This window comes from Thalassobacillus cyri (assembly GCF_900107755.1).
GTDB lineage: Bacteria > Bacillota > Bacilli > Bacillales > Halobacillaceae > Thalassobacillus > Thalassobacillus cyri.
Genome location: NZ_FNQR01000005.1, coordinates 173,015 through 227,774, shown reverse-complemented (window position 1 = coordinate 227,774; position 54,760 = coordinate 173,015). Strand labels below are relative to the sequence as shown.

Here is a 54,760-nt window from a genome sequence, read left to right as displayed (position 1 = left end):
CAAGGAGGTCCGGGAAATTGCGAGACTCCTATGGGATTAAAGTACATGGTGAGATCCCGCAGGGCTTCAGCCCGAGGAAGCTCACCGTACTCCCATGGAAAGCGAGTGATTTCCCGGACCTCCAACCGCTCACCACCGTAACGGAAACAGTTTATCTCGAAACTGAGTCTTCAGCAAAAGGGAGCCTTACTGTAAAATCAACGCGGGTAAACAAAAAAAGACTGCCTCTACAGAGACAGTCCAGGGGATCAGCTGCGAATTCCAAAGAATTTTTTAACTTTAGTAAAAAAGCCTTTTTCCTCATCAAAAGATAGCAATGGAACCGATTCACCTAATATCCGACGAGCGATATTCCGATAGGCCAGCGAAGACTTTGTATTCGGGTGCAATGCCACAGGTTCACCGCTATTTGAAGCCTTGATCACTTCATCATCATCCGCTACCACACCTAATAAATCGATAGATAATACGGATACTATTTCGTCCACATCCAGCATATCTCCATTTTGGACCATATGGTGACGGATACGGTTGACGATCAATTTAGGTGGTTCGATATCTTCTTGTTCCAATAAACCGATGATCCGATCGGCATCCCGAACACTCGATTTCTCCGGGTTGGTTACCACAACTGCCTTATCCGCACCTGCTACGGCATTTTTAAACCCTTGTTCGATTCCTGCCGGACAGTCGATGATTATGTAGTCAAACTCCTGCTTCAACTCGTCTACTATTTTTTTCATGGCTTCAGGTGTAACTTCAGACTTGTCACTTGTTTGAGCTGCCGGAAGCAATTGCAGACAATCGAAACGTTTATCAGGAACTAGAGCCTGCTTGGTTTTCACCCGCTCTTGCACCACATCCACAAGATCGAAAATAATACGGTTTTCAAGCCCCATTACTACATCAAGGTTACGTAACCCGATATCCGTATCAATCAGGCAAACCTTTTTGCCAAGTAATGCAAGTGCTGTACCGATATTGGCGGTAGTTGTCGTTTTACCGACTCCACCTTTACCAGAAGTTACAACAATAGCCTCACCCATTAAGCATTCTCCTTTCAAAACTGCTGATGTCCGGCCTTTTTTTAATGATATCCTGAAGACGGTCAATCAAGATTTTGTCTGCTTCTTCATCTAAAAAGCCGCACTCCATATAGACACCCTCTGTTTCATGATCAGGGGCCCTGCTGATTGCATCGGCGATTCTTAACTGGCTCGGCTGCATATAAGATGCGGCAATGACAGCACGGAAGTCCCCGTCAACGCCAGCATGTGCAATCCCTCGAAGGCTTCCCATTACAAATATATTCCCTGTAGCCATAACCTTACCACCAGGATTGACATCTCCGATCAATAATAGATCTCCTTCTACATTGATTACTTGCCCTGACCTTACCACCCTGACTAAAGGTTTTACCTCTGCATGCTTTTTCCATTCTGAAGCTTCCTCTTTTGTAAGTACATTTGATTCTATCTTTCCGACGACTAGGTTTTGGTTGTCCCTGACTACTTCTTTCAACTTTTCTTTTTGTTCCTTGGTAACATACCGGTTTCCAAGTTGAATCTTCACCGATATCAGCCGGTCCTCTTCCAACAAAGCATTCAAAGAAAGTTTTTCTTTTAATTCTCCTAATACATCTTCATACGCACATTGATCGTCTATTTTTAAAATAAGTCCGTCTCTCGTGCCTTTAATTGTTATTAGTTGTTGATTTGCTATCACCTTAGTTCCCCCCAACCTGCAAGGATCTGCTTCCCAATGCAAAAGAGAAGATCAGTTGCTCAGTAAATTTGCCGCCCACTTTTCCAGTTTTCCTTTTATTATAGGATAGGCAAGTAAAAAGAAGAGAAGATTCGCTATCCCTGTCGGCAGCATTCTTTTTGTCAAAAATACTTCCCACGTCATTTGGGTCACTTGGACAAAGGAATAGATCGTATATAAAAGTAATTCTGTCAAAACCAGACCAAGTACTGCTAGTAGAACCGCTACAATAAAGTTTCCGTGAAGCATTTTTTTAAAACCATGAAGTAAATAGATGACGATTCCATACGTGAACATATAGACCCCTAAAATACTTGTATAAACCATATCAATCAATAGACCGAAAAGGATAGCATATAACAAGGAGTAATAGGTATCATCATTATCAAAAAAAACAGTGATAAGGATAAGGATGACAAGGACCCAATGAGGTGTAATCAATAAATCCGAATATGCTAAATTTGCTGGCAGCAGGCTCATTGCCAGACCTTGGAATACAAGGAGAAAAATTAAAATCAAAGGAAGATAGAATCGTTGTATCATTCCTCTTCCTCCTCATCTTGTTGCTCGATATCATAGGTAGGCATGCTCCTGTCTACAATCATTACCTGATTGATATCATATAGATCAGCAGCAGGCTCTACGTAGGCCGTTTGTGTCAAACCATACTGATCCATTTCAACCTTAGTAACCTCTCCAATCAGTAACCCTGCAGGAAAGACTCCGCCTTTACCAGAAGAAACAACCTTTTCTCCTTCCTTAATCTCTGCGTCATAGTCAATTTCTTTTAATAATAATGACTCGGTTTCTTCATCGTATCCCTGAATCAGGCCATGAATCGGCTGATCTTCCTGCCAGATCCAGGCAGAAATCCGGTTGGATAAACCGAAACCGCTGAGTAAACGGACAGTAGAATGGAATTTGTCGGTCGACTGAATTTTCCCTATCATTCCTTCGCCTGTGATGACTGCCATATTTCTCTTGACCCCATGGGCTTCTCCACGGTTCACAATCATCTGGCTAAACCATCTCTCAGAACTCCTTGCTATGACTGATGCATCAATAGGATCGTAATCTGTCAGGCTATCCTGGTAATCGAGGCTTGAACGAAGTTCTTCATTTTCTTTTTTCAACATCTGATTTTCTTGCATGATACTTTTATATTGGGAAAGACGTGATTTCAATATTTCGTTCTGCTCATATGTTTTACTGATATCTTGTATATTTTCGTATGTGCCTTGGATGAATTGTACGGGTTGGTTAAATATAGTTTGTATCCACCCGACCGAATCATGGACAAATTTCTCCGGCCAGGTTAGTTCACTCCGCTCTCTTAGCGAAAAACCAATCAATGCTACGAGCAAAATGAAACTGACGAGTACAAGTATAAGTCGTTTTTTTTTGAAAAATGAAGGCATAGAAGCTTCAGTTACTCCATTCTGGCTCTTGAAGCCACGTTAGGCTGTGCCTTGAAGTGATGGATGTATTCCAAGGATTTCCCCGTACCGATCGCTACGCAATCAAGCGGATCATCAGCTACAAAAACAGGCATTTTTGTTTCATCGCTGATAACTTGATCCATATTCTTCAGCAAAGCACCCCCACCAGTCAATACAATTCCTCTGTCCATGATATCAGCTGCCAGCTCAGGAGGTGTTTTTTCCAGTGTGTTTTTCACAGCATCGATAATAGCATCTACTGTATCTTTTAATGCTCCAGAAATTTCAGCAGCGTTGATAGATATTGTTTTTGGCAGTCCTGTCAATAAATCTCTTCCACGGATATCCATTTCTTTTTCTTCTTCCGGACTGCCGGCTGCACCTATTTCCATTTTGATATTTTCTGCGGTACGCTCTCCAATCATCAAGTTGTATTGTTTCCGGATATATTGAATGATCGCATCGTCCATTTCATCACCGGCTAACCTGATAGATTGAGAGGTCACAATTCCGCCTAAGGAAATAATCGCTACTTCGGTAGTACCTCCACCGATATCCACAACCATGCTTCCAGTCGGTTCCCATACAGGAAGTCCTGCTCCGATAGCAGCGGCAAAAGGTTCAGCAATCGGATATGCTTCTTTCGCTCCAGCTTGTTTAGTTGCATCAATGACTGCACGTTCCTCAACCATCGTAATGCCTGAAGGCACACAGATCATAACATTCGGCTTTCTCGCAAAACTCGATCTATTTTTCATCGCTTTGTTGATATAATACTTCATCATTTCAGCGGTAGTATCATAATCAGCGATGACACCGTCTTTCATAGGTCGTACCACAGAAATATTGCTAGGCGTACGTCCAATCATATTTCTGGCAGGATTCCCGACCGCTTCAATGTTGCCTGTCGTAATGTCACGAGCTACTACGGAGGGCTCACGGACTACGACTCCCTTGTTTTTTATAAAAACCAACGTATTCGCTGTGCCTAAATCAATTCCTAAATCTTGTGAAAACCCAAATAAACCCAATACCGATCTCCCTTTCTACTCTATCTCGAGGGTATTCTAGTTCGTTAGTGATTATCTAATAATGCTTGCCGTTAATAAAATTCAGTATGCAAGAGAAAGAAGCGCCCATTATAAGATCCAGCTTATAAAAAGGCGCTAATTTTCACTATCTATTCAATTATACGAAAAAAATGAAGAAATGGATAGTCTTACAAGTATCATATTTTCGGCTTTTTATGGATTCGGGCCATTTCTTTTGTATGATATACGAAAGAAAAATTCAGTTATACAGGAACATGCTTTCGTGTCGTTTCGTCTACTTATTATTATTCTGTGATATTTCTGTGAGGTTAGAAAGGCAACCTGGCAAATTAAATGTTCCTTTCATTTGGACTTGATCGAGAACTACAAGCTTCCTTTAGTAAACCAAAATTTCCTTCTATAGAGTTAAAATTCTAGGGAGGGAATTTTTTTGTTGAGGTTTTAGGAACTAACCGATGGACGAAGGTAGTACTTTTAGATGGATAAAGTGAACCTTTAGACTTGTTTTATTAAATCTGAGTTTGTCGATACAAATAGATGGATAATAGAAGAAATGAAGGAGGGGAATCGTTATGGAACTGGAAAAGTATCGCTCTAGGCAATTGCCTAAACACCCTGTCATTTATATGCCTGTCAAGTGGTGCAGAGTGTTCGGAATTAATATCGGAGAGGAAGTGGATATTACATGTGATAAACGGAACATTTTTATTGAAAGAGCGAACCCAGACAGCATCTATAACAAAAGGTATGTCACAGAAAAAAATGCAATCAACATCCCCAAAGAGATAAAAGAGGAGTTGGGAATTGAACCTTATCAACTGTATAGCCTATATATTGATAAGAAAAATGAACGTTTCATTATATCCTTAGGTCATTTGGAAGAGCCTGTGTTCAATTAACCTACCATGAAATGGCACACTCTCCAATAGGCGTTCCCATCAATCAGATAAAATCAGCATAAAAAGGAGGTGCTGGCCATGAATGATAAAGAGCTAGAGGACAAAGTCGAGCAATTAAGAAACAAAATGTACACTTTATATTTAGATGACCCTCTGAATCCCCAAGTAGTAGAAGTTTCACAATCCTTGGACAGCCTGTTGAATGAGCTAGATTTTCGAAAAAATAAAAGCAAGCCAAAGCAGCAAATTGTTCCGAAAGTTAATAGCCTACGTTAAATTGAGGAAATTAGGAAGCTTCTTGGAGGATAAAAGTTATTATGTCTTTTATTACTTCAAACCTGAGTGCCATGTCCGATGATAAAGATGTGGTAATTGATACCTCTTCTTGCACGTTAGGGGTTAGATTTGAAGGAGGATTAACTAACTGATGGAAATAATAGACGGTAGTTTCAAGCCTTTACATAAAAGTTGTCAAAGAAGGATAGGATTATGATCAGCAAAAAGGGAGTTGAACTATAGTGATTGAGTTACAATTGAACGTGTTTGATGGTGGCAGTACAAAGAAGTATCTATATTTAAGGAAGATGGATAAAGTTAATGCCATCGAAATCAACAGGAAAATACGGGAACAATTTTATTCTTTCTTCATACCTGCAGAGCAAGAGATCCTTCCCATTATTCAGGTGCAGTTATGGAAAATCGAAGGAAATAGGAATCAGTATCGATCGTTTTTAGAAGAATCTTATCTTGGATTTAGTGTGAAAGAAAAATTGGTATCATTTATTGAACAAGAATTAGGGGATTTCAATGGAAAGAGGTCTTGAAAGGGAGATTTATTTTGAACACCTCTCCCCATTATCCCTCTTCATATCACATATTTTTATTCTTTTCATAGCAAACATGATTTTTATGTATACTATTTCTCTACATACTCAACTCCCAGAATAGAAGGTATGGCAGTAATCAAACAATAAAAAACTGTAAATAAGGTATTAAATTCCGACAAAGATACTTTCTCAATACTATTGTTTATACTAAATGCATAATGAATTAGAAATGAAATGATTGTTAATATAGGAATAAGGAACAACAATAAATTTCCAGTATACTTCTGCAAAAAATGGCTAATAATTCGGGTGATAGGGTTAGCTACTAGCAAGTAAATAGGGAAAGCAAATAAAAATATAAAAGGCAAAGAAATTAAATCAAAACTTCCATCCTGAATCATTCCATACATAAAAATAAAAGAAAGATAAATTGCTGTACTAATTAATGCGCCGATTAAGTGGTTGTAGATATATTTCATAAATACCCCTTTCTTTGCTGATCCATTTTATCACCCTTGAACATTATATAACCGAATGACCCCGGAGTTTAAGGATAAACTATTCTTTTACATAAACTTAACGATTATTTTCACATGAATAGATTTCTTCAGAACAGTAATAGATTGTATTAAAAAAGCCCTCCAACTTTATGCTGGAGGGCAATTATGTCCAAACTATATTCACTTCCATAATATTCTTCAAATTAATGGTTAGCTCACTTCCCGAATCATCTGTTGCTATAAGTTTTCCTTCAAGTTGATTGATAGTAAGTATTTTGCATCTAGCGTAGTTGAAGTTGAAACCATTATGATATTTCACTTCAATAGTTAAGTCGTCGGCTAGTGATCTACGGAGCGTATAACCTATTTCCATAGCTTGCTGTTCATCTAAAATAGGTTTTTCTATGCGTTCGTCTTCTTTCCAAACCTCTTTTACCATTTTCACATGTTCCGGCAGCATGAGTGAAGTCCATTTGATTGTTCCCCGATCACGGAGCCGATCATCCATAATCAAGCACCCACCTTTCCTCTCAATGGACCTGCGGAAAGAATGTTCTCTTGTTTGAATGACCTTACTTCCTTTCTTTCATAGCAGTAGGCCAAAATGCTTTCTTTACTCACTCTCAATACACGAATAGTTCTTTGGGTCAGGCTTCCTTCATCATCCATATAAAACATTTCCAGCTTCATTTTGTTTTCTTGGGCTCTCAGAAATAATCCTTTCATAATTATCCCCCTCCATGAACACGAACGCACGTTCCTATTATACCCAAGAAAGCAGAGAATGTGAACTGGAAATAAACGTAAAAATCCCCCCTACTTATAAAAGTAAGGGGGTAAGGTTTATTTCTTAGATTCTTTTGATTTTTTAATTGCTTCTTTCACTTTAATCTTCACAGCATTAGGTGATTTATTTACTAATTCATCATGAAAAGATGGGATATCAGTAAATTGCGGTTTACCCGGGTACTCTACTTTATTATCTCTATTTATTTTCAGCTTACCCTGGTAGCCACCTATTGTGACATAAGTGTCTTTATCATTAGTTACTGGGCCTTCATACCTCTCCATAAATAATAAATATTTTTCATTTCTTTCAACCACATCAGGAACTACTCCTAATACTTTTATTTCTTTATTATCAATATCCTCTTCATTTAAAATAAATTCTTTTATGTTCAAGGTGGAAATTGCGAATTCCGCCCCTTCGTAGCTAATCCATTCTACTTGATCCGTAGCCTTTACTTCAACAACTAATGTTGACTCGCCTACCATTTTTTCTAAAGATTCAATTTCTCTAGCTTTAAACGAAGTAGAAACTACTTGAGGTTTACCATCTATCCCTTTTTCCTGATCACTAATCGGATTTTCACTATTTATCTTTACATCTTTTTGGGTTTCAACAACTTGAGATTGTACTCCGCAGGCAGCAAGTACACTTATTATGGCTATTAAAACAAATAATATTTTTTTCATCTTTTTCCCTCCAGTAATTACTAGTAAAGGTTATTTACACCATTAACATCATCTTTTTGAATTGACCAATCCCAACTATGTTGATTCATTACTGCTGGTACATCATTCTCATGAGCTAGCCCCAACATATGTCCTATTTCATGTTCTGCTACATTTATTAAGTAACCATAGGATGTATATCCATCTTCATCAAATTCATAAGCATTCAAAGCTGAATTAGCGTAGTCCCAGTCTGTCTTAGGACCACAGGCTAGACAGGTAGAACCTGCTCTAGATCCGTCCCAGTTATAATGATGCACCCAACCATAATAACCATTATTTCCGTAGTTTGAGGCATAAAAGTTGAGTTTCCCAGTCTTAGAGTTATCTTTAGTAGAAATGTTTGAATTTGATTTATAGTTCCACTTCCAAAGAGCGTCATTATATACCTGATAAAAATCATAAGTATGGCCATTGTAATTATAAGCTTTAGGAGCGTGGGAAATATTATATGTACCTGAAGAAATCCCGCTTCTAAATTCGTAATTGTTACCGTACCAGCTAGTAAAGTACTCGTAAGCATAAGTGGAACCCGGAAATGAAAATACAGTCATCAATACAAGCAATAAAGCTAATTTTCTGCGAAGTAAATTGGAGAGATTCATTTTTACCATCCTTTCAAGTTTTGTAACCAAAAAATAACACATAAATGAATATAAATAATCATAAAACCCACTTTTTAGATAAATACACCTATAACTTTTAATTAATTTGAACTATATCCACCAATAAAAAAGCCCCACCTGAATTCGGCGGGGCTTTTACTCGGTATTGAGAATGGGGGGGCATCCGAAAATGTTATTTTAACACTTGTAACAACTTCTTTCGAGTATTTGGTCCGTATATTCCATCTTCCTTCAAATTGAAGTAAGACTGGAACCGTTCAACAGCATCTGCTGTCTTGGGGCCATAATAACCATCAATACCATTATTCCTGGCACCCTTTTCCGGATAAAATGGCGGGTTGTTGGCAGCTAATGCTCCTTGGACTGCACGCACCCCATTACCGCAAAACAGAGGAGTTTTCACCCAGTAGGTTTCATCAGGAAGAACCGGCTTGGCTGCTTCTTTTAATTCCTGTCTTGTTACTGGACCGACAATGCCATCAACTTTGATGCCTCGATCTTTCTGGAATGCTTTCACCACTGTTTCAGTTTCAGCTCCAAAATCTCCATTCGCCCCATATTTCGGAAGTCTGTAACCCATATCGAGCAGTTGCTCTTGGAGTCGCTTGATAGCTGTACCGTTTTCCCCTTTCTCCAGCAAGCCATCATCCTCCGGTGGACTATAGCTTGTCTGTACAGCGAATATAGGTTTCTTCCCGGCTCTCAGATCACTAAGGGATAATCCGCCTGTCAGCTGCAGGTGAGGGAAATCTTTGAAAGGTGACCAATCCCCTCCCCACTCAAAACCTATTTCCTTCCCTATGGCGGCCACTTGCTTCCAGTCTTTATTGACTGTCCAAAGTGCACGCTTTCCATCATCAGAAACCAGGAAGAAATCCACAGCTAGTCCAAAGTTATGATAAGAATAACCTGGTTGTGCATAAGTGACAATGTTCCCTGGTGCAGTTCTCCCTTTGTCATAAAGAGCCTGCTGTTCTGCATAGGTACGCAGTCCATCAGAGATTTGAGCTAATATACCTTTTTTATAAGCTCGTTCGATCATTGTCACAGCTCGGTCTTTTACGACTGGATGTACTTCACCCATGTTCCTAATAGAACGATTAACCAATGTTTTTAAAGATACAGTCATATTAATTTAGTCCTTTCTTTTCTAATTCTAATTTTTGAGCGTGTCCCTTTTTGAACAAGTAGTTATTCTTATAAGCAGCCCATAGCACAAGGACACCGAATACGATTCCTGTAGCAGCCTCCACAACATCTTCTGGCACGTTAATGCCAAAGTACGTCAATAATGAAACAATCAAACTGATGATTCGCGCAATACTTGCTTTATCCATGTAATCTCCTCCTTATTTTGAAATAAAAAAGACCAATTACCTTGGCGGTAATCGATCTTTGATATCCTTGAGCTCATCAATAACATCATCATACTTTTCGCTGAACTTCTCCAATAGGTTTTGCAACCGCATTTCTCTCTCTTGGTTTGCCTTCATCACATATATGAGCAGCCAAACAAAAAGAGCCGCAAAGGGCCCCTGTGTTAAAAAATATTGTAATACCGTCTCAATCGTGATCTCCTCCAATCTATCCCCCCTAAAACTATTGCCGTGAATCGTATAATATAAAATGCCGCCCTTCTCCCCTCGGGTGGCAGGGTGCTACGGCACCCTTTTCTTATCTAACATTAGCCCAAAACAAGGAAGACAATCTTCCATAGGCTTTCCTCCCGAATAGTGTATAAAGATTAATTCGGGAGGGATTCTAATGTACCAGCATTATGCATCACAGGCGCCACAGCATCTAGCTTGGCATGAAACCTTAGATCTCCATGAGCTAGTTGCTTTTCAGTCTATTGGCCTTATGAAGTTAAAAAAAGCGTATCCTAAAGTTACCGATCCAACTCTTAAGAAGTTATACCAACAAGCAATCAACAGTTTAAGTAAAAACCTTCAGGAGCTTCTCGCCTTCTATCCTCTGGCTCCACATCCAGAACATGGTAGTGATTACCGTGATGATGAGTTACCATTTTATGCAGGTGATTTATTAGCACTTTTTAAAACGGGTGTCAGAAATTACGCTATAGCAATTACGGAAACCGCAACCCCTGCTTTAAGAAAGGTTTTAAAGCAACAAATAAATAACACAATAGATATGCATGCTGCAGTCTATTCCTACATGTATCAGAACGGTTATTACCCTTCATACAACTTAACCCAGTTGTTGAGCAATGACATCAATTTAGCTAAGAAAGCTCTTTCCAAAGGGATTTAAATTAAATTTTTAATGCATAATCACTCCTTATCAATGCATGCTAATCATGATGTCAAATATAAGGAGGAATTTTATATGCTTAAAAAAGTTGCTTATCTACTTTGCACTCTATCCCTTACAGCTACGGTTTTTACCAGTCCAGTGTTTGCCGAACAAACTAACAACAACAATGACAATGGGGTCGCTACTGACATGAATAATAATTTCAACGACACCCAGAACATGGCACAAACAGCAGATGACAACGATACAAACTGGAGTTGGATAGGTTTACTTGGTTTAGCAGGGCTCTTAGGCCTACGAAGAAGAGAAACAAACCAAAGTTAAATAACTAATAAAAGAGGACCCTAAGAGTCCTCTTTTCCTTTTACTTACTTTTACTTACTTTTTTTCCTAATAGTATCTTAATATTCCCCTTCATATCAATTCCCATATGCAAAGCTTGCATCTTAACATTAAATTGAAAATCAGTTTCCCTATTTTCACTCTCGAATGAAATATAATTAACGTTTCTTCCTTCTTCTATTATTTCTTTAAAATACTTCCTTAAGGCATAGTCTTTCGTTTTTATGACAATTGTCTTGTGATTCCCCTCAAACTGACCTTTAGTGCTAAGCCTTTTATTATTATTTATTTGAATAATATCAAAATTAAGCATTTCATCCCTCCTCCTAAACATTTCGACATAGGCTAGAAGGACTCCTTCATTATATAAAGACTAATCAGGTGCTTCCCAATCGTTCCGTAACTTTGGTTTTTACCAATACGCTCAACCCTTCCACACTAGCATCTGTTTCATATTCCTCTACGGTGGCTGGCACATAACCATTCAAATTGATTTGGTTTTCGGCATCATTGCCCCTGAAATGAATATGCACTTTTTTCTCATTATCCACTGTGACAAACTGTACATTATTTACTGTAATGCTCATTTCCTCGATCATGATAGATCAGCCTCCTCGAATTGTTCACACAAATAATCGTATGTCAGTGCCTTTTTACCGGAATAAGATTCATCACTGTTCAGGAGTACTTCTTTTACTGTCGTTAACATTCTTTGATTATCACCACCTTCAAGGACCAGTTCTTCCTCATAGAGCTCCTGAACGTCTTTCTGAAAAGCTTCCATATCCTTGATGTCGTATCTCTTCCCATTGTCTAGCATTTTAGGGTTGCCTTCCTCATCCAGGAATGAATGTTCCTTTGCCAGGTCATTCCGCTGACCTTCTACCTCATGCAGCCGTTCAGTCAACTTTTTGATGAATGTCGTCCGGTGCCTGGATTGCTTCCCTTTTAAAGACAAATGAAAAAGCAGGTCGATTGCCTGCCCGATTTGTTCATGTTTGATTTTTACCTGCATTAGGACGCCTCCTCCAATTGTTTGATACGTGCTTTTAATGTTTCATTTTCCATTTCCAAATAGTTGATACGCTCATCATGATCATAATAAATGCCAGCTAACTGCTGGATTGCTTTTGTATTCAAACTCCGATGGGAATAAGAAGAGATGGCTGCTCCATCATCGGATAAGATCTCACTAGGTGTTTTATAGCCTTGCCCAATTACGAAACCATATTTGGCTGCATTTATACCATTATTCCAATCGGATACCAGGTTATATTTCATGATTTGTGCATGATTCATGAGAATATCCAAGGCATCTCCTTCCCATGGCTGTATGTTGGTTTTAGCGTCTTCGATGGAAGAAACAATGAAGTCTGAAGCCCGAATCGGCTTATATGTTCCGTACGTCTGATCCGGCGCCAACACACGTACCTCGTTAGGAGTGTTAAGGTAGAAGTTACCGCCAGTCGCTTGGATGGCAACTGCGTTAGACGCTTCAATGTTTACGTTACCATCAGTAGCTTCTAACCGAGCAGTACTCCCGTAAACCTCTGTTGACCCCGCGGCGGAAATCGTAACAAAGTCTTGTGCTGTAAAAATACCCCCGAAATTACTGTTTATCCTGAAATCCTGATTAACATCCAAACCTACGGTAGTACGTAGGGTCGCCCATTGGTTTAAGAAAGCAATACTTGATGGGTCCGGCGGGCCCCACGTCTGCCCCGTTGTGGTGATTCCGATGCGTACATAGCCGTTTGCGTCTCGAACGAACCAGCCATCGTCGGAGATAACAACACGCCCGTCGGTTCCTGTCGCGGTGAACGTCGAACCGGAAATATCAACCCCGGATATATTACCTGCTGTAATGTTTCCCAATTCACCCGTTATGTCACTAAGAACAGTGACAGCTCCCTGGAACTCGATATTCGCTGCTTGGATTTTAATGGTTTCTGCCGACTGGTTGATGGCAGAAATGACCCCGTTTTCTTCCACTTTGGTGCTTATCTCATTGCTATGTTGAGTGATAGTACTTTCCGCTGAATCCACTCGTCCTTCTAGAGTATTAAACGTAGAAGTTTCCACCTTGCTAGTGATTGCATTGGCATTCTGGGTTATATTTGATTCGGCTGTATCCATACGTCCCTCGAGGGTATTGAAAGTTGTCGTTTCCACTTTCGATTCGATTGCGTTGGCATTTTGGGTAATTTCAGATTCAGCTGTCGTAAGTCTGCAGTCAATCGGCGATACCGCGCTATCCGTGTAATCCTGCGCCAGTTTTCGATCCACCGTTTCAATTAAAACACTGTCGATTAACACCCCTAGACCGGATCCGGAGGTATCTCCCCATATCCCGAGAAAATGATCGTTTGAATTTCCATTGTTCTGCGGCACATCATAATAGAAAGTGTAAGTTGTCCATGATGTTGTAGGAGTGAAGTAGTTCCATCCACTATTTCCTACACTGTTTGTCGAATAAGCCGCTGCAAATTCAGCCGTTGGATTGGATGCTGGTTGTTTGGCTATAATGGATACTTTTATCGTTTTTCCACTTAATAACAACGCCTTTGCTGAATCAATGAGTAAGGCAGTTTCACCAGTAGTTCCACTAGGTGGCGGCCCTGTATTAGTTGATTGGAATAGCCCTGTTTCCGGTGTAGTAATGCCACCTGTCCCGAAGGTAACGCCACTCTGCCATTTATCTTGAATAGCAGCTTCAAATCCATTTCTTACAATCTGATCTAAGGATTTCACATCCGCATAAACTTTTGCATCTGCTATCCCCTGTTCGTATGTGATCTGTTCCACTTTGCTGCTTATTGCTGTGGCATTTTGGCTTATAGAGGTCTCATTTGATTCAAATCGGTTAATAATTCCCTGCTGATCAGTTGAATATGTGGTAGAGTCAACCTTTGCACTAAGGGCATTGTCTACTTCGGTAAAAGTATAGGTGCCAATCTCACCTGCAACCGTAGGGCTCGATTTTTGCCAAGCAGTACCATCCCATCTTTTTAACACGTTCGGGTTTTGCGATGTATCCCACCAAAGCATACCAGTAGTGGGGGCTGTAGGTGCTGTGGTCTGTTGCGGTATTTCCTCCTGCTTCATCGCCAATTGGCCATCAACATAAGTAAGATTCGCTTTATCAGCCAGGTCATTACCGATTTCCTGCATCTTGTTGTCATAGGCTGTCTGAGCAACCGCGTAATCTGCAGTATATTGTTCGGCTGCAGATTGGGCTTGGTTTGCCACAGTATCCGCATGTCTCTCCGCAGCTGTTTGAGCAGCATTGGCTTTTGATTGCGCTCCCGTGATGGACTCAATTGTATCAGTACCAACATCAGTGTCCAACTTGGTCTTGGCTTCATTACCGGGAGCGTCTTTGGAATCGATGGTTTGTTTATCGTAGGTGACTTCCCTTACCTCAGTCATGGACACTTTCTTGGTTATTTCGGCTTGCAGGGACTTCCAAACGGCATCCACTTGTTCCTGAGTATATTCAATGTAATCTCCAAGCTCTATTTTCTTTTTTGATTCGTTCACAATGTCTCTTTCCTGAGTGTGGATACGCGCTTCCAGGTAAAGAGGAGGCTCAAAACTTGTATCTTTAATACCGATGGTGTCTCCAAAGCGAATCTTTTTATTTTCCATGCCCTGAATACGCTCTAAATCAGCAATACCGCCTTTGTATCCAACAGCGGCATTAATCCGTTTTTCCAGCTCATTCTCCGTTAACGTACGTAACCGAGCTTCCGTCATGTTTGGATCCGTACTTGTAGGTTCATATATTTCTATAAGGTGCTGGAGAGTGCCACCTTTGTTTTGTGTTCCCCAACGCTTCAGGGCCGCCTTATTCTCTACAATCACTTCCAGCCGAGTACCATCTTCCTTTTCAGGACCGATTCCCTTCAAGGCTGTAACAATGGCATCTGTTTTTTCCGTTCGGCGTAATTCTAATAAATCTCTACCAAGTTCCGCCGTTCTACCTCTCTGCCTTCCAATACGTTCCACCATATCAACATACCTTCGGGTTATAAATCCCCCTTGATGTTCGATGCGAAAATCCAGTTCTAAATCAAATTCACTCGCAACCCGTTTTAAAAAAGCAAAAGGATTGGTATGTTGCTCAATAGTGAGTGTGCGAATCCCTTTAAAAGCAATATTACCTGCTTCCCACTCTGTACCTGATAAGGCGTAGTTTGCATGCCCCTCTGCACTTAGTGCATCCGTCGTATGCGGATCGATCACTTTAGCTTTTTTTAGTGACAGATAACTGGCAGTAGTATAGATATCCACTTCTCGGCTGATGCGGTCGACGCCGGCCTCGATGATTATAAATTCCCTTGGTTCCCCGTACTCTCCAGGAATAATGATTCGATTGCGCTTGATTAGATGTTCAGAAAAAGACTGATCAGCCATGGTACGGAAGTCGAAGGTTTCCAAATGATTTTTTAATGACTGACGATGGTTATTGGAAAGAATACGGTGATATCGGATGTGCCCCAACATACGGTTGGTTTGTCCATCTGCAATATGGATTTTAGTCAAAACAGTCTCACCTCCTACTTAAAACGCTGACGATAACGGGCGATGGTGTTAAAGGTATCAAATGGGAAGACAGTCAGCCGATTTTCACCAGGTACTAAGGGGAAAAAATCGGCCCCTAACGGGATTGCTTCATAAGGCTCGCCATTAATTAAAACCTCACCATTTTTGGTATGATCGAAAGTTATAATATCGCCCGTACCGGCAATATAAGGTATTTGAGCAGAGGTCAATAGATTGATTTTATCAACCTTTATGTTATTAACCTTCATGGTTGGCGCGTTATGGGACCATCTTCTGCCGAAATGAATTTGCACTTGGGCCACATTACGAGTGAACTGCTGCTCTTCATCAAAGTAAAATTCTCTAGAACGTGTATGATGACGGCCACTCTCTTTGACAATTTCCGTAATGTAACCTCCCCAACGCTTCCCTCGACGAGTAATTCGTAACAACCCTTTTATAATATTTCCACGATACCAACTCGGTTCTTCCTCAATGAAGTGGTACCCTACAGTGTTGTCCCCAGCCCGTACTACCCCTTTTCCGTAGGACCTACCAGTATAAGTGTCTTGAATCGATGCCTTCCCGACTATTTCATCGACTTCATCCAACAGATGAATTTCAAGCCTACCAATCAAGCCAGGGGCATCCATGGAGTTGAATTCAACCTCTGCTTCCACCCGGAAGTCCGTTAATACTTCCGATAGACTTGTCTTTAAAGCAGGGCCATGCCACCCTTCGGCGTACCCCCAAGTTTCTGGCACAAATCCATTTCCATCGCTGACAATAGTACCCTCGATTGTTCCGCCGTCAATATTATTCCCGTCAGTCCAGCCGACAGTGCTAGTAAGTGCATTATTTAAGAGAGTAGTATATTCTTCTACTGCAGAAAAATCCTCAATGTCTACCGGCTGGCCAATCATCATGTACTCATTGGATTGATTTTGCACCAGTGCGAAAGTGGTAGGTTTCAATACCTCCAACTCAAAAGTCGGTTCTGCCTCAGCTGTCCCTTCATTTGTAATAGAAACCACATCACTTCCCTGAAAATCAATGGGTAATTCAGGTCCGTATTTATAGGGATCCGGACAAATAAAGGTAATTATTCCTTTTCCTCTTTTTACGAGTTTATCTAAATCTAGTGTCCCATCAACGACTGCAAAATACGTTCTATCAGGCTCATCACTAAAAACTAGAGCCTCCTCTTTTTCAGTGACTAGCCAAGAAGCTAAATCTTCCTTTAAAACTTCTAAATCAGTAAAATCATCTGCTTTTACTAAAACTGGTATTGTAATTTTCCTTATCATTATATTGGTTTCTGACAAATATCCACCAGGCAGATCTGAAATAGTTACTATATCCCTTTCTATAGGTGCCCAAGCCGGCCTGGAACTCCCTCGTAATACGGTTAAATAGTTTTTGGTTACACCATTGAAAGACAATGCAGGCATTCAATCACCCCTCAAATTCTCCCTTTCTTTTCTTATCTCTCTCAATCATTTCTTGTATATCTTCATAAGTTTCCGATGCTAAAACTCTACTATTTAATGGCACCTGTAATACAATTGGTCCAATACTACGAAGAATATCCAGAACCTCTAAGTTATTATTGGTGGGCATTAACCCTGCAATTTTCGCCCCTATTGTTCCTAACACAGACTTGGTTAGTGGAAGTGCGGCCTCTGGTCCTGCTTCTCCAAAACCTTTCATTCCAAATGGCGTGTTAAATAATGTGGGCTTAGTAAAGATAGCTCCCTTGGCATACCAGTCTACGCTCAGTTTAGGCAGATCACCTTTAAACCAGTTCTTTGGATTCAAGCTTCCTGAAACGTTGAAATGAGGCATAGGAATGTTTGTTGTAAGGTTTCCAAAGAAGCCCTTAATCTGGTCAACCCATCCTTTAATTTTGTTTTTAGCTTTCCGAATAGGATTCATAATCGCATTCTTAATAGAGATGAACTTACTTTTCACGTTGGAATATAGCCCTTGGACGCGGTGTTTAAAGCCCGTAACCATACTAGAGATTCTAGTCTTCACACCGTTCACCATACTACTTACGGTCGAACGAATCGCTTGCCATAGGGAACTGAATATCCTACCTCCAAATGCTCTCATCGTATTAAAACGAGAGATCACATTGCTTACGAAGGACGAAATGGCATTGACTATGTTGGAGACAAATCGTTTTACAATTACCCACACATGCTTGTCCAGGTTTTTGAAGATATTCACGGCTTGCTGCCATAAGTTCCTAAACCAACCAATAGACTTGGTGGCAAATGCTTTAATTCCACTGATGATACGCCCGAACATAAGAAGATTGATCAGGTTCCAAATAAATTGAATGGCTCCAGAAAAGAGCTGTTTTACCCCTTCCCACATCATCGAAAAGTCTCCAGTAAAAACTCCGGAAAATATTTTAATTAGCCCCATAATCATACTGAGGGCACCTTGGATAACACCTTTGATATTGGTCCATACCATTTGAATTATAAACAGCACCGCTGGCATTATTGCTTGTATGATAGTAAGAATGAAAGTAAATGCATTCCGTACAGCTGTCATGATTTGAGCACCGTTTTCCTGCCAAAAAGAAGTTATCTGAGAAACAATGCTGCCAATGAATGCAACAATGTCATTCAGTAATGGCTGTAAAAATGGCCAGATGATTGCCCAAGCTTGCATAATGAATTGAGACATCATTTGGAATCTAGTAATTGTACCCTGTATAAACCCATTGATTATTTGCTTGATAAGATTTATGGCTGCTATGATTTGCTGTACCATAGCAGGAGATAAACCAAGCTTAATCAGTAAGCTTGCTCCCTCTTCTTGATTTCCAGCAAATATGGCGAATAGTGCCTTAAATGCATCCTTTGCCATGTCCGTATAAGTTTTCAGCGTATTCAGACCGTCTCTGACACCATTAAAGAAACCCATAATACGATTAGCCTTATCTTCACCAAAAGCTTCAACTAATGTATCCCCAGCTCCTTTCACATCTCCTTTAACCAGGGAAGCTAGAGAGCCCAGCAAAGGTACAACACCCTTTAAGCCATTCTTCAAGTTATCAAATAAAGGCCTGGAGAGTTCCCGAGCAATGGTCCCCATGGAGTCCTTAACGTTCGAGATCATACCGTTGAATGTTTTAGACTGGACTTCCATACCACCCTGATATCGCTCTTCCATCAAGGCAAAGAGGGCCTCGTTAAAGCCTTCCATATCCGTTATTTGCCCTTTGGCATTAACGACTTCTTTCTTACCCATCTCGGCTGACTTTTCTATGAGCATGTCTTTGGTGATACCGAACTCTTTTAGACGCTCCAGTTCGCCCGTTTGCGCATCTGCTACTGCCTCAACTGCTTGCATCAAAGGCTTACCCATGACTGCAGCCATATCACCAACAGTTCCTAAAGTATCTTTAGCAGATATGCCATAGGTTTCTAGCCTGGTGGTCGCTTCTACAATACCTGGAATCTCAAAGGGAGTCTTAGCCGCGAATTTCTCTGCCCAGGCTAAGGTATCAGCTGCCTTTTTGCTATCTTTCAACACAATGGATAAAGTATTTTGATATTGCTCCATCGAAGCATTAGCACCAATAGTAGCACCACTAGCCCTCTTTATTCCTTCACTTATACCTCGGAAGACAGCAATTCCACCAGCTACTCCTGCAGCTATTTTTCCGGTACTTTTCAAGAAACCAAAAAAACCTTTGACTTCCTTTCTTGCCTGCCGATCGTCAGCGGTGATCTTCACATTAGCTGAGCCAACATTATTCGCCATTACCTAACCTCCCTTCTATTCGAAATAAAAGCCCGAGCATTATCGCCCAGGCTTCCACCAAACGTCAGTAACATATTCAGATTTGTGTTCTTCGCCCAATTGAGGATTGAGTCTTTCGAGAGCTTCCTCGTATGGCAATAATAAATTTTCAGCCTCTTTCCCGTTATTGAAAATCACATCAAGGACCACCGTTATTCCTCGATGGATGCTCTCTGCCTGTGCCTGTTGCTGTTCGTACTTCTCCCGATCCACTTGCTTATATTTCCGATGTAGCCAGTGGGGAGTTTTATTCATTACATATTCCTCCGTGTAACGAAAGTGAGAAGATACTACCTCTATCATCCCTACTAACTCATCAATTAAGCTCAACCAGTCATTTTTAACCTCTTCTATTCGCTTGCGTCCGGAGACTGGGCTGCTCCTAGTGCTAGGGCCTTCGTATTGAACTTGGTCATCAGCTTCCGGACGTTCGTAAAAGCCTTCTCAATGTCTGTTTGCTCAACATAGGTAGTAATAATCTCTAAAGTATCAAAAGGATCCATTTCCAATGCCTCTTGATCAGAGATACCTAGTAGAATGGATAACAAATGAACGATCTGTTCATCTTTAAGATTAGAAACTACCACCGCCACCTTTTCAGCATCAGTAAGGTCAGGGTTCTCAATCGTTTCCTGATAGGTTTCGTATATCTTAATACCGTCAATGGCTGCGAACTTCGCAATTTGTATTATTTTTAGAGTAGATAATCTTGGTATATCTAGCTTTTCTCCAGACGAAAGAGTGATGGTTGCTAATGGCTCAATATCCAGTGAACGTATATCAGTCAATTCTTATTCCTCCTAACGTACTTGCTCGATTTCATAATAAACATTTTCATCTGTCGCAGTACCATCTTCCGGAAAAGCTTGCATACCTAATGGCAGGTATCGAGTACCTTTTTGAAAGTTCTGCTCCTTATCGTCTCCTGCCACCTTACACTTCCGGAAGACAGCCATATACATGGTTCCGTCCTTCTTCTGGTTAAGCAGAGCCAACATGATTGTTGGACGGTCTTCCACTGCACCGTAACCAATTTTCTTATAACCTAGTTCAGTAATAGGGGTAACCTCATCGGTAGTAGTGTAAGGCTGACCTACCGGCTCAACCAGGTAGATAGTGTCGCTCGCAATCTTGCTGACCTTCTTAATTTCTTCTCCAATTTGCAACCAGCCACCCTCTGTGAATTCAGCAGCGCTTGTAACACTCAATGTAGTTGCTCCTGCAGCGATATCATTCGTTAAGGTAGTGGCGGTTCCTGTAGTCGGCGGAGTCTCCACAATAGGACTACCAATTAAAGAAAGCTGGCGATTTTCAACTGTATTCTGAGCCAGCTGCGTAGATATAGAATGCGTCCACCCGTTAATATAATCATCGATTGGTGCAATGGACTGGTCGACAGGGATATCTTCTGTCTCGAAGCCCCTACTAATAGCAATACCTTCGTTTGTAGCACCAAGATCCTTCCAAGGTCCCTTTAAATCATAGGGGGAAGACAGGTCCATTACATCACTGATTTTCTCTGGAGCATCCGTACCATGGGGCGCCCATACCAATCGCCCAGGACCCCCTACTACTTCACTAGAATTAATTTTATGAATATCATTCATCAGGTTTCACCTCTTCAAAATCCCATGTAGGGTTATTTAATAACTTACTAGCTTCCCCAGCCTCGATTTCTTTACCAACCTCTAATTTTTGTCCAGGATAGATATCCAATCGAGGTTTCCGTCTGTCTTCTCTTTCAAACCGTAAAAAAAGAGCCCCATTACGCGAATGCTTGGGCCCCTTGCATATAATTGTCTTCTTCTCTTTTTTCGCCAAGTTAATCACCTCACGCTTCTAAATGATTCAACCGCATATAACACCAAAATTCAGGCTTTCCGGTATCTTCATCGATTGTAGGAATAGGGTTGGACTCCCTTATACATGACTCCACTCTAATGGGATCCAACTGATATGCATAACGTTCTAGCATGTTAATCGCTTTTACTATATTAAGTTCAGCAGTGATGTCATCGCCCGCACGGCTCAGGATTTGAAGACGACTGTAATCAGTTCCTCCAGCTGCTCGGATCAGTAGAGCAGGATAAATCTGGCCAGCAGGGAATCTGTTACCGATCACCGGCGCTTCCATCCGCCTTTCTAGTAATTGAACAGCTGCCGGAATTGGACTGACGTATTCAATCATGAAAATAACGTCCTTTTCGCTTGTGTCTCAGCAGCTTTTCCCATTCTTGATTCAGCAGAGTCTAGAGCGCGCCCCATGATGTTGTAACGTTTCTCCAAAGCTGAAGCGTAAGCCACACCAGAGCCTATATCAAGTGAAGTTTTATTTCTGCTTTCCGATAGCTGATGGAGAACGTCTGCTTCGCTGGCAGGAGATCCAGTATTATAGCCGATGGAATTAACATACAATCCCGTGACAATATGGTTATCGTTCCTTGTGATCATTTTTGCTTCATCGGCCCACACCTTACCAGCAGCCTCTACCATGTTCTTACGAGCTTCTTGTAACTTTTCGGGAAACTCTCTCTGGAAAAAATCATGGGCACGTTTATCAATTTTCATATCAAACGAAATATCCCCCATCCAATCACTCCTTCTTCAAAGCGACTTCAAAATGATGAAGTATCACTCTTTTATAAACTGGTTGAACATCCTCAATGAGATACGTATCCGCTGACACAATGTTAGAATGCTTGTCCCGTATATCACTTACCTTCATGCCAACTTTGACAGGTGACTCTGGAGGTAAAAATAAAATTGTTTCAGTAATAATATCTTCTCCATATTCATCACTGGAGGTTCGACGTTTCAATTTATCAAGTCGGCATAAAGCTCGCTCAGGCAAGGGTACATACTCGAAGACTGGCCGATTATAAGCGTCCTTTCCGGTCTCCTTCTCCTCCAACATTTCACAGATCATATTCAGTAACGATTTAAATCGCATATTATCACCTCGATGGCCCGGAAACTTGAAAGAAATTCACACCATAACTATGGGGAGTAAGGCTGTCCAAAATATTATCCAATTCAGAAATTCCTGTGTTCCCTCCTGGGCTTGCTTCCTTCATCAAATTGTAAGAGTAAGATCCGATTTTCTCGCTTTGGACCTGAGAAAAAGCTTGCTCTTTTGTTTCCTCCAGATTCTGATACCAAAGTAATTCCACCAAATGAATAGAAGCTACTTTCAAGTCTTCCAAGGTGCGGGTGTTTTCTTCATAGGAATAATCTCTACCTGTTGCCCTGAAAATCCACCTTTCAGCTCGAAGTAAATAATTTTCGATTTCTGTATCAGATAAAGAGGACACCTCATCAAAGGATGTCCTCTCTTTTACCTCTGCAGCAGTTGCAAACATATCATTTCACCTCAACGATGAAACCTGCTTCAATTCGGTCAATCAGTTCGGTTGAAGGGTTTGATGGCAGCTCTTTCTCCTGCTTTCCAGCCAAAGTAAAACCCTTCTCCGCATATTGAGTAGAAGGGTCTTTAAGCTTAACTATTTTATTTTCTTTTTTATTACCAGCATTTTCAGATGCAGATGAATTGCTTTCAACTTCCTGTTGTTTTTCTTCTCCGAGAGTTTCCTGAAGCTCCTCAAGCTGAGGTACAGTATAGTCTTCATCCAATCCTTCAGCAGTAAACTCTTTTTCCGGGAACTCTTCAATGATTTTCTTGATTAAATCAGGCTTTGCCATTTCCTATCCCTCCTTACCTTGCTTGATCAAGCGTTAGAATCATCCGTGCATTCTTCGCGAATGGTACATAGTCCGTAGACTTGGAAGCATAAGAGCCTTCCACTTGTGTTTTTACGTTTCGATCGTTTTCTACAGAAAGACCTTTATACTCATATTCAGCAAGTGCAAAATCTGTATCAACTAGCATAATTCGGTCATCAGGCATACGATCAGATACAAATGGCTTGGAATTTACCAGGTCAGGAATCTGCCCATTTTTCAATTCATTCAAGAAGATAAGGTTTCCATTACCTTCTTTCTGTTCAGCCCAACGTTCAGCAGTAGCAAGGTTCATAATAGCAAGCTTAGGAGTAAAACCGTAGGTGTCTTGCATGTACTGACCGGCATACCACATATCTGTGAGTTTAAAGTCATTCGCTGTCTTAACACCCAAGGTAGGAGCAGCATCTGTTCCATCTTTGTAATAACCATTCAGCAAACGTTCAATAGCCAGGTATTCGTCTGTACGTCCCATACGCTGACCACGGAGTGTCAGATGAAGGGATAGCATATCAATGTTCATGGATTTCGCTTCATCAGTGATTTCCACCCCTGCACCACGTTTATAAACACGAATGGTATGCTTATCATCGAGCTTGATGACAGCTACAGGAATAGGCGCTGCCTGTCCTACCAGTTTGAAGTCCAGCTCCTCTTTGTCTGGATCCTCCATGGTGTAATAGCCATAAGTCATTTGATCAATCGGAATCGTTTTGGCAACCAATTGATCAGCACGGCCGGTCTTGGTAAAACCCATACGAATGCCATCTTCAATAATGGTGTTGAACAGTGGCTTTGTGTTGTCATTCTCATAAAGGCTGCGAACAGACTCCAGGCCGATATCTTTAACACCCAAAGCTCGAATTGCATCCTTCAAAGTGACACCTTCAGCATCTAAATAAGAGCGAAACAAAAGGGAACTATCTTCTTTTACAAGAGAATCCCCCATAACAGCTAAGCGCTTATCTTCTTTTGCAATTTCTTTCATACGTGTTTTCAGAGCGCTACCGGTTTTAAGTTCCACCGTTTCGCCGCGCTTGTTTTTAATCTTTTTAAACATTCTCCAATTCCTCCCTTATGGTAATATAACTTCGACTTTTGAATTAGCAGCATCAACAAGTACAACTTTGGTGCCGTTATCTACTGCAGCACCACCCCCGTCAACTGCTTTCTTAACTCCACCATTAGCATCAGCAACTACAGAATCACCTACAGCAATTTCGCCGCTATAAGTGAATTCATTGGTCCTTGAAAATCCATAGGCATAGACGCCAAGTGGTTGGTCTTTGCTTTGGACCGCATGCTTGGCCAACAATTGAATTTCATCTCCATCAGCGCATTTCACAGCATGATAATCACCACTATTAGCAAGCTTTAAAGGAGTGCCAGCTTTGACAGGGGCTTCCTCCGTAGCTTCCTGAGCATAAACGGTGAGTGAAAGGCCGTAATCGTCCGGTAAAACTCCGCCACGTTTAAACATTATTTATCCTCTCCTTTAAAAGTTTCTGAAACAACCACGTCATCTGCTTCCTCATGACGTCCCGGATCATCCCGCTCGGTTTGACGGCCAGGTGTTAAAGAATCCTTAGCCAGCCTGTTGTAGGTCTCGATTTCCTCTTTGATATAATTCAGATCAGCAGAACAAGTGAGCATTTGACGATAATTATCCTCGTTGAAAGCATCTCCATGAGCACGTACCCGCGCTTTTACAGCTTCATCCACGGTATCAACAAAATATTGTCGACCTTGTTCAGCCTCACGCTTCAATTGCTTAATACCTTCAACTGTTGCAGCGTCGCCTAGTTCATTACGCAGCTGGACGTCCTCTGGTTGGCGAAAAACTTCACCCTCCCCGGACAACACCTCATATACAGCTCGTTTTTCCAACTCTCCCTTACTAAGTGCTTGCCTGATTTGTTCCAATAAGTTCATTGTCTGATTTTCCTCCCTTTTCGGCATAAAAATAGTAGTGTCTCCTCTCTCGAAACGAGTTTGGAAACGCTGCTCTAATTTGACGATTTTATCTTCAGGTAATTCTTTTTGATCTACGTACTGTCGGGCCTTATCGATATAAGCTCCAGGAGTAGAACCTTTATAAACTGTTGAGACTTCCCTTAGCCTCGCATCGGCCACCCACGCGAAGGATATTCTTCCTTCTTCATCTTCCAATCCAGGGATATGAGGACACTCCCAATCAAAGAGATCCTTTCCACAGGATCCACACTGGTACCACATCTTCTGGCCACCGAACCCTACAGACATATCACGAATAACGCCGCCTTTAATAGCTCGGATAGTATCGTTCGTTTGATTTCCATTCAGCGTAATATCACGTATGATGTACCAGCTTCCTCTGACTGAATTAAAATCATCCCCATTATCTGTGGCGGGTACTAATACCCCATCATAAGAACGTCCATATGGGTTAGTAAAAATATTATGACCTTCCTGCAATGAAACACCGTTCTTCAGATCCTCTGCATAATTTCGGAGAGTAGTAACAGGATCCATCCTGGTAAAATATGAATCCAATCGATCGTTAGAGCAATTACCTGAAAATGCAAAGATATCCTCTTCTTTTAATGGCTCCAGTGCCAACCTATTAATCTTCTCCATGTTTACTTCTGGACTATCATCAGTAGTTAATCTTACTGGCAAATGTAATACATTCGCTTCTTCACCCAAAATATCACCTCCCTTCACGGTAGTTGAATCATCTTCTTCACTCTTTGCTGAAGACCCTCATTAAAATCACTTAGTTCCTCAGCATTGAAATCAAAGTCTTCTGCAAGTGTCTGAATAGCTGAAGTAACCAGGACAGCAGCCATGTTCTCCTGGTGTTGCTGAGCAAACCTCGGTAAATCTTCAAAATTACTGAATGGCTTCTTCTTTTGTTCACGCTCTTGCCTTCGTCTTTCTGCTCTATTCACTTAACATCTCCTCCAGTTCGTCTTCTTCCTCTTCTAGAATCCGGGTATAGAAGCACCGACACTGTATGGTATTATCTGCAGAAGCTCCATGGGAAGTATCACCAGGAAACATTAATTCTTCCCCATCAACAATAAATGTTTCTTCAAACCTGACCGTCTGGCCATCAGCTGCTGCGTGTGCATCTCTAGTATTCGGCTGATGAGCACTGTGCCATGTTTTTCCGATAACCATGCCTGATTGATAGTCACCCTGAAATTGACCTGCTCTTGCTGCAGAGATGATTTCTGTTCTGGCAATCGTTTCGGAACGCGATTCACCAAAAGCATATTCTTCTTCAAGCGCTTCAATTGCTTTATCAATGGAATACTTACCATCAGCTACAACATCCCAGAGAGTCATAATCACGTACCGGTCTGTGGTTCCTTGAATTAGTTCTGCATCTCTTCTAGACCTATCACTTAACCACTCCAGCAGCTGTTCATCTGTGCGATCAAATTCCTTGCCCGGATCTATTTCAGCAAGAGAGGCTTCTCCTGCTAATATTGCAGCTTGTTCGAGCCAATCTCTTCCTTTATCGTCCCAAAGCTCCATTTGTTCCTCTGAATCTCTCAGAATGTTTACTTTCACCCAATCTTCAAAATCAGTGGTAGGTTCATCAGCACGGTCGGTGTTCATCCGTGTACTAGCACTTAAGAGAACTCTCGTTGGTGGTGTTTCAGCCTCTTTAATTCTTTCTTGATAGATTTCTTTCTGCTGTTGTAAGAGGCTTTGAAAATCATTTTTTGCTTGGGTAGTGATTCTAGCAATATCATCCGCCCATTCCGTCTCTAGTTCTTTCACAAACTCATCTTCCTCATCCGAATCAGCACGTGAGGCTTTCGTTTTAATACTCCTCGCCTGTTTTTGAACGCGAGTATTACGATTACCTCTAAATGGAATAGTAGGCGTCTGAGGCTCTCCTTTTGCTTCATGGCCAACAGCTGATATTGCAGCTTCGTCATTATCAATCCAGCCCTGCTGAACTTGTTTAATGAGCATATTCGTTTCCGTTAGTGCAGCAGTAGCTTCCTTTTGCCTGTCGGTGGTTCGTAACTTATTGAATGTTAAACGCGACCTGGCATTGACTCCATTCACTCGCAAAGAAAGGTTATACGCTTTCTCCATTACACGTTTGGTTGCTCGCTGTACACTTTCAATGCCAGCGACATATATCTGCCACTGAACGGTGCCATGAGTTTCTGTGGACCCTTCATTTCTTCCCAATAAAATAGGCAACTGCTTCAATGCAGTTACCACTTGTTGATTGATGACATCGATTATACGAGTAACATCCATGGACTTCTCTTGCGTACCGCCTTTGACATCAACGGTGACAGAATCCTGGTGAAAGAAGTTGTCATCAGGCTTTAAGTTCTTAAAACCTTCCTCTATTTTGCCAATGTAATCAAAAACGAATTTTTTCACAGCCTCCGGCCCTTGAGAAGTAACTTCCTGTGGAATGTTCTTCATGATAGCTTCCTCAGATACAGAAATATCGAACCTGGCATGGCCTTGGTGATGAGCGACAGCTTTTAAGTCACGTAAAACCTCCACCTGGAAGAAGATAATCTGCAATACTGGTAGAATCGGGCTCCTGCCATGCGGATCACCAATATCCGGATCAATCGGATAATAAAATACCTGCTCTCGATTCAAGACTTTATACGTGCCATCCGATTGTTTCTGAACCAGATCTAGTTCTCCAGACTCTTTGTTTCTTCTGAAGTCCAAAGTGGAAGGATCCACCGCATGAAAGTCTACTACTTCATTGAGCCCTTCATTCAATTCTACTTCCAGTGCAATAGCCCCTTGCGTGTAGCCGGTTAGGTTTAAAACATTAATCAGTTGGTCAGCACCTCCACCATATAAATGACCTACTCGCTTGGCCAGGTCATCTAAGATACCTTGACCTTGCTTATAAGGACTTCCTGAAGGTTTCAAGCATTCTAGTTCGTGTCCCTGGTTAGCTAACCTCAAAAAGTTCCAGATTGCCATAGAAGCATCTGGATTAATATCACGAATTAATTTTAGGGATTCCATTACGTCTCTACTCTTGAGATGATCCCTTTGTATTATCCCGTCATACCAGGCAAATTGCCTTTCCCATTTCTCATGGGTTTGCTTTCCGCTTTCTAACCGAGTGGCGATAGACTCCCTTAATCCAGTTATATACTTTCTATCCTGGCGTTTGCTTTGCCAGGATCGATACCTATCTAATAAATCCATTGATTCACCACCTTTCACATTACCAGCCTCCTATCCTTGGAGCTGTAGCATAAGTAAGTGCCGGCATATACTTTCTTAGCTGGATAGCAATAGCCAGTGCCATTACCAAGTCATCATGACAGCCGGATTGTGCTTCTTCTTTCCCCTGGTCATTCACGATGAATGTGAATAGCTCATTTAAAAGAGTCGCACTATTAACCTTCATTGATTGCTCCCTCATGACAGTACGTAGATCTGACATCATAATTGGCCTTGTTTTTGGATCAGTAGGCCAGCCAGGTACTTTTCTCTCTTCACCATTAGCAGAGTCATAGTCAACATGGTGATAGAGATTTTCATAACCTACTTGATTGATAAGGGTGTTAAGAACAGAATGACCATGATTATTTCTTTCTACTCCGATAAGCGCTGTATTGTAATACCACCCCACTACAGCCAACTTCTTCCCGAAAATATCAGGGTCCCAGTGGCCATGCACCTCTGCAACTTGTTCATTAGTCTCCCAATCAACAACATGGGCGGCAGAATAGTCACCATTTGCCTTCCCTTCTGCTACGTCACTGGCAAGCACATATCTATGGCCCATTTCTGGTTGTTTAAATATCTTAAGTTCTGGGCTGGCTGAAGTGGTCTCATAAACGTTCTTGGTCTCATAGTCAATCTCATAGACTCCATAAGGGTTGTTCTGAACCTTTTCCAGTAGCACCTTCAGCTTAGTCATATCAAAAACAGGACGGCCAGAGCTTAAGAAACAACTGGTATCGTCCTCGGGGTACTCTTGAAGGAAACGCTCTTCTTTAGAGAGCCCGTCCTTCTCTGGCATTTCGGATATCTTCCATCGGCGCCATTTAAGTTGCTCCGGAGTAAGATTGTATTGATCAACGGTTAGCTGCTCCTCTTTTGTTGGAGATAGCTTCTCCCCCTTATCAAGCGGCAACTGATAATCGGGGTGATCAAACCACCGATAAAAGTGCGGTTCCCATTGTACTTCGCCCGCCTTCGCTTCCTGGTAGGTTCGATAGAAATAATTCCCGACACCGTTTGCTGTTGTCTCCAGGACAACTCGACCGTCTCTCGGTACTGCCTGCAGTAAACCGGTCATTAATGTTTCTGGATCCGGCCAAAAAGCTACCTCCGAACAATGGAGGTTATTGATGGTGGACCCACGCCCGAAATCTGTGCTTCCTGCAGTACCTACATATATTCGGCTATTTATAGACTCGAAGTAGTATTCCTTTCGGTTTCCATATTTCGGCTTGCTTCTCCCATCGTTAAGATCTTTTTTCTTTTGTTCTGGAAGGTTATTATACATAAATTGAACAGCATCAAATAACTTTCTTGTACTGTCAGCATCATGAGCGATAATAACCGTCGTGGTATTTGGGTTATTGATGGTATCATCAAAAAACTCCGCTAAAATAAGTGTAGAAAAGCCTAACTGCCTGGGCTTAAGGATGATATCACGCTGCGTTTTATCCTCCCAATAGACTGCCTGAATCGGGTTAAATTTCAGGTTTGTGACCTCTTTTGTTTTGGTTCGGATAAACAGATGTCTGTTGATTCGTTGCTTTGGCGTTAATACTTCCTTTTCTTCCGTGTGTTTTGCTGTCTCTTTTATTTGATTATGAATATTCGCTAACACATCAGCTTTCACCCCTTATATGCATCTGCTGATCGACAAGCTTTTGCATACGAGGGTTGGCTGCAACCTTTTGAATTGCAACCTGGTAAGCTTCCTCGTCTGCATCTTTAAATAAATCCATAAAAAGAGAAAGGTACTCTTGAACTAAACTAAATTCAAAAGCCCTTTCCCTCAAATCCGCTAAGAACTTACTGTTTTCTCGGAGTTCCCGATTTAAAGAAGTAATCTCTATTACTTTGCGATTTAATTCTCTTGTCATAGCTGCTTGAAACTTTTCCAGTTGAGAGGTAATCTTTTCACCCGCCATGAGTTTTTCTACTACCTGATTCACTAGTTCATCTAACCGGTCTTCCACAAACTCTGGCAAGTCGTCCAATAGTTCAAAACGCTCCAAAAGCTTCTCTGTTGTCTTATACTGCAATTGTATAATGTCCAACTCTTGGTTCACCGTTTTTAGTACGCGCCGGCGGTCTTGTTGGATTACCTCTTTCCTTTGTTGCTGCTCTTTGTTTTTTAAAGTTTCTACATATCTGGCAACTGCAGTATGAGAGATTTTCTCTCCTGCCCATTCTGAGCATTCCTCTGCAATGGCCCTTACCGATTTCCCTTCTTTTAAACCAGCAGCAACAATTTCTTGGCACCCGTGTTTTTCTATTTTATTTTGTCTAGGCATGTTTCGATACACCCCACTTTGTAACGATACATTTTAACGTTACAGACCAAACAATGAAAACGACATTAGATGTAGTTATTATTTTCCACCCTGTTATCATTGTTTCGTTTGTAACGTTACACACATAAAAAGCATCCCGGCTAGAGATGCTTTAATTTAATGAATCGTTTGTTATTTGTTTTAGATTGCTCTCCAACTCATTAGTTAATTTTATTATGTTGTTTGCAGAACGTTTAACGTCCATTCTTGCGTATTCTTTGTTAAGTTTATCTTCCGAGTCAATGAATTCCACTGAGTTACTTATACTATAATATTCATCAGCGATTTGTTTTGTATCATTATAAAACTTTCCATTAACTTTTGTAGCATAATCTAGAATTTCATCTGATTGTTTTTCCAACTCAGAAAAAATTGATTGAATAATTTCTGTTGGGGCAGAAAAGTCACCTCGAAGCTTACTTGTTATACTATTAGTATTAGTTTTACCTTCATTAGCCCACTTCAACACTTTATCTGCATACCTTTTTTTAATAGGATAAGAGTCGCGGAGTCTGTTTTTTTTCTCGTTTGTAATCGTTAAATAAACACCGCCAAGTGTTATCATTCCACCCAAAACAGCCCCCAAAAAACTTAAAACACCTGCTATCATTGAAGTTTCCCATTTAAGTAACCGACTTAATAGCCAAAAATAAATAAAAAAGTCTGCAATCACTATAGATATTAGGACTGCGTAAAGAATAACTTTCTGATTTTTATCACTCATATTTTATCATCTCCTCACTCCTTTATTATTCTTCAAAAAAGAGAAAACGTAAATAAAATTACAATATATTGAAAAAGACACCTGCAAGGGTGCCTGATGTTTCGATTTTATTCAGTTATCGGCCAAGCTAACTATGCCTGTCCGTCCTGCCATCCATTTTACATGTAGCATTTTTCTTTTGTCATTTCTTGAGAAAAGTGTGTAAAGAGTGAATTCTGTGTATCTTGTGAAATCTTTTCCACAATTGACTCCTTTATAGTATAAATATGACGTCTGGATAGCCCCATATGATGACCAATAGCACTCATACTCATACCATCCAGCAAACATTCCAGAACAGCTTTTTCACGCTCACTATCAATAGCTTCCATACGCTCCTGAATAAATAACACCTTTCTTTCTAGCTTCGTGATCCAGGTGTGTTTCTTATCCCTTCTTACCACCTCACGCGCAACCGGATCCCCAGGCTCACCTTTTGCTTTTGGCATAGCGGATTCAATCCCTGACTGGGCGACAAGATTGGTCCCAGCATCTTCTAAGAATTTTCGTTGCCGTTTTATTTCATTAATCATCCAACAATAATCCCGTAAAGCTTGCTCAATCTGCTTTTTGTTCATGATCCCACCCCGCCTCATCAAATAGCTTTTTCATGTAAACACTGCGCTGAACTGGTGATATGACACCGGCACGCTTATCCCTTCTATGTTCACTGATTTTCCATTGAATCTTATATATATGCTTTCTCATTGATTCCCTCCTTGCCAATAAAAAGAGGACACCAACTAAGCAGCTGCATGCGCAACTTACTTAATCAGTGTCCTCCAGTAGGCTGGTAGAACATATTATACTTATTAGAAATTAAAGTAGATTCTTCAATCGTTTTTGATATTTTTTCGTAAATGTTGGCAAGTTTTTATAATTTCATAGTCTCTTTTAATCGCTTCAGTTTGATGTGCTAACTGGTTTCTAAGGTTTAATAGATTTAGGTTAACCCTATTTGTGAAATTGTCATTAGAGAAATCTTTATATTTTAGTTCTCCACTTATATTTTTATAGTAAGAGTCAAATTTTTTGTTCCCATATACTATATAAGGAAATGCCACACTTCCTTTTGCCTGAATAACACAGTTTTCTAAATTTTCTTTTAATGTTCCACCTGAAATAATATCTAATTCGTCATTTAATAAAACTTCTCTTACAATTGCTCCATTGTTACCTGCATTATAAATTTCTAATTGCAGCATTCCATACCTTTCTTCGTTCGTCCTAAGAATTAAATAAGGTCTATCTTTGTCATGTTGTTTCTTAGTATTAAAAGCACTAGCATACATTCCAACAAATGAACCAATTAAACTTAACCCAGATATACTTAATGCAGTACTACTACTATAGATCCCAAAGATTATAACGATTAGCCCTGCAACCAATACTAAATAGCTAATAATAAACAAAATAACATATGATTTAATTTTCAAAAACTCTCCCCCCCTCGTCACCCTTTTCATGTTTCCAAGTGAGTTTATAAGTTGTCCTCTTTAGACTGGAAGAACAAGTATTAATATATTAATTAAATTTTATAAATTTATAATCAACTGCCGAAATTCTTTCAACAGACATGCCTAAATCTTTTCTCATTTCAAGAATAATCTTCACATGAAGATCTTTAAGAGTCGAATCTGTTTTTCCATCTAAACTAGCCTGCAAAAATTCACCTAATGTTTTTATTAATTCATCATTACCCCAAATCCATACCTGATCATAAGCATCATAGAAATCATTTTGAAGCGCTTTTTTTTGATCAACTGAATATCTTGCTTCCATAAATCCATTTAAACTACTTGCCAATTTTGAATATAACTCTCTTTTTTTATTTTCATGCTCTTTTTCTTGTTCACTTTTCCTTTTTATTCTCTCTAACTTAAACTCACTTACTTTGTTTATTATTGCTATTGCCAACAGAACTACGGCATTAATTATCGCGCCAATAATAACAGTTTTCAAAAATCTTCCCCCTCATCAAACTTCACCCTCTTCACCTTTCCTTGATGAGTAATTACTTTTGTTTCACCATGTTCAGGTAAAAAGGTAATTTTTGCCTTACCTTCACAATATACGACACAAAACGGGGAATTTCCTTCTGGAAGATCCATTTCAATGTTCAGTTTTCCGTTTTCTATATTTGCTGGTACTTGGTTCAAGCGCACAAAGCAGACCCCCATATGTTATAATGTATTTACCAGATACAAAGTCGAGGGCCTAGCTCTTGGCTTTTTTTGTATATTTAGCTATATACTGTAAATACTTTTTGTAGAGGCTGCTTCACCCCAATACTTACGGTAAGAATTCTCAGCAGTAGGAGCAGTCCTCCTCCAACCTTCACCCGGGGCTATGGCTCCGGGTTCTTTAAATGCAAAGTGCATAAACTTTCCATGAATGAGAATAATACCCTTAACTTGGTAAAAGGAGTAGATATATCATGGGAGTATTATCAGGAAATCCTAAAAATGAGCCATTGCACTATGGTGAAGTATTTAGCCTCTGGAGTTATTTAACTGTGGCTAAGGGTAATCACGCCAGCTACCAAACCCTCATTAACCATGCGGGCGATAAAGGTTTAAAAAAACTGCTGGAGGAATCAATTCAGGGTATTGAACAGGAATCCAAGGAAATAGAAGAGATTCTTAAACTCTCGGGTGTTTCACTACCTCCCACGCCTCCTGAACGTGCTGTAGCTAATACTGAAGATATTCCAGTTGGGGCGCGTGTCAATGACCCAGAAATCGGTGCAACACTCTCGGTTAACATTGCCCAGGGGCTTGTTGCATGTAGCCAAGCAATGGGTCAAGCAACTCGGGAAGACATTGCATTGCTTTTTGGTCGCTTTCACATGAACAAAGCTCAACTTGGTGCAAGAACCCTGCGTTTGAATAAGGATAAAGGATGGTTAGTAACACCTCCCCTACATCATGAAAACAAAGAATAGACTAATGATAATTTTTCTGCCGTAGCTTTAGCTGCGGCTTTATTATTTATTATGGTCCCTGTTCTCAAAAAATATCTTCCTCGCCTCAAACCAGGAGCAATGATATTTATTCTGGATCATCTTCACATACTCCCCGAACAATCTTTGGTTTGCAACGAATGCCTGTCTGCCAAGCTTCTTATTGCATTCGATAGGTGATAGTACAGCTTTCGGTATCTCGTTTGACTGGTCTTCAAATAGTTCCATTTGTTCCATGGTTAGCGTCCTTCGAAATAAAAGTCGATCTACGCAACAATAAACAACACAAAATCCGCTATTATGGTCGATTTTCCTCTTCCGCATAACTGAGAATGGATACGTTCATACTTAGGGAGAGGCTGTCTGCCCGGGTATTCACTCCACCCTGTACGTTGGCAGCAGTCCTCCTGCTTTAAATAAAATAAAAAGAGGTATAGCATATAATGAATCTAATTATGAATAACATCGCCATTTTTATTTTCTTAATACCTGGAATCCTTTTCTTTCTAGCGAGTTGGATTATTTATAAAGTTTTTTCATTTCCTACTAAAGAAACAAAAAAGAAAAAGAAATAAGTGAGAATATCGTAAAACCGTTATAGCTTGATAATTGTTACTGTTCACTTCCTCTTACTCCGTCTCATGTACATAGCGTAGTCCTTTAATATACACGCTGGTCTGTAAATTGAATAGTCACCTTGCCTCCAGCTCCCTTGCTTTCTGGCACTTCACATTAATGTGGATCTGCTCCAGCTCTGTGAGAGTCATATCTTCCGTTTTCTTGCCTACAGGATCTTCGGTATAATCCTCTTTCCAGAGCTGGTGAATTAAGTATTTCCTTCTTTCCTCTACTCCTACCCGGAGCCTGGTTGGTGCTAGATTCATAAAATCGCCTCCTAAAACCATTTATTGTCCCTCTTATTTACACCGACTTCTAACGCCTTGCCATTGCAAGCTTCCGATTTAATTCCTCGTAACTAAGTCCTTCTGTAGCTGTAAAATCCAATTGGTGTAACTGCTCCATGATAAAGGCCTGTTTGAAATCCAGCTCACTTATTCTCATCAATATCGCCCCTAGTCCACTCGTGGGGCTCTGATTTGCTTCTCCCATACGGTATGTTGATCCGATGAATACCTCGGAAACGACAATTGTACCACCTGTGTAAAGTAATCAAATACTTCAACCTCCTGTACTTATGCAGGCAATCCCTTTCTTTCTCTCAGTACTCGCTTGATGTCTTGGATAGCCTGGTCTGATTTTTTTAATGCCTTCTCTCGGCAGCTGGCATATGGACACGGCATAAAACCTACGCTTGATTGATTAACGAAATATATTTTTCCTTTTCCTTGGCACAATTCACACATGATGATGCTCCCCCTTATTCAAACGATAATCTTCACCTTCAACCTCGTATAAACGCTCCCCACACATCCCCAGGAGACGACTGGATGCGGCGTAGCCAATCTTCTCGCTTAAGGTCGCCTTGTCTTCATTCGAGCTAAACAGAATCGGTCTTTTATGCCTGTACCGTTCATTGATGATTTGATAGTAGAGGCCTTCTTTCGTCTCAGACCACTTCGACTTCCCCAGGTCGTCCCATACCAGCACATCCACAGTAGTCGCACTATGCAGCATGTCTTTCAGCTGCTTGCCTTCGTCATTCATGCGCTTGGCTTGGGAGAGTTCATCCATGAAAGAGGCGTCAGATACGCAAAGCACACTGCAGCCTCTGGTCCGTTCCGGGCGATACTTATCTCCTGGAATGCGGATCCTCGCCTTATTTAAAATCCATTTAGCTGCAGCCATTTGCAAATGTGTTTTACCTAACCCAAAGTTATTATGTTTTCGCTTTGTCTCAGCCCTGGCTGATCCGTCCAAACTTCGTATTCGACTCTCTCCGACAACCGCGATGAAGCCCAGGCTGTTATGTTCTGACCGGTCATGGATGATAGAGTCAAAGGACTGCAAGTATTCTTTAGTCGCTTGAAACAAAGTCTGCTGAACCTCGCTATCCTGTCGGTAAGTAGTTAGCCTGGCTTCTTGAAATTCATCAGGAATCAGAGCATTCTGGAATCGCTTTTTAAGCATGCGCTTTTCCCAGCAGTAGCACTGTTGAGCGATATCTTTATACTTTGGGGATCCATTCGGATGTATCAAAGGTTGACCGTTTTCATTTTTCAAGAAGTGTCGGACAACAATCTTCCCGCTGTCTTTGCAGTCCTGGCACTCATACTGCTCTTCATCCCCAGGCTGACTTTTCTGCTTCGAGTTCTCGCATGACATCTGCATAGCTTTTGCTCGTTCCATGACTTCTGCCATAACGTTTCCCAGGCTGTGAAAATCCTTGGCCATTATTCTCACCTTCTTTTTTCGGGTTGTTTAATATGCGAATGACATAAGGCAAATTACGAGCTCCATACATGACAGCCTCTTGCATAGCTGCAATGACTCGCTCTTCACCAAAGTCATTAATCAGGTCATTTATCTTATCCACGGTGAATCCACTGATCGTGCCGAAACCTTCTTGCTCAAAAAAAGTGAATGGATTCGCGCACGCGTTTTCATCATCTTCTTTGTTTTGTTTAGTTTTGTTTAGTTTAATTAATGCGGAACTATCTCCGGCACTACCTCCGGAACCAACCCCGGAACTACCTCCGGCACTATCCGCGGAATTTATTTCCGTAACGTAGAAAGAAATGATTTCATATATGGGAGAACGCCCACCTTTTCTAGAAGTAAAATCAATTCTTCCCTTTTGCTTCAATTCGTTCCTTACCTTCCGAAGTGTCCGATCAGTCAATCCGGTTTTCACGCATAACACAGATTCGGCTACCGTAAATGTTTCTGCCCATCCAGCCTTATTATTTATGTGCATTAAGGCATACCATAAATTAATTGCTGATGGTGACAGTTCATTTATTTCGAGCCAATCATAGAATGCGTTTAGTTCCTTGATGTAGTTCACTAATCGAACCTCCTCTCGCAAATAGCTTTCATGCCTTCTATCTTTACTAGATACCAGCCAGGGTGCGTATGCTCCACATAGCCAGCAAGGTAGCTTTTGAACATCGCTCCCCGGTTAGGATATCCAGCTGTCATCCACACATAGCAATGTGGGATGGTGACCTTCATACGATCAGTCATCAAGTTCCATAGCTGCCTGTTCTAATTCATTGTTTGCAGCTTTTTCCTTCTCTTGATTGTTATCCTCTTCGGAAGCAGGAACCTGCATATCGATATAGTCTTGATCATGAATCGACTGTGCTTCTTCAGTAACATCTTTTCGTACTGTTTCATCTTGGGAGGCTTGCTGTTGGACTTCAACACTAATAGGAAGATACTTGAACATGCGACGAATGACCGTTTTCTTGGCCATCTCTTCATAATCCGTTTTCCATGGTCCATTAGCTCCGGCTTTGGATCTGGACTTCACTTTCTCCACGTCATTAGCGCTGAACACTTCGAATTGGTAGCCTCCATCTTTAAAATGAGCTACCGCATAAACGAAAGTCATCTCGCCTCTCTCGCCAGTAGCAGGCTTATGGACAAGTTTTGGATGTAGGCCCAGCTCATACTCGAATTCATCATTCTCGTGGACCGTGTGAGCGTAAATGCTCTCTATGTGGCCAGACCTTCTAGCCAGATCGATCATGCCTTTGTATCCAATAATGAATTGGACGTCTGTTTGCTTCATCTTGCCATTCCAGAAAGGAACCAGATAGCAATGACCGATTAATCCTGGTTCCAGCCCTAGTTGTGCTGCCTGCATGACAGCTCCCATAAGGGAAGGAATGGAGCATTCCAGAAGCTTTGGGTTCTGCCGGATGGTCGTCAGGGCAATGCGCCCTAACCGATCGGCATCCATATGTTTAGGAAGTGCCCGTTCAAACTCTGGTCCCATTTTCTTGAGATAAGCTTGGATGGTGTTAACCTGATTATTTCCATTAGCAGGTGTGCTAGCTCCATTTTTGCGGTTAGCCAGCTGATCCTTAGCCGTGTTATTTGTAGCCATTATTTTGCCTCCTTGTATCGTAAAGTGCGGTATGAACTGACTTTTGCATATTCTTCATATAGATCCGGTTTCTCTTTCTTCAACCGTTTCGTATCAATAGACTTTCTTTCCTGATTTTTATAGGTGACGATAAACTGATTGGAAAATCCTTTTTCAAAGGTTCCCAGCTGTTGCTTCAGGCGGTTTTCATATTCGCTTTTGCGTTCTTTTAGTTCTTTCTCTTCTTTCTTCAGTTGCTCAAGCGCTTCAAGCAGCTTATCGGCTTCCCCATCCAGTTCTGTTTCACTTTCAGATTCTGCGTCCGGATACATAGCCTTGAGAAGTTCACTGGAAGCGTTAGACCCATCTATTTCAGGAGGTACTTGCATAAGCACGTGTTCTTCCCAGAACTCTTTTTCGATTTCAATAAGATTGGCAATAAGCTCCTTATCTCTTTCGACCTTTTTATAGACGAACTTATTACCGCCGATTAAAACAGCGATCCACCAGGCATCTGCTCCGGTAACAGCCATATAGTGCTGGCATTGTAACAGGTAAGCCATTGGGATCTCTTCACCATCCCATTCATCTTTCAGGTATTCGCTAGCCGTCTTACATTCGAGCCCTTCATTCTTACCAACAATGAGACGATCCACATTAGCAAGCATCCATTCATGTTCCGGATGCTGAAGCACTGCATTCCTACGTCGTACCTTCAGGCCTGTGCGTCTGCTGAATTCCTTAGCAACCGTCTCCTCCATCACATTGCCCCAGTAGGCTGCTTCTTCATTTGAAGGGGAAGCTTTAGGAACCTCCCCCACTTTCTCCATGTAAACGACTACTGGTGACTTCCACTTATTGAAACCGGCAATGTATGCTGCATCAGATCCACCGATACCTTTATTACGAGTCTCCAACCACTCTTCATGATTCATGTCAGCAGTACTCTTTAACACTTGTGCTTTAATGCCCATATTGGACCTCCTCTATTTTTCTGATATAATGTTGTCAAAGTTCTTTTTCAAGATGCCGCATTGCCGTGCGGCTTTTTTTATGCAGTTTTTTCTTCTGCTCCTAGGACTTCTAGCAGTTCAATCGATTCCTGGAGCAGAGTGTCCTTCAAGAAAAACTCATCATTAAATACGTAAATCGTATCTCCAAGAACTACTTCATTCCCAAGTGCATCTGTTCCATAGATTTCTGGTTCCTGAATATCCAAGGGAAAGCCAGTTCGCTCGATTTGTTCTACTACTGGATGCTTCATCATTTCACCTCGCTTTCTGATGACTTGCGCATCGTCACAGACAGAAGGTAAAAAAGGGGGAGTTGGAAGAGCGTTCAATAACCCTTCTGTCCATGACGACAGGCAAAGCCTGTCCGTATCACCTCCACATGCTTGTCTGACTAACGCACATGTGATAAAGTGAATTTATCCAAATGTTTGTGCTACTTAAGAGTTGAGAGCTCTGAGTAGCTTTTTTTATTGCTGTACATAACTGATCACATCAATAATCTTTTTCTTCATTTCAGATTCATCTGTATTGTTCAGAAGTTTATTAAGTTCTTTTACCATCAGGTGGTTATCTTCTTTGTTGTCAAATGGCTGCAGGATCACTTTCTCATCTTCGATAAACATCTCCATCGGTTGACCTGGTGCCCACCCATTACTTCTTCTAATTTCAGATGGGATAACGATTCTCCCAAGTTCATCTATTTTTCTTACGATTCCAGTCGCTTTCATATAAATGCCTCCTAAGCTATTGTTAATGCAAAATACAAGAATGCTAGACTCAATATAAATAGTGAGATATATGCTTTATCCAGCCGGCTAAACTTTCTCACTGTCGAACCTCCTGACCACCGCACATAGTATTCCTTGTTTTATCAACTCTTTAGATACTTGTTGCAGTTCATCATGACGTTCCTTCCTCTCTCTTAGCTGTTGTAACGCCTGAGCAGTATTGATGATATCGACAGCTGCTTGCTTGCATCCGTCAAAATCTCTTTGGATAAATTTCTCTTCTAATTTGTTAAGCAGGTCATAGTAACAGCGGTGTTCGCGGGCTGCCTGTTCGATATCTTGTTGTAGAAACTGATCTAAATTCATTTCTTAAACCTCCTGGATTTCAACGAAACTAGCCATTCTCTGAATAAAGTCTTCATTGAAAAGTCATATTCCTTACATAACGAAGCTACCAAGTTAACCTGGGATGCAGCAGAATCTAATATCTCTTTAATAACTCGCTTCACATCTTCTCTTTCTTGTTCAGAATTGGATGATATAGGTTTGTACCATTTCACCCGGTCCAAGTTCTCCAGTGCTTCCCTTGTTTCTTGTTCAGCGAAATACCTCATAGAAATAGGTTCATGCCGGATGTATTCTCCGTCTAGATAAGGCATATGAACAAAACCCGTTGCATCCTCCCATGTATGGAAGTAAAACTCCGGATCATCGAGCGATTCAGAAAATGCCCGCCTCATTTCAGGCTGATATTTTCTTGATCCTGTTTCGACCTTTGAGATTTCCGGCCTACAATAATTGGCTTCCAGCGCTAGTTCTAGTTGAGTTGTCCCTTTTCGGTTTCTCGCTTTGACCAATTCCTCCTTTATATCCATTTGCGATTCTCCTTTCCGGCACATATGCCAACTATTAATGTGTTTCTTGTAATTGGTAAGATTTAGTTAGCTTAAATAACAGAAAACTTTGCTTGAGGATTAGCGTGCGCTTTTACCCATTCCGTATTGTCATAAATCCAATCAAGTAATAACTTTGTGGGCACTCTTGGTCTTCCGAACTCTCGGATTACCGGGAAGTCCTCTCGGTTAAATAGTTCAGCACATTTGGTCTCACCGATTTGCATTAAATCCATAAATTCTCTTCGTGTTAACGCTGGTGGTAATTGGTCCTTAAGTGCATGTCGTTCAATCGCTTTATCAACAGCGTCGTTAATCATTTTTTGTAATTGTTGTTCATCGAATTGCATTTGAAGCATTTAGATCACCTCCTTGGATTGGTTATGTTTCGTTTCGTTACATTGTTTTTCAAAAAAAATTGTCCATTCAAAACCTAGAGTGGATGCAATAGATTTCGCTACAAAAACACTAGGGTTTCTATTCCCCTTTTCAATCATAGTGTAGTATGATCTCTCTATTCCTGAAAGCTCTGCTACTTTGCTTTGGGTGAATCCCCGTTGGGTGCGAAACTCTTTAAGCCAATATCTCATCAGATACACCTCCCCAAACAGAATGTTTCGTTTTGTTACATACAATAATAGTATCGTTACGTTACGTTGTCAATAAATATCAATAAAAAAAGTTTCGATTTGTTACATGTTATTCAAAGTAACTAATTGTTACAGTAAAATAAAGGTACAAGGAGGAGGAGCCCATGCTAAAGGATAGATTAGTTAAAATTAGAAAAGAGCATAAAAAAACACAACAAGATATGGCAAAGATTTTAGGGGTAACTCGTCCTGCATATACCGCCTATGAGAGAGGATCTAGAAAACCAGATTACGATACGTTAGAAAAATTAGCAGATCATTTTAATGTAACAACCGACTATCTTCTCGGTCGTTCGGATAATCCAGGTAAAATCGAAAGCGAAGATAATGACTTCGATGCCATGAATGAAATCAATAATCTGCTCGAAAAGTACGGCATTGAGGATTCAGCCTTTTTTGATATAGAAAAGTGGAAGGCCATGGGTCCAGAGGAGATCAAGGAGCTGGAAAGCTATTTTGATTACATAACTTCAAAAGCTAGGAAAAGGAAAGAATGATTACAAAGAAGAAAGTTTCTTTGTTTTATGAATTGACTCTTTTTACACTTGCGTTGATTTCTGTCATTTTTCTTTGGAGTAGAGACCCTATTATTCTACTCCTTGATCAGATAGTATGGGTTATATTTTTTTTAGATGTCCTAATAAGGCTTATATTCACAAAAAAGCGTTGGAAATATATAAAGGAACACCCCTTTGACATCATCGCTGCAATCCCATTAGATAACATTTTTCAAGTTGCCAGGGTAGCTAGACTTTTTAGATTGCTGAGAGCTGTAGCTGTTTCGAAAAAATTCTTCCCTACCTTTTTTAATATATTAAGGACTAATGGGCTCGATAGACTTTTAGGGGCAACCTTAGTTTTACTCTTTATATCAACAATTTTGATTAAACAGTTCGAGCCTAGCATCCATACTTATGCCGACGGACTATGGTGGTCCCTGGTTACTACTACTACAGTTGGGTACGGAGATATTTCACCTGTTTCTCCAGTGGGAAGAATTATCGCTGTAATACTTATGATAATTGGGATAGGATTAATAGTAATGATAACGGGGTCTATTACCACTTTCTTTGTAAAAAATAACAAATTCAAAAATCCTACAGTAGAGTTTATTCAGAATGAATTAGATCGGTATGATGAATTATCTCAAAATGATGTTAAAAGGTTAAACTATCTACTTGAAGAATTGGCTAAAGAAAAAAGTGATACTAAATCAGTCAGCAAGTATTCTACTTCACGTCTTTAAGACGTGTTTTATTTTTAACCTTCATTGTCTAATTATGGATTTATTGCAATTATTATGTAATAAACCACGGATATAGTCGTGGGTTTAAATAGATAAAAAATATATAAAGGGGAGTTTCAATTATGAAAAAAGTCTTGTACAGCCTGCTTTTAACAATTCTCGTTCTAGGATTAGCAGCATGTGGTACCGACAGTGAATCCGCTAGCGGCTCAGAGGATAATTCAGAAGGAACTGAAGAAACTGCAAACCAAGATACTACATCCAAAGAAGATGAGGACAACAAAGAGGACACAACTGGAGAGGAAGAAACAGAGTCCGAGGAAAGTAATGTCGAAGAAATAGACGGCGGTACTCGTACTACCCATTTTAAAGTGGAAGATATTAATGCCATGGCTGAATCTGGTCCAATTAATCTTACTGTTAAAAGTATTGCTGGTGTAACAATAAATATTGAAGATGAAGCTGTAAAAGAGCTTTTCGACGGAGAGGATACTGTAGATTTTATAGTCTTGGATACAGTAGCTGAAAACACAAGTGAAGATGATATTATGATTTATCCAGATCAAGGTACATTAACAACAGATACAGGAGAGCAATCAGAAGCTGATATGTTATTAAGTGATAGTGTTGGCGGAGATTTTTATGGCCAAGTCTCTAAGGATGGGGCGATCGCTTTCCAGGTTAAAGATTCTGAGAGCGTTTCAAAAGCCACTTTTATTGTTGATGGAGCTAGTAATGCGGATTACGAAACAATTGGTGATCAAATTAAGCTAGAAATCCCAATTGAAAAATAATAATATTCATCTGAATAAAAACGAGCGTTCCACAATTGTCTCTTGGAAGTTCTATTGACTTTCATATATTTCTTGCCATTTCCTATTTACTTTCTCTACAATTAGAATAATGCAAATAGGAGGTAAAGTATGGATAAATATAGAGCTATTTCAAAATTATTTACCAGCACTTTTATAAAAGAACTTGCAAATAAGAATCAGTCTAGGACCTTAAAAGAATTACCTACAGGGTGTAAATTTGTAGCGAATGCAATAAAAACAGGGGATTTTAAAAAGTTATTTAATAGAAGCTATACACTTCTAATGAACAACTATAGATGTGAATATATTTATAAATCAGAAGTTTACTCTAAAATAAGGCGAGAAAATAAAAACCTGGACAATTGGGGAGTTTTAAGCGAAGTAAAAGCAGAAAAGTCAATTGCAGATTTGGTTTGGTTAAATGGAGATTCGATTGCATATGAAATAAAAACTGAAATTGATACAAACAAAAGACTGAGTAAACAATTAAATTCGTATTATAAACTTTTTAATAAGACATGTGTAGTTACTTTTGAAGAAAATGTTAACAAGGTTTTTGATGATGTTCCTAAATCCACTGGTATTTTAATTCTAACTAAAGATAGGAAACTTGTGGAATACAGAGCTCCACAATCTTTTATTGACAGTTATGATCATGTTGCGATGTTTAATACACTAAGAAAACCTGAATACAAAGAAGTAATAAAAGAAATTTATGGGTATATACCAGATGTACCTAATACAATGACTTACAAAGTTTGTCTTGACCTTTTTTTAAAAACCGACATTATTGAGGCGCAACATTATATGAAAGAACAACTTAAGAAAAGAGCACGAAAAGTAAATTCAAGTTCTAAACCATTTCCTAAATCCATCAAGCTACTTATTGAAAGTGGAAATTATAAAAAGAATGAACTAAAGAATATTACTGAATTAATCACTTAGGAGGCTAACCTATGTACTTTCCCTACCTTTATGGAAAATCAAATGAGCTTCATGCATTAAATGAATTAGTGCCGTTTTTCTCCGAACATTCAAGTGTAATACCTATAATCGAGCCTTTAAATGATAACAAAACCACTCTAAACAAATTAAATTCATTGAGTGAAGCTGAAATACCTTATATTTTCATTATTAACCCACAAAACGGCGATTTAAAAGAGGAAGCTGAAAAGATTGATGAATTACTATCTGAATTAGTTTTAGCTAACGTTTCCTTAGGATATTGCATAACTACAGAGACAACCCACAACAATTTACAAAAGTTATTCAATGATTACTCCAGCGACAATTTTACTTTTATTCATCAATCTAGTCCTAACACTGATGTTGATGAAATTATAAACACTATGAATGAAAATATGGGTAAAATAGATTACCAAGTTTTTATGGACGAGCAGGTAAGTGAATTATACAAACGCCATTTTTCGAATTACAAAAGGGTTCTAATGAGAGACTCATTCAAAAAAGCAAGTAAGAATGCGGAGTTCCCTAACCAATCCTATTTTACAGATTTACATATTACTTACAGACCTGAATATGATGGTTTTGGTGATTTTCAAATGGTAGGAAAAGAATTAAGTGAAAGTGGAGGTCCAGCACATGCAGTTGCATTACATCTAACCACACAACTCCCAACCAAAGAAATAGTAATCCAACATTTTGTTTCGGATGATACTGAAGGTGCGGAAAATCCTGGTGGCAAATACTTACAAGCAGTAGCCAAATTAGTTAAATTTATGGATACTAATAGCTACTTCAAGGAAACAAAGGGTTCTAAGGACTTTAGAGATACTCATGAAAGAAAACATTATCCAGGACTAGGGATGGCAAAACGTTTTTCTATTAAACATCATATAGAGCTACTTGCTCAAAAACTATAATAAAAAAAGTCCGTTCATAAGGGTGAACGGACTTTTTTTATTTGAAAATAGGAACATTTGTTCGTATAATCTTATTTGAGGATGTGACATACATGAAATTTCCATTATACCCTACAACATACTTAGAAGATTGGGTCTCTGAATGGTACATAAGAAATGGTTGGACTAATCCCAAGGACCTCAAAGCCACTCGCATAGCTAGGAAATATAGAATTCACTTAATACGCAAGGACATGCCTTCCCGTTACGATCGCTTTGGTAATTACCGAGCAATCATTATTGATGGTCGCTGTTCTAAAGAAGAACAGAGAGAACAGTTTTATCATGAGCTGTGTCATGCTATACGCCATACGGGAAGGCAATCTATGATGCCTCAAGCGTTTCGAGAGCTCCAAGAGCGTGACGCACGCCATTTCACCCTCTATGCTGCTCTTCCCCACCACATGATAAAGGAATATGATCTATCTGATAAAGACATCATTTCTCGCTGGGCAAATGATTTCAGAGTAACAGAAAAGCTATGCAATGAACGTTATGAACAAATTTGGCGACGTCTGCACACAACCTTTATCACTGAGAAATATTAATGTGACAATTCCTTTTACGTCCGAAAGGCTTAGGCAGTTTGATAACCATCGCATACACTAACGCTTATGAATAATTGTCACCTTACTTGAAGGTCTTTTAACTTACATTATTATAAAGGAGGTATGTGTCAATGCATTGTGAAAAAATCACCTTAAAATCTGGTCAAGTCCGATGGGAGTGTGTGTCTGATGGACCAAGAGATCCAGTCACAGGCAAACGAAAACAAATCACTCGCCGAGCGATTAAGCAAAAAGATGCTAAGAAAAAAGTACTTCAAGCTATCCATGAATTAGAACGATATGGTCATGATTATCAAAAATCAGGTCAGATGACTTTTGATGAGCTTGCCCATACCTGGTATGAAATGTATAAGGTAACAGGAAAAAAGGACAGCACATTACTTAGATGTCGAAAAGATATAAATATTTTGAATAAGCATATAGCAAAGAAGCCAATTGCTAACATAACTCATTTCTTATATCAGAATGTAATAAATACCATATTTAATGATTACGCCAGGAATACAGTTAAAGGGATACACAGTACCGGAAATCGCATCTTTAAATTTGCCAAAAAGAATAATTGGATTACTGAAAACCCTGCGCTTGATATAGACATACCCAAACGGCAAAAATCCATATTTGAGATTAAGAAAGATGCGGTTGAAGAGAAATATTTGGATCGTGAAGAATTGGAACAGTTTTTAGCAGCTGCAGTTAAATACGGTAAGCTTTATGACAAAGAAAGGTTTTATACATTAGCTTTCTCCGGGATGCGTCCTGGTGAATTATGCGCTTTGAAAAAAGAAGATTTAAACTTTGAAACTAATACTATTGATATAACAAAAACTATTTATAATGAATCGAACAACATGAGGGAGTATGTATTAACACCGCCTAAGACTGAAGGGTCTGTTCGTGAAGTTATCATGGAGAAAAAGGTAATGGACATGCTAAGGAAGGTGGTTAATGATAACGATAAACGTAAGCTTAAGCTCAGAAATACAGAGGTGCCATATTACAATACTATTGTCCCCTATCACGATGAGAATTTTGTTTTTGCTCGACCTAATGGGTTCCCTTTTAACACCATACAATTGAATAAAAGAATGAACCGACTTCTAAAATATACAGATATCCAGAAGAAAGCTACTCCTCATATTTTTAGACACACTCATGTGAGTATGCTTGCTGAAGCAAAAGTGGAATTAGCTACAATCATGAAAAGAGTTGGTCACGATGATGCTGGTACAACTGTCCAAATCTATACACATGTGACTAATAAAATGAAAAAGGAAGCTCCCGTTAAAATATCCGAATTGTACGGGAACCTCCTAGAAAAAATGGTGTTTTAAAAATTTGTGTGAGGTTTTCGTTAGGTTTCCCTTTTAAAATCTGATTGAAAACCTCTACATCCCACCTTTCATAGGGTTTCATTGAAAAAACAGAAAGTATTACAAGTACCCTTTTTCTTTAAGGGATACAAATTTCCGATCACCAATCACTAAATGGTCCAACAATTCGATACCGATCATCTTCCCTGATTCCGCTAATCTTCTCGTTACATTGATGTCTTCTTGCGATGGAGTCGGATCACCAGAGGGGTGGTTATGAATACAAATAAGTGAGGCAGCTGACCGCTTGACCGCTTCTTTATAGACTTCGCGCGGGTGAACGATCGAGGCGTTGAGACTTCCAATGAATATCGTTTGTCGATGCAGAACTTGATTTTTCGTATTCAGAAACAGACATATGAAATGTTCCTGTTTAAGTCCTCGCAGCTCTTCCATTACAAAATCTGCTCCATCCTCCGGGCTGCGAATGATGTAGCGTTCAGGCGGCTTCATTTGATGGATTCTTTTACCTATTTCTAAGGCCGCCTGGATGAGCACAGCTTTTGCTGTACCTACTCCTTTGATCGCTGTCAATTCTTCAATTGTGGCATCCTTCAAAAGATCCAAGCCCTCAAAATGTATCAGCAAACGCTGGGACAAGTTCATCACTGAATCGTTCTTCGATCCACTGCCAAGGAGAATAGCTATCAGTTCCTGGTTCGATAAATGACGGGGACCATGTTCTATCATACGCTCCCTTGGCCTATCAGCTAGAGGCACATCTTTCAACATAACCTGGGCATCTGACAAAATCACTGCACCCTTTCCTGTTTTTCCTCACAAATTATTTTCAAGAGGGAGTGATGTCATATTTTTCAAGCTCTTTTACCAGATAAGCGATAGGAAGCCCGACGACATTATAATAATCTCCACGTATCCCTTTTACCAATAATGCTCCTTTCGTTTGGATTCCATAGCTTCCCGCTTTATCGAAAGGATCTCCTGTATCTACATAACGAATGATATCTGTTTCCGCCAACTCCATAAATTCTACGTCGGTTTTTATGGAAAATATTTTAGATTGATTATACCCCCGGATCATCACACCTGTATGAACGGCATGAGTATTGCCGCTTAATAGCTGAAGTGTTTCGATTGCTTCCATCCGGTTTTCCGGTTTTCCCAACACGTTTCCAGCAAAGCTTACAACTGTATCCGCCGTTACTAATACTTCATTTTCTGTTGTAGCGATTTGCTCGGCCTTTACCTCTGCAAGCTTCTGAACCAACGTTTCAGGATCCTTACTCTTAACGACAGATTCATCTGCTTCGCTTGTTCTGATTCCAAATTGAAAGCCGGCTAATTCAAGCAGACTTTTCCTTCTTGGTGAAGCTGAGCCTAACACTAATGATTTGTCCATCCTGACACCCTTTCCCAATAACAAACTGTGAGGTTCTAACCAGTGTATTAAACTTTCAAGAAATAATAAAAATAGTTATATTGCGATTTAGCTTTTTCTATATTCTACATATCTGATTTTTATTATAAGCTTTTCCTACTTTCTAGTTAAATAATTAAACTAAAATAAAAAAATAGGCACTTACAGCACCTATTTTTTAAGAATATTTTCATAGCTTTTCCAAATTTTCAATAAAAGCACATCTTTTTGGCTGCTGCTATTCGATTTACTTAAACTCTTTATAGCAGCTTTAAGTTCGTTGAATGTTTCATTTTCAGGCAGGCGTACAGCAAGTTGATTCCATTCCTCTGTCGTTTCTTTTCCATCTATAGTCGAATAGAATAAATCAGCGAAACCACTGAGAGGTTCCGCTCCTTTTACGTTCACCTTTTCAGTTGCTGTGACTTTCCAAGGTTTGACATAGGTTTGAAGGTCATCCTTAAGTAATGGGGATGCTTTTTCATTAGCAGCCTCATAACTTCTGGCCAGTCCTGTAAATAGGAAAACATCACCCTCCCGCTCCCAAACTACAGTAGGATATCCTTTTTCTATATAGTTTTGGCTCCATTCTTCCGCTTTCTCCCTGCTTGTAAAATACCCTGCCTGAACCACATACGCTTCGACAGTTGGAAGTTTAATGGCGCTTCCTCCATCCGTTGTTACTGATTCAGCATTCCCAGTATCTGTACCCCCTGTGTATGCGACAGGATTTTCTGTTGCTGCCCCATCACTTTCAGTAATCCCTACAAACATACGGAGTAAAATAAACCCTAGTAAAAGCCCTAACAATAGTGCTCCAATTACTGACACGACGATATTCTTCACAGGGGAAGAAAGCTTCTTTTTCCTCTTCTTTTTTTTATAATAGGGATGCTTCTTCCAAGCTTCGGGTTTGATTACTTTTTTCTGTTCCGAGTGTTCATATTCATATACTTCAGCTGTAGCTGCTTGTTCTTCTTGAGAAGTAACTACCTCCTCTATCGCTTTCTCGTCTTCCCGAGGGATCAATGTCTCTTTGCCATTCATCCTTATAGAGATTTTATCCTGCTTGTCCACTAGATTCACCACCTCTGGGTCGTTTTGTACTACTCTACCAAAAGTATTTAAAAAAAGTAGACGAAACTTGTCACCGGAATGCAATTAACGTTCGACAATTTCTTTTCAAGCAGTTATTTGTTGACTATGTCTTGTATCATTATTGATATTTTTTTATCAGTGGCTTTGTTAAATATCACTGGTAAATCAGTACCTTTTTTAAAGATTGTTGTTGGTTTTTCATTCAACAATAGGGCCGTAAAGTCGAAGACTCAGTTTCAAGATAGAAGGGGTTCTTTACCAAAAAAGAGTAAGGGGTGGCTGGGAAACTACTCGCTTTCCAACTTCATCGCCTAGACACTCGCGACATAAGCAGTCCACCAACGGGAAGAAAGAGCCCTTCCCTTTTGATGTTCTGCTTATGCGTGTCGTGTTTCCCAAGGAGATTACGCATTCATTTCTTTCCTGCGGGGGAACTGGCAAGCCTCCTCAGTCGTTTCACTCCTGTGGGATCTTGCCTAGCTCCGTCTCCCGCGGGAGTCTCGCAGCTTTCCTACCAACGCAGCCGAAGGATGGGAGAAATGAACCCTGTAATAGATGAAGATGTCTTCCACGAATAATTTTGAATTATGATGCAGGTGACAGTGCACTTTCATGAATAGCTCTACCTTTGTTTGAAGAACACCATACCGATGTTTCCGTTTTAATCATGAACGCAAGGAGGTCCGGGAAATTGCAAGACTCCTCGAAAATGCTACGCATTTTCTTCGTGCCGAGTTTATTCAAGAAGCTTATTCAAAGTCCTATGGGAAAATAGTACATGATGAGATCCCGCAGGGCTTTAGCCCGAGGAAGATCACCGTACCCCCATGGAAAGCGAGTGATTTCCCGAACCTCCAAACGCTCACCACCATAACAGAAACAGTTTCTCTCAAAACTGAGTCTTCAAGTAAAGGGAGCTAAAATCAAACACTGGGTTTTAACAGAGTCTTGTTAAAAGAAAGCGATGTACCATATCAGGATTCTGTCACCGTAAAAGAAGGAAGTTAAAGATCCAAAGATGATAAAGGGGGCAAAAGGAATGGGATGGCTTCGTGATGCTTTCCCTGATAACATCAGAATTATACTGAGAAGAGCTCCACTAATGACAGCTAGAAAAAAAGTAACCATCAAACCTTCGACCTCCATGATGAAACCTATTATTCCAAACAACTTCATATCTCCAGCACCCATGCCCCCGTTACTAAGAAGAATAATCGCTCCTATGAGCACTATTCCTGAAATCCCCCCAAGAAAAGCATTGCTCCAGGAAATTATGGGCTGTAGCATACGAAGAACCAGGAATAGGATAAAAAATACGAGCAGCACTTTATCAGGAATATGCATATAAGCCATGTCACTGACAAAAATAATGCTGAACAGGGAAATTAACAATAAAGCAGTGAAGAGTTCTAATGTTAATCCAAAAATGTAAAAGCTGTATGCGAATAAACTACCAGTGAAGAGTTCTACAAAGGGATAAATAATAGAAATAGAGGTGTGGCAATACCGACACTTCCCTTTCAGACGTAGGTAAGATAAAACAGGGATCAAGTCCTGCCAGGAAAGCTGCTTATCGCATGAGGGACAGTGGGAACGGTGATGCCGGAAGAAAGATTGTATGGGGATTCGAAAGCCGACTACATTAAAAAAAGAACCGAATACCAAGCCAATAAGGAAAAAATAAAAAATGAGATTAAATTTCATCAAACAATCTCCTTCGAGGATATTTGGGGGGAGAGGATAAACGAAGATAAGGCGAAGAATTTACCAGAGATAGCTCCATTGATTATTCAGCTATCCCTAGTAAACTTTCATAGTTGGCAACTTTGTTGCGCCCTTGTTGTTTTGCGCCTACATACATAGCCCGGTCCGCATGGCGGACAAGCTCAAGTGCTTCTTCACAGTGGTCGGGATAGGTGGCTACTCCAATACTTGCTGTAATGGAAACAGCAGCCGGGCCGTCCTGATTTACAATATGATCATAAGCATAAAAAGTGGATGATGCTATACTTTCCCTTAGTTTTTCAGCGGTGTTCATCGTTTCACTAAGGTTATAACCCGGTAATAAGATAACAAACTCTTCTCCACCATAGCGAGCTGCCAGACCTTCACTTCCAATCTGATTCTTCAGCAAATCCGCCACACTGCATAGAATTTCGTTGCCGCTCTGGTGCCCATATGTATCATTTACTACCTTGAAATGATCAATATCCAATAAAACAAGCGACATGGGTCGATTTGTCTTGTTAAAGGTGAGAAATGTTTTTTCCAATTGCTCTTCGAAGTAACGGTAATTATATAAATTCGTGAGGGGACAACGTTCACTTTTATTTTTAGTGAGCTCATAATTGTTCGCATTCTCAATAGCTACAGCAAGATAATTAATCAAAATGTCTAAAATCATATATTGATACTTTTCAAATGCGCGCTTTTGATCAGAAATAACCGTAATAACCGAAACGATTTTATTATTCTGAAAGACAGGTAGTGATAAAACGCTTTCTCCATCATCTGGAATATAACCATTATTTAAATGCAGCCACTCGCCTTGTTTTTTGTACCGTACTCCCTTTCTTTCCCGCCACACATAGCCACTGACACCCTCCCCTGGCTTTAAAGTGAACTCGGAGAAGCTATATTGCCCGCTTCCATCATAAAACCGCATCAAGGTCAGGCTTTCCTCATCTTTCACATTAAAAATATAAATATATTTAAGCGGTAAGAGCTCTGCTACCCGAAGTATGAAGAGATCGATCACTTCCTTGGATTTCAGACGTCCTGTAAGTTCATGACCGATATCACTCGTCTTTTGCAGGTATCCATTAAGTTGTTGGCTGGTATGGTACAGCATGAGCATGGCAGAAATAAAAACAAAAGGGATACCTACGTAATAAACGGCCACGATTCCTAGATCAGCATACAGCCTGTACAAGACAAAACCCACCGGGAAAATGAGCACTGTAGTGTATGTTTCCCATAAAGTAGCACGATCAATCAATTGAAACGGGCGCTTCTGTAGGAGTACCCCTATTACTTTAATCAAGGTCTGATTCACTAAAAATATAATAATAGCATAAGCAAGAATAGGAAAGATATCATACAACTCATTATAGGCAGCACTGCCATGCTCTCCCCCAAGAAGATAGTAGACTGTAGCGCCAACGATACTCGTGACTAAAAACATCAGCATGTTCATCGGAAAGCGGTGCAGGTCCTCCCGTGTGATGCGCACTTTTATAAGCAGGGAGATAACACCTATCTGCGTCAGAACTATTTCCATAAATAAGCCGAAATAAAGAAACACTGCCAGACTGACACCCTGAATCAAAAAGATCGGCCCCTCTTTAAATATAAGAGGGAATAAAGAGACAATACAAATTAAAATGGCAAAAGAGAATAGATCCGCCATTAAACCTTCAAATCCTGGTTCCATATAACTATATACCCCGTATAAACTAATCGGCCAAACGAAAAGCCAGGTCAACCATATGGCAATCCTCTTCTCTTTCGTCATCACATGCATCTCCCTGCATCAAATCTATTATACTTTTACCATTTATTGCTTGATGATGAATGCAAAAGATGTATTTATAACGTAAGCAATTTTCAGATAACTATTATATTATCATACCTTTTACCTATATTCAAAGTATTTTCTGACATCAGAGATGAAATATAACGAGCCTGCTACAAGCAATACGTCTCCATACGTCATTTTACCCATTATGTTTTCAAGGGCTTCCTCCCATACTTGTTCTGCTCGAGTATTGTCTTCATCATAAACTTCCTTCAATAGACGAGCCTCCATTGCCCGAGGAAAGTTGAAACTTGTGAATGTGATTTGATCAAAATTGTCTTTAAGCTGCTCAAGCATTCCTTTTACCGGTTTATCTTCAAGGGCAGCATAGAGCAGAAACTTACGTTTGTCAGGGAAATGTTCACCAACTGTTCTCATCAATGTTTTCGTGCCCTCTTCATTGTGGGCCCCATCTATGATTACCAAAGGCCTTTCAGATACCCGTTCAAACCTGCCTGGCCATTCTGTTGACATAATGCTATTATAGTAATCTTCCCGGCGGAACGGGTAACTTTTATCCCGTAACACCTCCATAATCTCTAAGGCAACTGCAGCATTCGCTTCTTGATGTCTGCCTTTCATACGGCTTGTCAGTAATTTGGATTGATAGGATCTATTGGAAAAGAAAAAGTGTTCTCCTTCTTCATCACTGCTTTGATGACTTACAAAGAAATCATGGTTCAATCGAAAAAGATTCGAGGATGTTTCCTGACACTTCTGTTTAATTACTTGTATAGCTTCTTCGCTTTCTACAGCAGTGACAACTGGTACATTTTCTTTGATGATGCCAGCCTTTTCCACAGCAATTTTTTCGTAACTGTTACCAAGAATTTTCATGTGATCGAGCCCTATATTTGTAATAGCCGCCACAATAGGCTGAATGATGTTA

75 protein-coding genes (1 of these 75 only partly in view) are annotated in these 54,760 nt (G+C 40.2%); 13 read left to right on the top strand and 62 right to left on the bottom strand.

Annotation, left to right across the window (positions count from 1 at the left end):
• Nucleotides 1-248: 248 nt before the first annotated feature.
• Genes minD through BLV00_RS08605 form a run of 5 tightly spaced genes read right to left on the bottom strand, consistent with a single transcriptional unit; the run spans nucleotide 249 to nucleotide 4,234 of the window.
• Nucleotides 249-1,046, bottom strand: a complete 798-nt coding sequence (gene minD, locus BLV00_RS08625; protein ID WP_093044459.1) for a septum site-determining protein MinD — start codon at nucleotides 1,044-1,046, stop codon at nucleotides 249-251.
• A complete protein-coding gene (gene minC, locus BLV00_RS08620; protein ID WP_093044457.1) occupies nucleotides 1,039-1,725 on the bottom strand; it encodes a septum site-determining protein MinC in 687 nt (228 codons plus the stop codon). Before minC ends, minD begins: the two co-directional genes overlap by 8 nt.
• 51 nt (nucleotides 1,726-1,776) lie before the next feature.
• On the bottom strand, nucleotides 1,777-2,307 hold the full coding sequence (gene mreD / locus BLV00_RS08615; protein ID WP_093044455.1) for a rod shape-determining protein MreD: 531 nt from the start codon (nucleotides 2,305-2,307) through the stop codon (nucleotides 1,777-1,779).
• On the bottom strand, nucleotides 2,304-3,182 hold the full coding sequence (mreC, locus tag BLV00_RS08610) for a rod shape-determining protein MreC (RefSeq protein WP_093044453.1): 879 nt from the start codon (nucleotides 3,180-3,182) through the stop codon (nucleotides 2,304-2,306). The genes mreD and mreC overlap by 4 nt, the downstream gene beginning before the upstream one ends.
• Before the next feature lie 11 nt (nucleotides 3,183-3,193).
• Nucleotides 3,194-4,234, bottom strand: a complete 1,041-nt coding sequence (locus tag BLV00_RS08605; protein ID WP_093044451.1) for a rod shape-determining protein — start codon at nucleotides 4,232-4,234, stop codon at nucleotides 3,194-3,196.
• Nucleotides 4,235-4,827: 593 nt separating this feature from the next.
• Here BLV00_RS08605 and BLV00_RS08600 point away from each other — a divergent pair.
• The 3 genes from BLV00_RS08600 (at nucleotide 4,828) to BLV00_RS08590 (ending at nucleotide 5,978) form a co-directional block, all read left to right on the top strand.
• Complete coding sequence (locus BLV00_RS08600; RefSeq protein WP_093044449.1) at nucleotides 4,828-5,154, top strand: hypothetical protein; 327 nt, start codon at nucleotides 4,828-4,830, stop codon at nucleotides 5,152-5,154.
• A 78-nt stretch (nucleotides 5,155-5,232) separates the two neighbouring features.
• Entirely contained in the window at nucleotides 5,233-5,430 is a 198-nt protein-coding gene (locus BLV00_RS08595; protein WP_093044447.1) for an aspartyl-phosphate phosphatase Spo0E family protein, read from the top strand.
• A 242-nt stretch (nucleotides 5,431-5,672) separates the two neighbouring features.
• Complete coding sequence (locus tag BLV00_RS08590) at nucleotides 5,673-5,978, top strand: hypothetical protein (RefSeq protein ID WP_093044445.1); 306 nt, start codon at nucleotides 5,673-5,675, stop codon at nucleotides 5,976-5,978.
• A 92-nt stretch (nucleotides 5,979-6,070) separates the two neighbouring features.
• Here BLV00_RS08590 and BLV00_RS08585 read toward each other — a convergent pair whose 3' ends face one another.
• The 8 genes from BLV00_RS08585 to BLV00_RS08550 all read right to left on the bottom strand — a co-directional run bounded on the left by BLV00_RS08585 (nucleotide 6,071) and on the right by BLV00_RS08550 (nucleotide 10,205).
• Nucleotides 6,071-6,460 (bottom strand): hypothetical protein, encoded by a 390-nt coding sequence (locus BLV00_RS08585; protein WP_093044443.1) that lies wholly within the window; start codon nucleotides 6,458-6,460, stop codon nucleotides 6,071-6,073.
• 184 nt (nucleotides 6,461-6,644) lie between these two features.
• Complete coding sequence (locus tag BLV00_RS08580; protein WP_093044441.1) at nucleotides 6,645-6,989, bottom strand: YolD-like family protein; 345 nt, start codon at nucleotides 6,987-6,989, stop codon at nucleotides 6,645-6,647.
• A 2-nt stretch (nucleotides 6,990-6,991) separates the two neighbouring features.
• A complete protein-coding gene (locus tag BLV00_RS08575; protein WP_093044439.1) occupies nucleotides 6,992-7,207 on the bottom strand; it encodes a hypothetical protein in 216 nt (71 codons plus the stop codon).
• A gap of 117 nt (nucleotides 7,208-7,324) precedes the next feature.
• Complete coding sequence (locus tag BLV00_RS08570; protein ID WP_093044437.1) at nucleotides 7,325-7,957, bottom strand: hypothetical protein; 633 nt, start codon at nucleotides 7,955-7,957, stop codon at nucleotides 7,325-7,327.
• 20 nt (nucleotides 7,958-7,977) lie between these two features.
• The gene (locus BLV00_RS08565; protein WP_176791414.1) at nucleotides 7,978-8,601 is read right to left on the bottom strand and encodes a matrixin family metalloprotease; all 624 of its coding nucleotides are present in this window, start codon (nucleotides 8,599-8,601) and stop codon (nucleotides 7,978-7,980) included.
• 193 nt (nucleotides 8,602-8,794) lie between these two features.
• Nucleotides 8,795-9,751: a peptidoglycan-binding protein gene (locus BLV00_RS22530; RefSeq protein ID WP_281243000.1), complete on the bottom strand. Its 957-nt coding sequence runs from the start codon at nucleotides 9,749-9,751 to the stop codon at nucleotides 8,795-8,797.
• A 1-nt stretch (nucleotide 9,752) separates the two neighbouring features.
• Nucleotides 9,753-9,959, bottom strand: a complete 207-nt coding sequence (locus tag BLV00_RS08555; RefSeq protein WP_093044433.1) for a phage holin — start codon at nucleotides 9,957-9,959, stop codon at nucleotides 9,753-9,755.
• Between the two features lie 36 nt (nucleotides 9,960-9,995).
• On the bottom strand, nucleotides 9,996-10,205 hold the full coding sequence (locus BLV00_RS08550; RefSeq protein ID WP_425441659.1) for a BhlA/UviB family holin-like peptide: 210 nt from the start codon (nucleotides 10,203-10,205) through the stop codon (nucleotides 9,996-9,998).
• A gap of 181 nt (nucleotides 10,206-10,386) precedes the next feature.
• Between BLV00_RS08550 and BLV00_RS08545 the strand changes: the two genes are divergently transcribed.
• Nucleotides 10,387-10,893, top strand: coding sequence for a spore coat protein (locus tag BLV00_RS08545; protein ID WP_093044431.1), 507 nt, complete (start codon nucleotides 10,387-10,389; stop codon nucleotides 10,891-10,893).
• Nucleotides 10,894-10,968: 75 nt separating this feature from the next.
• Nucleotides 10,969-11,220, top strand: coding sequence for a WGxxGxxG family protein (locus BLV00_RS08540; protein ID WP_093044430.1), 252 nt, complete (start codon nucleotides 10,969-10,971; stop codon nucleotides 11,218-11,220).
• Nucleotides 11,221-11,260: 40 nt separating this feature from the next.
• Here BLV00_RS08540 and BLV00_RS08535 read toward each other — a convergent pair whose 3' ends face one another.
• From BLV00_RS08535 to BLV00_RS08405, 28 genes are all read right to left on the bottom strand, one after another.
• A complete protein-coding gene (locus tag BLV00_RS08535) occupies nucleotides 11,261-11,551 on the bottom strand; it encodes a hypothetical protein (RefSeq protein WP_093044428.1) in 291 nt (96 codons plus the stop codon).
• Nucleotides 11,552-11,615: 64 nt separating this feature from the next.
• Nucleotides 11,616-11,837, bottom strand: a complete 222-nt coding sequence (locus tag BLV00_RS08530) for a hypothetical protein (protein WP_093044426.1) — start codon at nucleotides 11,835-11,837, stop codon at nucleotides 11,616-11,618.
• Complete coding sequence (locus BLV00_RS08525) at nucleotides 11,834-12,253, bottom strand: DUF1617 family protein (RefSeq protein WP_143030703.1); 420 nt, start codon at nucleotides 12,251-12,253, stop codon at nucleotides 11,834-11,836. The genes BLV00_RS08530 and BLV00_RS08525 overlap by 4 nt, the downstream gene beginning before the upstream one ends.
• On the bottom strand, nucleotides 12,253-15,783 hold the full coding sequence (locus BLV00_RS08520) for a phage tail spike protein (RefSeq protein ID WP_093044424.1): 3,531 nt from the start codon (nucleotides 15,781-15,783) through the stop codon (nucleotides 12,253-12,255). Before BLV00_RS08520 ends, BLV00_RS08525 begins: the two co-directional genes overlap by 1 nt.
• Before the next feature lie 14 nt (nucleotides 15,784-15,797).
• Nucleotides 15,798-17,234 carry a distal tail protein Dit gene (locus BLV00_RS08515; protein WP_093044422.1) on the bottom strand — a complete coding sequence of 479 codons (1,437 nt, stop codon included), beginning with the start codon at nucleotides 17,232-17,234 and terminating at the stop codon, nucleotides 15,798-15,800.
• Nucleotides 17,235-17,238: 4 nt separating this feature from the next.
• Nucleotides 17,239-19,566 carry a tape measure protein gene (locus BLV00_RS08510; protein ID WP_093044420.1) on the bottom strand — a complete coding sequence of 776 codons (2,328 nt, stop codon included), beginning with the start codon at nucleotides 19,564-19,566 and terminating at the stop codon, nucleotides 17,239-17,241.
• A gap of 39 nt (nucleotides 19,567-19,605) precedes the next feature.
• Nucleotides 19,606-19,860: a hypothetical protein gene (locus BLV00_RS08505; protein WP_093044418.1), complete on the bottom strand. Its 255-nt coding sequence runs from the start codon at nucleotides 19,858-19,860 to the stop codon at nucleotides 19,606-19,608.
• Between the two features lie 95 nt (nucleotides 19,861-19,955).
• Nucleotides 19,956-20,393: a hypothetical protein gene (locus BLV00_RS08500; protein WP_093044416.1), complete on the bottom strand. Its 438-nt coding sequence runs from the start codon at nucleotides 20,391-20,393 to the stop codon at nucleotides 19,956-19,958.
• A gap of 12 nt (nucleotides 20,394-20,405) precedes the next feature.
• The gene (locus tag BLV00_RS08495; protein ID WP_093044414.1) at nucleotides 20,406-21,212 is read right to left on the bottom strand and encodes a hypothetical protein; all 807 of its coding nucleotides are present in this window, start codon (nucleotides 21,210-21,212) and stop codon (nucleotides 20,406-20,408) included.
• Nucleotides 21,205-21,426, bottom strand: a complete 222-nt coding sequence (locus tag BLV00_RS08490; RefSeq protein WP_093044412.1) for a hypothetical protein — start codon at nucleotides 21,424-21,426, stop codon at nucleotides 21,205-21,207. Before BLV00_RS08490 ends, BLV00_RS08495 begins: the two co-directional genes overlap by 8 nt.
• 10 nt (nucleotides 21,427-21,436) lie before the next feature.
• On the bottom strand, nucleotides 21,437-21,793 hold the full coding sequence (locus BLV00_RS08485) for a hypothetical protein (protein ID WP_093044410.1): 357 nt from the start codon (nucleotides 21,791-21,793) through the stop codon (nucleotides 21,437-21,439).
• Nucleotides 21,790-22,194, bottom strand: coding sequence for a hypothetical protein (locus BLV00_RS08480; RefSeq protein ID WP_093044408.1), 405 nt, complete (start codon nucleotides 22,192-22,194; stop codon nucleotides 21,790-21,792). The genes BLV00_RS08485 and BLV00_RS08480 overlap by 4 nt, the downstream gene beginning before the upstream one ends.
• A 4-nt stretch (nucleotides 22,195-22,198) precedes the next feature.
• Nucleotides 22,199-22,555, bottom strand: coding sequence for a hypothetical protein (locus BLV00_RS21945; RefSeq protein WP_093044406.1), 357 nt, complete (start codon nucleotides 22,553-22,555; stop codon nucleotides 22,199-22,201).
• 4 nt (nucleotides 22,556-22,559) lie between these two features.
• Nucleotides 22,560-22,964: a DUF3199 family protein gene (locus tag BLV00_RS08470; protein WP_093044404.1), complete on the bottom strand. Its 405-nt coding sequence runs from the start codon at nucleotides 22,962-22,964 to the stop codon at nucleotides 22,560-22,562.
• A 1-nt stretch (nucleotide 22,965) separates the two neighbouring features.
• Nucleotides 22,966-23,304, bottom strand: a complete 339-nt coding sequence (locus BLV00_RS08465) for a hypothetical protein (protein ID WP_093044402.1) — start codon at nucleotides 23,302-23,304, stop codon at nucleotides 22,966-22,968.
• A 13-nt stretch (nucleotides 23,305-23,317) separates the two neighbouring features.
• On the bottom strand, nucleotides 23,318-24,403 hold the full coding sequence (locus tag BLV00_RS08460; RefSeq protein ID WP_093044400.1) for a phage major capsid protein: 1,086 nt from the start codon (nucleotides 24,401-24,403) through the stop codon (nucleotides 23,318-23,320).
• Nucleotides 24,404-24,418: 15 nt separating this feature from the next.
• A complete protein-coding gene (locus BLV00_RS08455) occupies nucleotides 24,419-24,823 on the bottom strand; it encodes a hypothetical protein (RefSeq protein ID WP_093044398.1) in 405 nt (134 codons plus the stop codon).
• A complete protein-coding gene (locus BLV00_RS08450; protein ID WP_093044396.1) occupies nucleotides 24,823-26,028 on the bottom strand; it encodes a hypothetical protein in 1,206 nt (401 codons plus the stop codon). The genes BLV00_RS08455 and BLV00_RS08450 overlap by 1 nt, the downstream gene beginning before the upstream one ends.
• A gap of 14 nt (nucleotides 26,029-26,042) precedes the next feature.
• Nucleotides 26,043-26,273 (bottom strand): hypothetical protein, encoded by a 231-nt coding sequence (locus BLV00_RS08445; RefSeq protein ID WP_093044394.1) that lies wholly within the window; start codon nucleotides 26,271-26,273, stop codon nucleotides 26,043-26,045.
• Complete coding sequence (locus BLV00_RS08440; RefSeq protein WP_093044392.1) at nucleotides 26,266-28,557, bottom strand: phage minor head protein; 2,292 nt, start codon at nucleotides 28,555-28,557, stop codon at nucleotides 26,266-26,268. Before BLV00_RS08440 ends, BLV00_RS08445 begins: the two co-directional genes overlap by 8 nt.
• Before the next feature lies 1 nt (nucleotide 28,558).
• Nucleotides 28,559-30,181: a terminase large subunit gene (locus tag BLV00_RS08435; RefSeq protein ID WP_093044390.1), complete on the bottom strand. Its 1,623-nt coding sequence runs from the start codon at nucleotides 30,179-30,181 to the stop codon at nucleotides 28,559-28,561.
• A 1-nt stretch (nucleotide 30,182) separates the two neighbouring features.
• Nucleotides 30,183-30,854 (bottom strand): hypothetical protein, encoded by a 672-nt coding sequence (locus BLV00_RS08430; RefSeq protein ID WP_093044388.1) that lies wholly within the window; start codon nucleotides 30,852-30,854, stop codon nucleotides 30,183-30,185.
• Nucleotides 30,855-31,005: 151 nt separating this feature from the next.
• Nucleotides 31,006-31,617, bottom strand: coding sequence for a hypothetical protein (locus tag BLV00_RS08425; RefSeq protein ID WP_093044386.1), 612 nt, complete (start codon nucleotides 31,615-31,617; stop codon nucleotides 31,006-31,008).
• A gap of 158 nt (nucleotides 31,618-31,775) precedes the next feature.
• Nucleotides 31,776-32,234 carry a LuxR C-terminal-related transcriptional regulator gene (locus BLV00_RS08420; RefSeq protein ID WP_093044384.1) on the bottom strand — a complete coding sequence of 153 codons (459 nt, stop codon included), beginning with the start codon at nucleotides 32,232-32,234 and terminating at the stop codon, nucleotides 31,776-31,778.
• Nucleotides 32,215-32,364, bottom strand: coding sequence for a hypothetical protein (locus BLV00_RS21940; RefSeq protein ID WP_176791412.1), 150 nt, complete (start codon nucleotides 32,362-32,364; stop codon nucleotides 32,215-32,217). Before BLV00_RS21940 ends, BLV00_RS08420 begins: the two co-directional genes overlap by 20 nt.
• A gap of 125 nt (nucleotides 32,365-32,489) precedes the next feature.
• Nucleotides 32,490-33,092 carry a hypothetical protein gene (locus BLV00_RS08415; protein WP_093044382.1) on the bottom strand — a complete coding sequence of 201 codons (603 nt, stop codon included), beginning with the start codon at nucleotides 33,090-33,092 and terminating at the stop codon, nucleotides 32,490-32,492.
• Between the two features lie 88 nt (nucleotides 33,093-33,180).
• The gene (locus BLV00_RS08410) at nucleotides 33,181-33,618 is read right to left on the bottom strand and encodes a hypothetical protein (protein ID WP_093044380.1); all 438 of its coding nucleotides are present in this window, start codon (nucleotides 33,616-33,618) and stop codon (nucleotides 33,181-33,183) included.
• The gene (locus BLV00_RS08405; protein WP_093044378.1) at nucleotides 33,615-33,821 is read right to left on the bottom strand and encodes an XtrA/YqaO family protein; all 207 of its coding nucleotides are present in this window, start codon (nucleotides 33,819-33,821) and stop codon (nucleotides 33,615-33,617) included. The genes BLV00_RS08410 and BLV00_RS08405 overlap by 4 nt, the downstream gene beginning before the upstream one ends.
• Before the next feature lie 272 nt (nucleotides 33,822-34,093).
• Here BLV00_RS08405 and BLV00_RS08400 point away from each other — a divergent pair, with 272 nt between their 5' ends.
• Entirely contained in the window at nucleotides 34,094-34,600 is a 507-nt protein-coding gene (locus BLV00_RS08400; RefSeq protein WP_093044376.1) for a DUF3231 family protein, read from the top strand.
• Nucleotides 34,601-34,642: 42 nt separating this feature from the next.
• Here the strand turns inward: BLV00_RS08400 and BLV00_RS08395 are convergent, their stop codons facing one another.
• The 15 genes from BLV00_RS08395 to BLV00_RS08335 form a co-directional block, all read right to left on the bottom strand.
• Complete coding sequence (locus BLV00_RS08395) at nucleotides 34,643-34,855, bottom strand: hypothetical protein (RefSeq protein ID WP_093044374.1); 213 nt, start codon at nucleotides 34,853-34,855, stop codon at nucleotides 34,643-34,645.
• 455 nt (nucleotides 34,856-35,310) lie between these two features.
• Entirely contained in the window at nucleotides 35,311-35,502 is a 192-nt protein-coding gene (locus BLV00_RS08390) for a hypothetical protein (RefSeq protein ID WP_093044372.1), read from the bottom strand.
• Nucleotides 35,503-35,551: 49 nt separating this feature from the next.
• Nucleotides 35,552-35,680, bottom strand: a complete 129-nt coding sequence (locus tag BLV00_RS22525; RefSeq protein WP_281242999.1) for a hypothetical protein — start codon at nucleotides 35,678-35,680, stop codon at nucleotides 35,552-35,554.
• Between the two features lie 131 nt (nucleotides 35,681-35,811).
• Entirely contained in the window at nucleotides 35,812-35,982 is a 171-nt protein-coding gene (locus BLV00_RS21935; protein ID WP_176791410.1) for a hypothetical protein, read from the bottom strand.
• Nucleotides 35,975-36,937 (bottom strand): ATP-binding protein, encoded by a 963-nt coding sequence (locus BLV00_RS08385; RefSeq protein ID WP_245728899.1) that lies wholly within the window; start codon nucleotides 36,935-36,937, stop codon nucleotides 35,975-35,977. The genes BLV00_RS21935 and BLV00_RS08385 overlap by 8 nt, the downstream gene beginning before the upstream one ends.
• Nucleotides 36,858-37,583, bottom strand: coding sequence for a DnaD domain protein (locus BLV00_RS21930; protein ID WP_176791408.1), 726 nt, complete (start codon nucleotides 37,581-37,583; stop codon nucleotides 36,858-36,860). Before BLV00_RS21930 ends, BLV00_RS08385 begins: the two co-directional genes overlap by 80 nt.
• Nucleotides 37,583-37,762, bottom strand: a complete 180-nt coding sequence (locus BLV00_RS08375) for a hypothetical protein (protein WP_093044368.1) — start codon at nucleotides 37,760-37,762, stop codon at nucleotides 37,583-37,585. Before BLV00_RS08375 ends, BLV00_RS21930 begins: the two co-directional genes overlap by 1 nt.
• Nucleotides 37,755-38,630: a recombination protein RecT gene (gene recT / locus BLV00_RS08370; protein ID WP_093044366.1), complete on the bottom strand. Its 876-nt coding sequence runs from the start codon at nucleotides 38,628-38,630 to the stop codon at nucleotides 37,755-37,757. Before recT ends, BLV00_RS08375 begins: the two co-directional genes overlap by 8 nt.
• Nucleotides 38,630-39,583: a YqaJ viral recombinase family nuclease gene (locus BLV00_RS08365; RefSeq protein WP_093044364.1), complete on the bottom strand. Its 954-nt coding sequence runs from the start codon at nucleotides 39,581-39,583 to the stop codon at nucleotides 38,630-38,632. Before BLV00_RS08365 ends, recT begins: the two co-directional genes overlap by 1 nt.
• 77 nt (nucleotides 39,584-39,660) lie before the next feature.
• The gene (locus BLV00_RS08360; protein WP_093044362.1) at nucleotides 39,661-39,873 is read right to left on the bottom strand and encodes a hypothetical protein; all 213 of its coding nucleotides are present in this window, start codon (nucleotides 39,871-39,873) and stop codon (nucleotides 39,661-39,663) included.
• Between the two features lie 216 nt (nucleotides 39,874-40,089).
• Nucleotides 40,090-40,350, bottom strand: a complete 261-nt coding sequence (locus BLV00_RS08355; RefSeq protein WP_093044360.1) for an AbrB/MazE/SpoVT family DNA-binding domain-containing protein — start codon at nucleotides 40,348-40,350, stop codon at nucleotides 40,090-40,092.
• Nucleotides 40,351-40,437: 87 nt separating this feature from the next.
• On the bottom strand, nucleotides 40,438-40,716 hold the full coding sequence (locus BLV00_RS08350; RefSeq protein ID WP_093044358.1) for a YqaH family protein: 279 nt from the start codon (nucleotides 40,714-40,716) through the stop codon (nucleotides 40,438-40,440).
• On the bottom strand, nucleotides 40,713-41,225 hold the full coding sequence (locus tag BLV00_RS08345) for a helix-turn-helix domain-containing protein (protein ID WP_093044356.1): 513 nt from the start codon (nucleotides 41,223-41,225) through the stop codon (nucleotides 40,713-40,715). Before BLV00_RS08345 ends, BLV00_RS08350 begins: the two co-directional genes overlap by 4 nt.
• Before the next feature lie 71 nt (nucleotides 41,226-41,296).
• Nucleotides 41,297-41,602, bottom strand: a complete 306-nt coding sequence (locus BLV00_RS08340) for a hypothetical protein (protein ID WP_093044354.1) — start codon at nucleotides 41,600-41,602, stop codon at nucleotides 41,297-41,299.
• Nucleotides 41,603-41,833 carry a helix-turn-helix transcriptional regulator gene (locus tag BLV00_RS08335; protein ID WP_093044352.1) on the bottom strand — a complete coding sequence of 77 codons (231 nt, stop codon included), beginning with the start codon at nucleotides 41,831-41,833 and terminating at the stop codon, nucleotides 41,603-41,605.
• 164 nt (nucleotides 41,834-41,997) lie between these two features.
• On the opposite strand from BLV00_RS08335, the gene BLV00_RS08330 reads away from it, so the two are divergent.
• From BLV00_RS08330 to BLV00_RS08300, 7 genes are all read left to right on the top strand, one after another.
• Nucleotides 41,998-42,390, top strand: a complete 393-nt coding sequence (locus tag BLV00_RS08330) for a helix-turn-helix domain-containing protein (RefSeq protein WP_093044350.1) — start codon at nucleotides 41,998-42,000, stop codon at nucleotides 42,388-42,390.
• On the top strand, nucleotides 42,387-43,139 hold the full coding sequence (locus BLV00_RS08325) for a potassium channel family protein (protein WP_093044348.1): 753 nt from the start codon (nucleotides 42,387-42,389) through the stop codon (nucleotides 43,137-43,139). Before BLV00_RS08330 ends, BLV00_RS08325 begins: the two co-directional genes overlap by 4 nt.
• A 122-nt stretch (nucleotides 43,140-43,261) precedes the next feature.
• Nucleotides 43,262-43,933: a hypothetical protein gene (locus tag BLV00_RS08320; protein ID WP_093044346.1), complete on the top strand. Its 672-nt coding sequence runs from the start codon at nucleotides 43,262-43,264 to the stop codon at nucleotides 43,931-43,933.
• 129 nt (nucleotides 43,934-44,062) lie between these two features.
• Nucleotides 44,063-44,899, top strand: coding sequence for a sce7726 family protein (locus BLV00_RS08315; RefSeq protein ID WP_093044344.1), 837 nt, complete (start codon nucleotides 44,063-44,065; stop codon nucleotides 44,897-44,899).
• A gap of 11 nt (nucleotides 44,900-44,910) precedes the next feature.
• A complete protein-coding gene (locus BLV00_RS08310) occupies nucleotides 44,911-45,837 on the top strand; it encodes a sce7725 family protein (protein WP_093044342.1) in 927 nt (308 codons plus the stop codon).
• Nucleotides 45,838-45,929: 92 nt separating this feature from the next.
• Nucleotides 45,930-46,424 (top strand): ImmA/IrrE family metallo-endopeptidase, encoded by a 495-nt coding sequence (locus BLV00_RS08305; RefSeq protein ID WP_176791406.1) that lies wholly within the window; start codon nucleotides 45,930-45,932, stop codon nucleotides 46,422-46,424.
• 131 nt (nucleotides 46,425-46,555) lie between these two features.
• Nucleotides 46,556-47,779, top strand: coding sequence for a tyrosine-type recombinase/integrase (locus tag BLV00_RS08300; RefSeq protein ID WP_093044340.1), 1,224 nt, complete (start codon nucleotides 46,556-46,558; stop codon nucleotides 47,777-47,779).
• Between the two features lie 99 nt (nucleotides 47,780-47,878).
• Here the strand turns inward: BLV00_RS08300 and radC are convergent, their stop codons facing one another.
• From radC to BLV00_RS08270, 6 genes are all read right to left on the bottom strand, one after another.
• Nucleotides 47,879-48,550, bottom strand: coding sequence for a RadC family protein (gene radC / locus BLV00_RS08295; protein ID WP_093044475.1), 672 nt, complete (start codon nucleotides 48,548-48,550; stop codon nucleotides 47,879-47,881).
• Between the two features lie 58 nt (nucleotides 48,551-48,608).
• A complete protein-coding gene (locus BLV00_RS08290; RefSeq protein WP_093044339.1) occupies nucleotides 48,609-49,178 on the bottom strand; it encodes a Maf family protein in 570 nt (189 codons plus the stop codon).
• 189 nt (nucleotides 49,179-49,367) lie between these two features.
• On the bottom strand, nucleotides 49,368-50,273 hold the full coding sequence (locus BLV00_RS08285) for a hypothetical protein (RefSeq protein ID WP_093044337.1): 906 nt from the start codon (nucleotides 50,271-50,273) through the stop codon (nucleotides 49,368-49,370).
• 972 nt (nucleotides 50,274-51,245) lie between these two features.
• The gene (locus tag BLV00_RS08280) at nucleotides 51,246-51,998 is read right to left on the bottom strand and encodes a prepilin peptidase (RefSeq protein WP_093044335.1); all 753 of its coding nucleotides are present in this window, start codon (nucleotides 51,996-51,998) and stop codon (nucleotides 51,246-51,248) included.
• 82 nt (nucleotides 51,999-52,080) lie between these two features.
• Nucleotides 52,081-53,808, bottom strand: coding sequence for a sensor domain-containing diguanylate cyclase (locus BLV00_RS08275; RefSeq protein ID WP_176791405.1), 1,728 nt, complete (start codon nucleotides 53,806-53,808; stop codon nucleotides 52,081-52,083).
• Nucleotides 53,809-53,928: 120 nt separating this feature from the next.
• A protein-coding gene (locus BLV00_RS08270) for a bifunctional folylpolyglutamate synthase/dihydrofolate synthase (protein ID WP_093044331.1) crosses the window boundary here: on the bottom strand, nucleotides 53,929-54,760 show its 3' portion. The gene runs 458 nt beyond the window's last position; 832 of the gene's 1,290 nt are visible here — the last part of the coding sequence; its start codon lies beyond the right edge, outside the window; the stop codon is at nucleotides 53,929-53,931.

Bases quoted from the DNA above. Each gene is read 5' to 3' on its own strand.
- minD (WP_093044459.1), bottom strand. From the start codon at position 1,046: ATGGGTGAGGCTATTGTTGTAACTTCTGGTAAAGGTGGAGTCGGTAAA.
- mreD (WP_093044455.1), bottom strand. From the start codon at position 2,307: ATGATACAACGATTCTATCTTCCTTTGATTTTAATTTTTCTCCTTGTA.
- mreC (WP_093044453.1), bottom strand. From the start codon at position 3,182: ATGCCTTCATTTTTCAAAAAAAAACGACTTATACTTGTACTCGTCAGT.
- BLV00_RS08600 (WP_093044449.1), top strand. From the start codon at position 4,828: ATGGAACTGGAAAAGTATCGCTCTAGGCAATTGCCTAAACACCCTGTC.
- BLV00_RS08595 (WP_093044447.1), top strand. From the start codon at position 5,233: ATGAATGATAAAGAGCTAGAGGACAAAGTCGAGCAATTAAGAAACAAA.
- BLV00_RS08585 (WP_093044443.1), bottom strand. From the start codon at position 6,460: ATGAAATATATCTACAACCACTTAATCGGCGCATTAATTAGTACAGCA.
- BLV00_RS08580 (WP_093044441.1), bottom strand. From the start codon at position 6,989: ATGGATGATCGGCTCCGTGATCGGGGAACAATCAAATGGACTTCACTC.
- BLV00_RS08575 (WP_093044439.1), bottom strand. From the start codon at position 7,207: ATGAAAGGATTATTTCTGAGAGCCCAAGAAAACAAAATGAAGCTGGAA.
- BLV00_RS08570 (WP_093044437.1), bottom strand. From the start codon at position 7,957: ATGAAAAAAATATTATTTGTTTTAATAGCCATAATAAGTGTACTTGCT.
- BLV00_RS08565 (WP_176791414.1), bottom strand. From the start codon at position 8,601: ATGAATCTCTCCAATTTACTTCGCAGAAAATTAGCTTTATTGCTTGTA.
- BLV00_RS22530 (WP_281243000.1), bottom strand. From the start codon at position 9,751: ATGACTGTATCTTTAAAAACATTGGTTAATCGTTCTATTAGGAACATG.
- BLV00_RS08555 (WP_093044433.1), bottom strand. From the start codon at position 9,959: ATGGATAAAGCAAGTATTGCGCGAATCATCAGTTTGATTGTTTCATTA.
- BLV00_RS08545 (WP_093044431.1), top strand. From the start codon at position 10,387: ATGTACCAGCATTATGCATCACAGGCGCCACAGCATCTAGCTTGGCAT.
- BLV00_RS08540 (WP_093044430.1), top strand. From the start codon at position 10,969: ATGCTTAAAAAAGTTGCTTATCTACTTTGCACTCTATCCCTTACAGCT.
- BLV00_RS08535 (WP_093044428.1), bottom strand. From the start codon at position 11,551: ATGCTTAATTTTGATATTATTCAAATAAATAATAATAAAAGGCTTAGC.
- BLV00_RS08530 (WP_093044426.1), bottom strand. From the start codon at position 11,837: ATGATCGAGGAAATGAGCATTACAGTAAATAATGTACAGTTTGTCACA.
- BLV00_RS08525 (WP_143030703.1), bottom strand. From the start codon at position 12,253: ATGCAGGTAAAAATCAAACATGAACAAATCGGGCAGGCAATCGACCTG.
- BLV00_RS08515 (WP_093044422.1), bottom strand. From the start codon at position 17,234: ATGCCTGCATTGTCTTTCAATGGTGTAACCAAAAACTATTTAACCGTA.
- BLV00_RS08510 (WP_093044420.1), bottom strand. From the start codon at position 19,566: ATGGCGAATAATGTTGGCTCAGCTAATGTGAAGATCACCGCTGACGAT.
- BLV00_RS08505 (WP_093044418.1), bottom strand. From the start codon at position 19,860: ATGAATAAAACTCCCCACTGGCTACATCGGAAATATAAGCAAGTGGAT.
- BLV00_RS08495 (WP_093044414.1), bottom strand. From the start codon at position 21,212: ATGAATGATATTCATAAAATTAATTCTAGTGAAGTAGTAGGGGGTCCT.
- BLV00_RS08485 (WP_093044410.1), bottom strand. From the start codon at position 21,793: ATGATTGAATACGTCAGTCCAATTCCGGCAGCTGTTCAATTACTAGAA.
- BLV00_RS08480 (WP_093044408.1), bottom strand. From the start codon at position 22,194: ATGGGGGATATTTCGTTTGATATGAAAATTGATAAACGTGCCCATGAT.
- BLV00_RS21945 (WP_093044406.1), bottom strand. From the start codon at position 22,555: ATGCGATTTAAATCGTTACTGAATATGATCTGTGAAATGTTGGAGGAG.
- BLV00_RS08470 (WP_093044404.1), bottom strand. From the start codon at position 22,964: ATGTTTGCAACTGCTGCAGAGGTAAAAGAGAGGACATCCTTTGATGAG.
- BLV00_RS08465 (WP_093044402.1), bottom strand. From the start codon at position 23,304: ATGGCAAAGCCTGATTTAATCAAGAAAATCATTGAAGAGTTCCCGGAA.
- BLV00_RS08460 (WP_093044400.1), bottom strand. From the start codon at position 24,403: ATGTTTAAAAAGATTAAAAACAAGCGCGGCGAAACGGTGGAACTTAAA.
- BLV00_RS08455 (WP_093044398.1), bottom strand. From the start codon at position 24,823: ATGTTTAAACGTGGCGGAGTTTTACCGGACGATTACGGCCTTTCACTC.
- BLV00_RS08430 (WP_093044388.1), bottom strand. From the start codon at position 30,854: ATGCCTAGACAAAATAAAATAGAAAAACACGGGTGCCAAGAAATTGTT.
- BLV00_RS08425 (WP_093044386.1), bottom strand. From the start codon at position 31,617: ATGAGTGATAAAAATCAGAAAGTTATTCTTTACGCAGTCCTAATATCT.
- BLV00_RS08420 (WP_093044384.1), bottom strand. From the start codon at position 32,234: ATGAACAAAAAGCAGATTGAGCAAGCTTTACGGGATTATTGTTGGATG.
- BLV00_RS21940 (WP_176791412.1), bottom strand. From the start codon at position 32,364: ATGAGAAAGCATATATATAAGATTCAATGGAAAATCAGTGAACATAGA.
- BLV00_RS08400 (WP_093044376.1), top strand. From the start codon at position 34,094: ATGGGAGTATTATCAGGAAATCCTAAAAATGAGCCATTGCACTATGGT.
- BLV00_RS08395 (WP_093044374.1), bottom strand. From the start codon at position 34,855: ATGGAACAAATGGAACTATTTGAAGACCAGTCAAACGAGATACCGAAA.
- BLV00_RS08390 (WP_093044372.1), bottom strand. From the start codon at position 35,502: ATGAATCTAGCACCAACCAGGCTCCGGGTAGGAGTAGAGGAAAGAAGG.
- BLV00_RS22525 (WP_281242999.1), bottom strand. From the start codon at position 35,680: ATGAGAATAAGTGAGCTGGATTTCAAACAGGCCTTTATCATGGAGCAG.
- BLV00_RS21935 (WP_176791410.1), bottom strand. From the start codon at position 35,982: ATGTGTGAATTGTGCCAAGGAAAAGGAAAAATATATTTCGTTAATCAA.
- BLV00_RS08385 (WP_245728899.1), bottom strand. From the start codon at position 36,937: ATGGCAGAAGTCATGGAACGAGCAAAAGCTATGCAGATGTCATGCGAG.
- BLV00_RS08375 (WP_093044368.1), bottom strand. From the start codon at position 37,762: ATGACTGATCGTATGAAGGTCACCATCCCACATTGCTATGTGTGGATG.
- recT (WP_093044366.1), bottom strand. From the start codon at position 38,630: ATGGCTACAAATAACACGGCTAAGGATCAGCTGGCTAACCGCAAAAAT.
- BLV00_RS08365 (WP_093044364.1), bottom strand. From the start codon at position 39,583: ATGGGCATTAAAGCACAAGTGTTAAAGAGTACTGCTGACATGAATCAT.
- BLV00_RS08360 (WP_093044362.1), bottom strand. From the start codon at position 39,873: ATGAAGCATCCAGTAGTAGAACAAATCGAGCGAACTGGCTTTCCCTTG.
- BLV00_RS08355 (WP_093044360.1), bottom strand. From the start codon at position 40,350: ATGAAAGCGACTGGAATCGTAAGAAAAATAGATGAACTTGGGAGAATC.
- BLV00_RS08350 (WP_093044358.1), bottom strand. From the start codon at position 40,716: ATGAATTTAGATCAGTTTCTACAACAAGATATCGAACAGGCAGCCCGC.
- BLV00_RS08345 (WP_093044356.1), bottom strand. From the start codon at position 41,225: ATGGATATAAAGGAGGAATTGGTCAAAGCGAGAAACCGAAAAGGGACA.
- BLV00_RS08340 (WP_093044354.1), bottom strand. From the start codon at position 41,602: ATGCTTCAAATGCAATTCGATGAACAACAATTACAAAAAATGATTAAC.
- BLV00_RS08335 (WP_093044352.1), bottom strand. From the start codon at position 41,833: ATGAGATATTGGCTTAAAGAGTTTCGCACCCAACGGGGATTCACCCAA.
- BLV00_RS08330 (WP_093044350.1), top strand. From the start codon at position 41,998: ATGCTAAAGGATAGATTAGTTAAAATTAGAAAAGAGCATAAAAAAACA.
- BLV00_RS08325 (WP_093044348.1), top strand. From the start codon at position 42,387: ATGATTACAAAGAAGAAAGTTTCTTTGTTTTATGAATTGACTCTTTTT.
- BLV00_RS08320 (WP_093044346.1), top strand. From the start codon at position 43,262: ATGAAAAAAGTCTTGTACAGCCTGCTTTTAACAATTCTCGTTCTAGGA.
- BLV00_RS08315 (WP_093044344.1), top strand. From the start codon at position 44,063: ATGGATAAATATAGAGCTATTTCAAAATTATTTACCAGCACTTTTATA.
- BLV00_RS08310 (WP_093044342.1), top strand. From the start codon at position 44,911: ATGTACTTTCCCTACCTTTATGGAAAATCAAATGAGCTTCATGCATTA.
- BLV00_RS08305 (WP_176791406.1), top strand. From the start codon at position 45,930: ATGAAATTTCCATTATACCCTACAACATACTTAGAAGATTGGGTCTCT.
- BLV00_RS08300 (WP_093044340.1), top strand. From the start codon at position 46,556: ATGCATTGTGAAAAAATCACCTTAAAATCTGGTCAAGTCCGATGGGAG.
- radC (WP_093044475.1), bottom strand. From the start codon at position 48,550: ATGTTGAAAGATGTGCCTCTAGCTGATAGGCCAAGGGAGCGTATGATA.
- BLV00_RS08290 (WP_093044339.1), bottom strand. From the start codon at position 49,178: ATGGACAAATCATTAGTGTTAGGCTCAGCTTCACCAAGAAGGAAAAGT.
- BLV00_RS08280 (WP_093044335.1), bottom strand. From the start codon at position 51,998: ATGAAATTTAATCTCATTTTTTATTTTTTCCTTATTGGCTTGGTATTC.
- BLV00_RS08275 (WP_176791405.1), bottom strand. From the start codon at position 53,808: ATGACGAAAGAGAAGAGGATTGCCATATGGTTGACCTGGCTTTTCGTT.